This is a genomic window from Streptomyces showdoensis, assembly GCF_039535475.1.
In the GTDB taxonomy this organism is placed as follows: Bacteria; Actinomycetota; Actinomycetes; order Streptomycetales; family Streptomycetaceae; genus Streptomyces; species Streptomyces showdoensis.
This window is the reverse complement of the sequence record NZ_BAAAXG010000017.1, coordinates 1-52,868: the sequence shown is the minus strand read 5'-3', so window position 1 is coordinate 52,868 and position 52,868 is coordinate 1. Positions and strand designations below refer to the sequence as shown.

The 52,868-nt window shown below is 73.8% G+C and carries 42 protein-coding genes, 1 tRNA gene and 4 pseudogenes; 23 read left to right on the top strand and 24 right to left on the bottom strand.

The features are described from left to right. Positions 1-10 precede the first annotated feature (10 nt). The 7 genes and pseudogenes from ABD981_RS10940 to ABD981_RS10910 form a co-directional block, all read right to left on the bottom strand. Positions 11-1,058: pseudogene (locus ABD981_RS10940) on the bottom strand (proline racemase family protein). Continuing rightward, positions 1,055-2,060, bottom strand: a pseudogene (locus ABD981_RS10935) (proline racemase family protein). Before ABD981_RS10935 ends, ABD981_RS10940 begins: the two co-directional pseudogenes overlap by 4 nt. A 53-nt stretch (positions 2,061-2,113) precedes the next feature. Beyond that, positions 2,114-3,049, bottom strand: coding sequence for a dihydrodipicolinate synthase family protein (locus ABD981_RS10930; RefSeq protein WP_046910248.1), 936 nt, complete (start codon positions 3,047-3,049; stop codon positions 2,114-2,116). Positions 3,050-3,121: 72 nt separating this feature from the next. Continuing rightward, a pseudogene (locus ABD981_RS10925) lies at positions 3,122-4,522 on the bottom strand (FAD-dependent oxidoreductase). Next, the gene (locus tag ABD981_RS10920; RefSeq protein WP_046910246.1) at positions 4,503-4,814 is read right to left on the bottom strand and encodes a (2Fe-2S)-binding protein; all 312 of its coding nucleotides are present in this window, start codon (positions 4,812-4,814) and stop codon (positions 4,503-4,505) included. Before ABD981_RS10920 ends, ABD981_RS10925 begins: the two are co-directional and overlap by 20 nt. A gap of 52 nt (positions 4,815-4,866) precedes the next feature. Beyond that, the gene (locus ABD981_RS10915; protein ID WP_046910245.1) at positions 4,867-6,021 is read right to left on the bottom strand and encodes an NAD(P)/FAD-dependent oxidoreductase; all 1,155 of its coding nucleotides are present in this window, start codon (positions 6,019-6,021) and stop codon (positions 4,867-4,869) included. Positions 6,022-6,092: 71 nt separating this feature from the next. Then, positions 6,093-8,450 carry a collagenase gene (locus tag ABD981_RS10910; RefSeq protein ID WP_046910244.1) on the bottom strand — a complete coding sequence of 786 codons (2,358 nt, stop codon included), beginning with the start codon at positions 8,448-8,450 and terminating at the stop codon, positions 6,093-6,095. 248 nt (positions 8,451-8,698) lie between these two features. Between ABD981_RS10910 and ABD981_RS10905 the strand changes: the two genes are divergently transcribed. Continuing rightward, a complete protein-coding gene (locus ABD981_RS10905; RefSeq protein ID WP_046910243.1) occupies positions 8,699-9,292 on the top strand; it encodes a TetR/AcrR family transcriptional regulator in 594 nt (197 codons plus the stop codon). Between the two features lie 141 nt (positions 9,293-9,433). Next, positions 9,434-11,500: a galactose-binding domain-containing protein gene (locus ABD981_RS10900; protein ID WP_046910242.1), complete on the top strand. Its 2,067-nt coding sequence runs from the start codon at positions 9,434-9,436 to the stop codon at positions 11,498-11,500. Between the two features lie 68 nt (positions 11,501-11,568). On the opposite strand, the gene ABD981_RS10895 is transcribed toward ABD981_RS10900, so the two are convergent. Continuing rightward, positions 11,569-12,849, bottom strand: coding sequence for a YncE family protein (locus ABD981_RS10895; protein WP_046910241.1), 1,281 nt, complete (start codon positions 12,847-12,849; stop codon positions 11,569-11,571). Positions 12,850-13,170: 321 nt separating this feature from the next. On the opposite strand from ABD981_RS10895, the gene ABD981_RS10890 reads away from it, so the two are divergent. The 4 genes from ABD981_RS10890 to ABD981_RS10875 all read left to right on the top strand — a co-directional run bounded on the left by ABD981_RS10890 (position 13,171) and on the right by ABD981_RS10875 (position 17,989). Further along, a complete protein-coding gene (locus ABD981_RS10890) occupies positions 13,171-14,301 on the top strand; it encodes a sensor histidine kinase (RefSeq protein WP_123954907.1) in 1,131 nt (376 codons plus the stop codon). Next, positions 14,289-14,927, top strand: a complete 639-nt coding sequence (locus ABD981_RS10885; RefSeq protein WP_046910240.1) for a response regulator — start codon at positions 14,289-14,291, stop codon at positions 14,925-14,927. Before ABD981_RS10890 ends, ABD981_RS10885 begins: the two co-directional genes overlap by 13 nt. Before the next feature lie 138 nt (positions 14,928-15,065). Then, positions 15,066-15,476: an ATP-binding protein gene (locus tag ABD981_RS10880; RefSeq protein ID WP_345528929.1), complete on the top strand. Its 411-nt coding sequence runs from the start codon at positions 15,066-15,068 to the stop codon at positions 15,474-15,476. Continuing rightward, positions 15,464-17,989, top strand: coding sequence for a LuxR C-terminal-related transcriptional regulator (locus tag ABD981_RS10875; RefSeq protein ID WP_345528927.1), 2,526 nt, complete (start codon positions 15,464-15,466; stop codon positions 17,987-17,989). Before ABD981_RS10880 ends, ABD981_RS10875 begins: the two co-directional genes overlap by 13 nt. Before the next feature lie 243 nt (positions 17,990-18,232). Here ABD981_RS10875 and ABD981_RS10870 read toward each other — a convergent pair whose 3' ends face one another. From ABD981_RS10870 to ABD981_RS10845, 6 genes are all read right to left on the bottom strand, one after another. Beyond that, positions 18,233-19,876, bottom strand: coding sequence for an ATP-binding cassette domain-containing protein (locus ABD981_RS10870; protein WP_165590989.1), 1,644 nt, complete (start codon positions 19,874-19,876; stop codon positions 18,233-18,235). Continuing rightward, positions 19,873-22,608: a class III lanthionine synthetase LanKC gene (gene lanKC, locus ABD981_RS10865; RefSeq protein ID WP_046910239.1), complete on the bottom strand. Its 2,736-nt coding sequence runs from the start codon at positions 22,606-22,608 to the stop codon at positions 19,873-19,875. Before lanKC ends, ABD981_RS10870 begins: the two co-directional genes overlap by 4 nt. A 114-nt stretch (positions 22,609-22,722) precedes the next feature. After that, a complete protein-coding gene (locus ABD981_RS10860) occupies positions 22,723-22,833 on the bottom strand; it encodes a class III lanthipeptide (RefSeq protein ID WP_205628258.1) in 111 nt (36 codons plus the stop codon). A 110-nt stretch (positions 22,834-22,943) separates the two neighbouring features. Then, the gene (locus ABD981_RS10855) at positions 22,944-23,054 is read right to left on the bottom strand and encodes a class III lanthipeptide (RefSeq protein WP_205628257.1); all 111 of its coding nucleotides are present in this window, start codon (positions 23,052-23,054) and stop codon (positions 22,944-22,946) included. 304 nt (positions 23,055-23,358) lie between these two features. Continuing rightward, complete coding sequence (locus ABD981_RS10850; RefSeq protein WP_240495380.1) at positions 23,359-24,069, bottom strand: HNH endonuclease family protein; 711 nt, start codon at positions 24,067-24,069, stop codon at positions 23,359-23,361. Positions 24,070-24,159: 90 nt separating this feature from the next. After that, a complete protein-coding gene (locus ABD981_RS10845; RefSeq protein WP_276205601.1) occupies positions 24,160-25,500 on the bottom strand; it encodes a hypothetical protein in 1,341 nt (446 codons plus the stop codon). A 148-nt stretch (positions 25,501-25,648) separates the two neighbouring features. On the opposite strand from ABD981_RS10845, the gene ABD981_RS10840 reads away from it, so the two are divergent. From ABD981_RS10840 to ABD981_RS10830, 3 genes are all read left to right on the top strand, one after another. Next, complete coding sequence (locus ABD981_RS10840) at positions 25,649-26,590, top strand: aminoglycoside phosphotransferase family protein (RefSeq protein WP_046910236.1); 942 nt, start codon at positions 25,649-25,651, stop codon at positions 26,588-26,590. 159 nt (positions 26,591-26,749) lie between these two features. Then, positions 26,750-27,220: a cation:proton antiporter regulatory subunit gene (locus tag ABD981_RS10835; RefSeq protein WP_046910235.1), complete on the top strand. Its 471-nt coding sequence runs from the start codon at positions 26,750-26,752 to the stop codon at positions 27,218-27,220. A gap of 3 nt (positions 27,221-27,223) precedes the next feature. Beyond that, positions 27,224-28,525, top strand: coding sequence for a cation:proton antiporter (locus ABD981_RS10830; RefSeq protein ID WP_046910234.1), 1,302 nt, complete (start codon positions 27,224-27,226; stop codon positions 28,523-28,525). Here the strand turns inward: ABD981_RS10830 and ABD981_RS10825 are convergent. Next, on the bottom strand, positions 28,508-29,266 hold the full coding sequence (locus ABD981_RS10825) for a DUF2071 domain-containing protein (RefSeq protein WP_046910233.1): 759 nt from the start codon (positions 29,264-29,266) through the stop codon (positions 28,508-28,510). The genes ABD981_RS10830 and ABD981_RS10825 overlap by 18 nt on opposite strands. Continuing rightward, positions 29,263-29,640 (bottom strand): metalloregulator ArsR/SmtB family transcription factor, encoded by a 378-nt coding sequence (locus tag ABD981_RS10820; protein ID WP_240495379.1) that lies wholly within the window; start codon positions 29,638-29,640, stop codon positions 29,263-29,265. Before ABD981_RS10820 ends, ABD981_RS10825 begins: the two co-directional genes overlap by 4 nt. A 192-nt stretch (positions 29,641-29,832) precedes the next feature. Between ABD981_RS10820 and ABD981_RS10815 the strand changes: the two genes are divergently transcribed. Further along, a complete protein-coding gene (locus ABD981_RS10815; RefSeq protein WP_046910232.1) occupies positions 29,833-30,423 on the top strand; it encodes an isochorismatase family protein in 591 nt (196 codons plus the stop codon). 72 nt (positions 30,424-30,495) lie between these two features. Here the strand turns inward: ABD981_RS10815 and ABD981_RS10810 are convergent, their stop codons facing one another. Beyond that, positions 30,496-31,095, bottom strand: a complete 600-nt coding sequence (locus ABD981_RS10810) for an alpha/beta hydrolase family protein (RefSeq protein WP_345528921.1) — start codon at positions 31,093-31,095, stop codon at positions 30,496-30,498. 730 nt (positions 31,096-31,825) lie between these two features. On the opposite strand from ABD981_RS10810, the gene ABD981_RS10805 reads away from it, so the two are divergent. Beyond that, positions 31,826-32,563, top strand: a complete 738-nt coding sequence (locus tag ABD981_RS10805) for a hypothetical protein (RefSeq protein WP_046910230.1) — start codon at positions 31,826-31,828, stop codon at positions 32,561-32,563. A 114-nt stretch (positions 32,564-32,677) separates the two neighbouring features. Here the strand turns inward: ABD981_RS10805 and ABD981_RS10800 are convergent. Then, positions 32,678-32,765: transfer RNA gene (locus ABD981_RS10800), tRNA-Leu, on the bottom strand. Positions 32,766-33,003: 238 nt separating this feature from the next. On the opposite strand from ABD981_RS10800, the gene ABD981_RS10795 reads away from it, so the two are divergent. From ABD981_RS10795 to ABD981_RS10755, 9 genes are all read left to right on the top strand, one after another. Continuing rightward, positions 33,004-33,207, top strand: coding sequence for a cold-shock protein (locus tag ABD981_RS10795; protein ID WP_007502648.1), 204 nt, complete (start codon positions 33,004-33,006; stop codon positions 33,205-33,207). A gap of 85 nt (positions 33,208-33,292) precedes the next feature. Continuing rightward, positions 33,293-34,990 carry a DEAD/DEAH box helicase gene (locus ABD981_RS10790; protein ID WP_345528918.1) on the top strand — a complete coding sequence of 566 codons (1,698 nt, stop codon included), beginning with the start codon at positions 33,293-33,295 and terminating at the stop codon, positions 34,988-34,990. Positions 34,991-35,202: 212 nt separating this feature from the next. Next, positions 35,203-37,650, top strand: a complete 2,448-nt coding sequence (locus ABD981_RS10785; RefSeq protein ID WP_046909618.1) for a GMC oxidoreductase — start codon at positions 35,203-35,205, stop codon at positions 37,648-37,650. Continuing rightward, a complete protein-coding gene (locus ABD981_RS10780; protein ID WP_046909617.1) occupies positions 37,647-39,620 on the top strand; it encodes a hypothetical protein in 1,974 nt (657 codons plus the stop codon). The genes ABD981_RS10785 and ABD981_RS10780 overlap by 4 nt, the downstream gene beginning before the upstream one ends. A gap of 5 nt (positions 39,621-39,625) precedes the next feature. Further along, positions 39,626-40,684: an alpha/beta fold hydrolase gene (locus tag ABD981_RS10775; protein ID WP_046909616.1), complete on the top strand. Its 1,059-nt coding sequence runs from the start codon at positions 39,626-39,628 to the stop codon at positions 40,682-40,684. Next, positions 40,681-41,610: an acetoacetate decarboxylase family protein gene (locus ABD981_RS10770; RefSeq protein WP_046909615.1), complete on the top strand. Its 930-nt coding sequence runs from the start codon at positions 40,681-40,683 to the stop codon at positions 41,608-41,610. The genes ABD981_RS10775 and ABD981_RS10770 overlap by 4 nt, the downstream gene beginning before the upstream one ends. Further along, the gene (locus ABD981_RS10765) at positions 41,607-42,092 is read left to right on the top strand and encodes a hypothetical protein (protein WP_205628230.1); all 486 of its coding nucleotides are present in this window, start codon (positions 41,607-41,609) and stop codon (positions 42,090-42,092) included. The genes ABD981_RS10770 and ABD981_RS10765 overlap by 4 nt, the downstream gene beginning before the upstream one ends. After that, entirely contained in the window at positions 42,089-42,502 is a 414-nt protein-coding gene (locus ABD981_RS10760; RefSeq protein ID WP_205628229.1) for a hypothetical protein, read from the top strand. Before ABD981_RS10765 ends, ABD981_RS10760 begins: the two co-directional genes overlap by 4 nt. Next, the gene (locus tag ABD981_RS10755; RefSeq protein WP_205628228.1) at positions 42,499-43,845 is read left to right on the top strand and encodes a patatin-like phospholipase family protein; all 1,347 of its coding nucleotides are present in this window, start codon (positions 42,499-42,501) and stop codon (positions 43,843-43,845) included. Before ABD981_RS10760 ends, ABD981_RS10755 begins: the two co-directional genes overlap by 4 nt. Positions 43,846-43,958: 113 nt before the next feature. Here the strand turns inward: ABD981_RS10755 and ABD981_RS10750 are convergent, their stop codons facing one another. Next, a complete protein-coding gene (locus ABD981_RS10750) occupies positions 43,959-44,846 on the bottom strand; it encodes a S1 family peptidase (protein WP_046909614.1) in 888 nt (295 codons plus the stop codon). Positions 44,847-44,954: 108 nt separating this feature from the next. Next, a complete protein-coding gene (locus tag ABD981_RS10745; RefSeq protein ID WP_046909613.1) occupies positions 44,955-45,527 on the bottom strand; it encodes a helix-turn-helix domain-containing protein in 573 nt (190 codons plus the stop codon). 256 nt (positions 45,528-45,783) lie between these two features. Here ABD981_RS10745 and ABD981_RS10740 point away from each other — a divergent pair, with 256 nt between their 5' ends. After that, positions 45,784-46,908 carry an arylsulfotransferase family protein gene (locus ABD981_RS10740; protein WP_046909612.1) on the top strand — a complete coding sequence of 375 codons (1,125 nt, stop codon included), beginning with the start codon at positions 45,784-45,786 and terminating at the stop codon, positions 46,906-46,908. Then, a complete protein-coding gene (locus ABD981_RS10735) occupies positions 46,887-48,305 on the top strand; it encodes a uracil-xanthine permease family protein (RefSeq protein WP_345528912.1) in 1,419 nt (472 codons plus the stop codon). Before ABD981_RS10740 ends, ABD981_RS10735 begins: the two co-directional genes overlap by 22 nt. Here the strand turns inward: ABD981_RS10735 and ABD981_RS10730 are convergent. After that, positions 48,277-49,628 (bottom strand): annotated as a pseudogene (locus ABD981_RS10730) (APC family permease). The gene ABD981_RS10735 and the pseudogene ABD981_RS10730 overlap by 29 nt on opposite strands. A gap of 610 nt (positions 49,629-50,238) precedes the next feature. Between ABD981_RS10730 and ABD981_RS10725 the strand changes: the two are divergent. Beyond that, positions 50,239-50,508, top strand: a complete 270-nt coding sequence (locus ABD981_RS10725; RefSeq protein ID WP_345528910.1) for a hypothetical protein — start codon at positions 50,239-50,241, stop codon at positions 50,506-50,508. Between the two features lie 122 nt (positions 50,509-50,630). Here ABD981_RS10725 and ABD981_RS10720 read toward each other — a convergent pair whose 3' ends face one another. The 3 genes from ABD981_RS10720 to ABD981_RS10710 form a co-directional block, all read right to left on the bottom strand. Further along, positions 50,631-50,828: a hypothetical protein gene (locus tag ABD981_RS10720; RefSeq protein WP_345528908.1), complete on the bottom strand. Its 198-nt coding sequence runs from the start codon at positions 50,826-50,828 to the stop codon at positions 50,631-50,633. Then, positions 50,825-51,100, bottom strand: a complete 276-nt coding sequence (locus ABD981_RS10715) for a hypothetical protein (RefSeq protein ID WP_345528906.1) — start codon at positions 51,098-51,100, stop codon at positions 50,825-50,827. Before ABD981_RS10715 ends, ABD981_RS10720 begins: the two co-directional genes overlap by 4 nt. Before the next feature lie 409 nt (positions 51,101-51,509). Next, positions 51,510-51,728 (bottom strand): ATP-binding cassette domain-containing protein, encoded by a 219-nt coding sequence (locus ABD981_RS10710; protein ID WP_345528904.1) that lies wholly within the window; start codon positions 51,726-51,728, stop codon positions 51,510-51,512. Positions 51,729-52,868 lie beyond the last annotated feature (1,140 nt).

The window sequence follows — 52,868 nt, the reverse complement described above, 5'->3', positions numbered from 1 at the left end:
GGGGTGGCCGTCACAGGGCGAACCCCGAGCCGAGGGCGTCGTAGGGGTCGAGCGTGAACAGGTGCTCGCCCGTGCGGTGCGCGCTGCCCGTCACGGTGGTCACCAGGCCCTCCGGGCCCGCCCCTCCCGGCGCGAGCCGGCCCGTGAACACCGTGCCCACGACGGATTCGTGGGTCAGCGTGTCGTCCTCCTTCAGGCGCCCCTCGTCGGCGAGGAGGGCGAGCCGGGCGGAGGTGCCGGAGCCGCAGGGCGAGCGGTCGATCTGGCCGTCGGCGAAGACGGTGACGTTCCGCTGGCGCGGTCCGGCCGGGGTGTCGGGGAGGTCCTCGTACAGGATCACTCCGTACACCCCGGACAGCAGCGGCCGGCCCGGGTGGCGGGTCGCCGGGTGGCCGGCCAGCGCGACCCGGATCTCCCGGCCCGCGGCCACCAGTCCGGGCAGGTCGGCGCGGTCCACGCGCAGGCCGAACGCGGAGGCGGGGACCGAGGCGTAGCAGGCGCCGGCGTGCGCGAGGTCGACCTCGACCGTGCCCAGGCTCGTGGCGACCGGGACCGCCCGGCCGGTCACGCGGGCCGGGACGTTGCGGAAGGTGACGCCGGTGGTGCGGCCCTCCCGCGCGGTGCACGGTCGCGGCGACCCGCCCTGACGGGACGTCGATCCGCACCTCGACGTCCCGTCCGTCCTCGGGGACGGCGACCCGGCCGGAGTCCACGGCCCAGGCGCCGAGCGCCATCGTGCCGTGGCCGCAGGCCGTCGAGTAGCCGTCCTTGTGCCAGAACAGGACGCCCAGGTGCGCCCCGTCGTCGTCCGGGGGCACGACGAAGCCGCCGTACATGCCCGCGTGGCCGCGCGGCTCCCGGACGAGCAGCCGGCGCAGGCCGTCCAGCGGGCCCGGGCGCGGCGCGGTGCCGTCGCCGCCCGGGCCGAGGAGGGTGGCCCGGCGCTCGGCGACGGTGTCGCCGGGCAGCGGCGGCAGGCCGGCGGCGGCCAGGTCGACGATCCGGAAGGGTTCGCCGGCCGTGTGGTAGTCGGTGGTCCGCACCTCCGTGGAGCTCACAGCAGGAATCCCGCCGGGAAGGGGTCGGTCGGGTCGAGGAAGTACTGGCCCGTGCCGGTGATCCAGGCCCGGCCGGTGACCGTGGGCACGATCGCCGGGAGGCCCCCGACCGTGGTCTCGCCCACGATCCGGCCGGTGAACTCGGTCCCCGATGAAGGACTCGTTGACGAAGTCCTGGTCCGGGCCGAGGAGTCCGCGCGCGTGCAGCTGGGCCATCCGCGCGCTGGTGCCCGTCCCGCACGGGGAGCGGTCGAACCAGCCGGGGTGGATCGCCATGGCGTGCCGCGAACGGCGCCCGTCCGAGCCGGGGGCGGCCAGGTAGACGTGCTTCACGCCGCCCTGGTGCGGGTCCTCCGGGTGGACCGGGCGGTCCGGGCCCGCGTTGATCGCGTCCATGAGGGACAGCCCGAAGGCGAGCAGGTCCTCCTTGCGGGCCCGGTCGAAGGGCAGCCCGATGGAGTCGAGCTCCACGAAGGCGTAGAAGTTGCCGCCGTACGCGAGGTCGTAGGTGACCGTGCCGAAGCCGGGGACCTCGGTCTTGAGGTCCAGGCCCGCGCTGAAGGCGGGGACGTTGGTGAGGGTGACGGAGCGGGCGGCGCCGTCCTCCACCTTCACGTCCACGCTGACCAGCCCGGCCGGCGTGTCCAGCCGGACCGTCGTCACCGGCTCGCTGACCGGGACCATGCCGGTCTCCACCAGGACCGTGGCGACGCCGATGGTGCCGTGGCCGCACATCGGGAGCAGGCCGGACACCTCGATGAACAGGACCCCGTAGTCGGCGTCGGGGCGGGTCGGCGGCTGGAGGATGGCGCCGCTCATCGCGGAGTGGCCGCGCGGCTCGAACATGAGCAGGGTGCGCAGGTGGTCCAGGTGCTCGATGAAGTGGACGCGCTTCTCGGCCATGGTGGCGCCGGGGATCACCCCGACTCCCCCGGTGATCACGCGGGTCGGCATGCCCTCGGTATGCGAGTTGACCGCGTGGTAGACGTGACTGGTGCGCATGGTTCCCCTCGGTCGGTGGTCGGCGTCGGCCGGTGCGGCGGGACGGCGGGCTGTCAGTGGTGGCCGTCGGCCAGGGCCTTCTCCGTGGCGGAGCGTACGGCCGACAGCGTCTCGCCCGACAGGGGGTGCCGCGGCGGGCGGGTCGCGCCGCCGGGGCGGCCGGCGAGGTCCATCGAGACTTTGATGGCCTGCACGAACTCGGTCTTCGAGTCCCAGCGGAGGAGCGAGTGCAGCGACCTGTACAGCGGCAGCGCGGTCGTCAGGTCGCCCGCGACGGCGGCGTGGTACAGCTCGGCGCAGGATGCGGGGAACGCGTTGGGGTAGCCGGCGATCCAGCCCACGGCACCGGCCAGGGCCAGCTCCAGGAGCACGTCGTCCGCGCCGATCAGCAGGTCGAGCTCCGGGGCGAGTTCGGCGATCTCGTACGCGCGGCGCACGTCGCCGCTGAACTCCTTCACCGCCACGATGGCGCCGTCGGCGTGCAGCCGGGCGAGCAGGCGCGGGGTCAGGTCGACCTTGGTGTCGATCGGGTTGTTGTACGCCACGATCGGCAGTCCGGCCTTCGCGACGTCCGCGTAGTGGGCGCGCACGGCCTCCTCGTCGGCGCGGAAGGCGTTCGGCGGCAGCAGCAGGACCGAACCGGCGCCCGCCTCCGCGGCCTGCTCCGCCCAGCGGCGCGACTCGGCGCTGCCGTACGCGGCGACGCCCGGCATCACCCTGGCACCGTCGCCGGCGGCCTCGACGGCGGTGCGGACGACGCGCGCCCGCTCCTCGTCGGTGAGCGTCTGGTACTCGCCCAGCGAGCCGTTGGGGACCACGCCGTCGCAGCCGTTGTCGATCAGCCAGCGGACGTGGGCGGCGTAGGCGTCGTAGTCGACGGAGCGGTCCTCGCGCAGGGGCAGGGCGGTGGCGACCATGATGCCGCGCCAGGGTCGGGCGGGGGTCCAGGTGCCGGGGGTGGTGGCGGGTGCGGTGGTGCTGTCGGGCATGGTTACTCCTTTGTAGTGTGTGACATTTTACTGAGGGGTGTGGGGCGGCCACAAGAGGGCCGGGGGGTCTGATTAGGCGGGGTCCGAAGGGAGTTCCGCGAGATGGCGGAGCGGGACCGGGCACGCGAGGGGCCTGCGGTCCGGGGTCGGGCCCGTACCGCACAGGGCCGCCACCGCCGGGCCGCACATGCGGCCCTGGCACCAGCCCATGCCGGCCCGGGTCAGCAGCTTGACCGTACGCGCGTCGCGGGCGCCCAGCTCGTCCGTCGCCTCCCGGATCTCGGCCGTCCGCACCTCCTCGCAGCGGCAGACGTCCGTGTCCCTCGCGGAGCCAGGCCGTCCAGCCCGCGCCGGGGCGGTGGGCCGCGGCCATCGCGTCCGCGGAAGGCGCGCAGACGGGTGCGGGTGCGGCGGAGGCGGTTCGCCGCCTCGCCTCCCGTGGGGCCCGCCCAGGCTGGACGCGATCGCGTGTGCCGCCAGTTCGCCTTCGGCGAGCGCCAGTTGGGCTCCCCCGATGCCGCCCGTCTCGCCGGCCGACCAGATGCCCGGGACCGAGGTGCGCTGGTCCCGGGAGACCTCCAGCGCCACCGTTCCGTCCGGTGCCGTCCTCGTCGCGCAGCCCAGGCTCGTGGCCAGGGACAGTTCGGGGACCAGGCCGTGGCCCACCGCCAGCGCGTCGCACGGGATCCGGCGGGCGGTCCCCGGGACGGGGCGCCAGTCGCGGTCCAGGCGCGCCACCGTCACGGCCTCGACCCGGTCGGTGCCGTGCGCCTCCACCACCGCGTGGCGGGTCAGCGGGGCGCACGTGGTGCCTCGCCAGCGCGGCGCCGTAGCGGGCGCCCTCGAACAGCTTCGCCGGGTTCCGCAGGAGCGTGCCGGTGCTGCGGGCGTAGCCGGTGTACGCGGCCGCCTCCACCACCGCCGGGACGCGGGCGCCCGCCGCGGCGAGCGTCGCCGCCACCGCGAGCAGCAGGGGGGCCGCTGCCCGCCACGACGACGCGGCGGCCGGGCAGCACCAGGCCGCTCTTCAGCATCGCCTGCGCCCCGCCGGCGCCCACGACGCCCGGGAGCGTCCAGCCGGGGAAGGGGAGTTGGCGTTCGTACGCGCCCGTGGCCAGGAGGACCGCGCGCGCGTGGACCGTGGTGGGCTGCTCGGTGTTCGTGCGGGCGTGGAGCGTCCAGCCCTCGTTGTTCGGCAGGACCGTCCACACGTGGGTCTCCGGGTGGTACTCCACCCGGTCGGCCTTGCGCAGGCGCGCCTCGCGGGACGCGAAGGCCTGCCAGTCGTGGTGCAGGGCCTGCGGGCGTTCCGCGCCCAGTCCGGGGGCGGGGCTGCGGTAGTACTGGCCGCCGGGGCGTCGGCCCGCGTCCAGGAGGACCACGGACAGGCCCAGGTCGGCGGCGGTCACGGCGGCGGCGAGCCCCCGCGGGGCCCGCGCCGACGATCGCGAGGTCAGCAGCCGAGTTCGGCACGTCCGGTTCCCTCCTGGGTGGTGATCGTGTCGCCCGGGCCCGCCGGGACCAGGCACGCCCGCTGGTTGGGGGTGCCGTTGACGGTGACCAGGCAGTCGAAGCACTGGCCGATGCCGCAGAAGACACCTCTGGGCGCGCCGGTTCCGCGGGTGGTGCGCCAGGACAGGATCCCCGCGGACCAGAGGACCGCGGCGACGGTCTGGCCTGCTTGTGCGGGGAGTTCCCGGCCGTCGAAGGTGACGGTGTGCGTGGCGGTGGGCTCGCCGCCCACCAGGTCGCGCGGGGTGGTCATCTCGGTGCTCCGTGGGTCGGGGCGTGGGGGCCGCTCCCGCCGGTGGGGCGGGTCATGGAGCGGATCCTTCGGTGAAGTCCCTGTCCGGGCGGTACGGGGTCGGGTCGAGGGGCGGTCGGCCTTCCGTGAGGGCCGCCGCGATCAGGGCTCCCGTCGCCGGGGCCAGGCCGATGCCCGCGCCCTCGTGGCCGCACGCGTGGTGCAGGCCCGGGACCCTCGGGTCCGCTCCGATGGCCGGCAGGTGGTCGGGGAGGTACGGGCGGAAGCCGTGGTACACGCGCTGGACGTCGACCTCTGCCAGGATCGGGAAGAGTGCCTGTGCCTGGGTCGCCAGGCGCCGCAGCGCCTCGGTGGAGAGGGTGCGGTCGAAGCCCACGCGCTCCCGGGTGGCCCCGATCAGGACGGGGCCCGCCGGGGTGCCCTCCACCACCGCGGAAGACTGGAGGGCCGCCGAGTCGCTGGCCACGTCCGCGACGTAGTCCGCCGCGTAGACCTTGTGGCGGACGATGCGGGGCAGGGGTTCCGTCACCAGCACGAAGCCCCTGCGGGGGAGGACGGGGAGGCTCGATCCGGCGAGGGCCGCGACCTCGGCCGCCCAGGTGCCCGCCGCGTTCACGACGTTGGGGGTCAGGAGTTCGCGGCGGGTGGTGCGTACGCCGCGGACGGCGCCGCCGTCGTCGGTGAGGATGTCCGTCACCCGTTCGCCCAGGTACGTCGTCGCGCCTGACGCCTCCAGGAGGCGGGCGGCGGCCTTCGCGGGCTGGATCTGGGCGTCCTGCGGGTAGTGGAACGCGCCCGCCATGTCCCGGGACAGGTGGGGTTCCAGGGCGGGCAGGGCGTTCTGGGTGATCTCGGTGTTCTCGACGCCTGCGGCCCGTTGGCCCTCCGCGTAGGTGCGGAGGGCCTTCAGGGTGGTCTCGTCGGGCGCCACGACGAGACCGCCCTTGGGCTCGTACTCGGTGTCCGGCAGTTCGCCGGCCAGCTCGCGCCACAGTCTTGTGGACAGCAGCGCCAGGTCGAGCTCGGGGCCCGCCTCCTTGTCGGAGACGAGCAGGTTTCCTTCCCCGGCACCGGTGGTGCCGCCCGCGACGGGACCGCGGTCGACCACGGCGACGGTGAGGCCGGAGCGGGCCGCGTAGTAGGCGCAGGCTGCTCCCACTACGCCGGCGCCGATGATCACGGCGTCCAGGGGGTGTCTCTTGGGCACGGCAGTAATATGTCACATTCTTCAGGCGCTGCCCAGGCCCTCGAGGACCTGGGCAGCGACGAGTTGACCGGTCAGGTGCGGAGCGGGCCCTCACAGGTGAAGCCGGACGTGCCCGCGACCCTCGTGGACCAGATCTCCACCGGGCCGAAGGAGCAGTTCATGTCGGCCAGGTTGTTCGATGCCGCGCCGGCCCGGTCGAGGATGAAGTAGTCGACCGTCTCCGACATGTCCTTGAAGACCTGGTCCGGGCTGTTCGCGTCCTTCAGGTTGGCCGTGATCCGGCCCGTACAGACGAAGCGCTTCTTGCCGGGGTCGCCGTTCTCCACGCAGTCGGGGTTGTTGTACGTGGCCGTGGCGAAGGCCGAGCGGACGGCCTGCGCGCTCGTGTCGCGCAGCTGGTCGTTGGGGGTGAACGTGGTGTTCGGTACGTAGAGCTTGTCGAGCTGGGCTATCTGGGCGTCCAGGAAGCGGTCGTACGCCGCCTGGAGGCCCGGGTCCGCGCTCAGGCGCTCGCGCCAGGCGTCGTAGCCGGCCACGTCGTTCGCGCGCAGGTTGGTGTACATCTCGCGCAGCAGGCTCGGGCGCTCGGTCCACAGGAACTCGAAGAACGTGCCCGCGTAGTTGTAGAAGCGGAAGCCGTCGCCGTCGTAGGTGGCGTGCAGGAGCTGGCGGACGCTCATCCGCGGGCCGCCGCCGGCCGTGTCGTTGACGATGCCGCGCACCAGGGACTTGCGGACGGCGATGCCGTTGTCGCGGGTGGCGCCGTCGAAGAACTCCGCGGTGCCCTCGTCCATCGCGGTGGTGCGGTCGTTCTGGTACCAGGGGCCCTGGCCGAAGGTGCCGGGGACGGCCCAGCGGCCGTTGAGGTAGTGGGTGTACTCGTGCCGGAAGAGCTCTTCCAGGGTGAGGCTGGAGTCCTCCGGGACGCGGCGCTGGTACGTGTAGAAGGTGGCGCCGTTCTCGATGTAGACGCCGCCGTTGCTGGTGCCGTAGCCGGTCAGGACCGGGTGGTAGACCTCGTAGTCGAAGCGCGAGGCGTAGAGCACGATGTTGAGGGTGCCGTTGGTGTCGCCCGCGAGCGGCTGCTCGGTGCCCAGGACGCGGTGGAACTGCGACTTGACCTGCTTGCTCGCGTAGTACAGCTGGTCGACGGTGGCCCGGTCCAGGGCGGTGCGGACCTTGATGCCGCCGTTGTCGTACGTGAACGTGTTGGGGAAGAGCTTCTTCTCGATGTCGGCCTTGCACACGCCGTACGGCGCGCAGGCGTTGTAGTAGTTCAGCCAGGAGACGACCGAGCCCCACTGGACGCTGAGGCCGAAGGTGGACTGGACGGTGCCCAGTACGGTGCCGAGGTCGGCGGCGATGGAGTCCTTCAGGCCGTCGATCTGGCCGAAGCGGCCGTACTCGCCGAGCGCGTCGCGGACCACCCAGGCGTTGGACGTGCCCTTGAGGTGGCCGTAGCCGGCGAAGGCCCGGAAGGCGGCGCGGTAGGCGGGGTCCGCCTTCGCGGCGGCCTGGAAGGCGGCGTCCTGGTTGCCGGGGTAGACGCCCAGGTAGTTGGTCGAGAGGCCGGCGAGCGCCGCGCCGGCCCAGTCGGCGCTCCGGTTGGTCGCGGTGTGCGAGGCGTCCATGGTGGCGAGCACCCGGGTGATGAGGCCGAGCTGGTGCTGGCGCAGGCCGGGGCCGCTGCCCGCGTAGAGGGCCTCCCGCAGGGTGCGGGCGTTGGTCGGGGTGACGTCGAAGGTGCGGGCGGCGTTGCCGAAGTCGGCGATCGCGCGGCGCATCGCGTCGACCGTGGGAGCGTCGGTCACGTCGATCTCGGTGCGCGAGAAGTCGTGGTACACGACCGCGTGGAGATAGGTGAACATCTCCTCCAGGTTGGTCGAGTTGGTGCCGTCGTGCGTGGCGGAGAGCGCCGAGATGCGACGGGAGACCGCCTGGACGTGCGCGTCCGACATGACGGGGGCCAGGCGGGCGTCCCACCGCCAGATCAGGCCGCGCAGGCAGACGTCGGCCGTGACGGCCCTGTCGGCGAGGAAGTCCGCGAACCGCTCGGGCGAGAGGCCGGTGATGCCGTCGAGGGTGCAGGGGACGCCGGAGGCGAGGGTGGGGGCCTCGGCCGCGCGGGCCGCCGCCTTCGGGGCCGTGCCCGCCGCGCTCTTCGCGGGGCCCGGGACGCGGGCCTCGGGGCCGCCGCCCGGGGCGGGGGCCGGGGCGGGCTTGCCGGGCTTGGCGTTCGCGAGGTGGTCGACCTCGTCGGACGCGTGGGAGGGCCTCGCGCCGGTGGCGGGGCCGGCGGCGAAGGCGGCGGGCACGGCCGCCGGGCGCTCCGGGGCCACCTGGCCGACGGCCTGGCCGGCCGAGGCGACGAGGGTCACCGCGACGGCGGCGGCGAGGAGGGAGGAACGCACAGCTCTGTGCTGGGTCACCTGGGGACTCCTGGTCGGGGAAGGGGATGTGGGGGTTCACCGCGGCCGAGTCCCGGGCTCACGTAGGGACTTGACGGAGTACCGTCACCGCGTGAGCTGTAACATAGTAATGTGAAATTGCACTGACAAGCCCTCTGCGCCCACGAGTTCGGCCGGTTACGGCGAGGTGCCCCTCCGTGGCGCCTCCGGCTTCCCCGGCTCCTGCGGTTACCCTGTCGGCCCCGGTGGAGCCGATACGAGGAGGAACCATGGCGCGGATGCCGTCGGCCGAACGGCGCCGGCAGCTGGTCGAGGCGGCGGTGCGGGCGATGGCCAGGGACGGCGTGGCCCGGACGACGACCCGGTCGATCTGCGCCGAGGCGGGCGTCTCGCTGAGCGTCTTCCACTACTGCTTCGACTCCAAGCAGGCGCTCCTGGAGGCCGCCATCGAGTCGATCACCGACCACTACGTCGCCCGCGTGATGTCCGCGGTCGAGCCCAAGGCGACCCTGCGCGACACGGTCCGGGGCGCGCTCGGCACGTACTGGGACCACGTCACCGCCCACCCGGCCGAGCACATGCTGACCTACGAGCTCACCCAGTACGCGCTGCGCGAGGAGGGGTTCGAGCACCTGGCCCGCGCCCAGTACGAGCAGTACGTGGCCTCCGGCACCACCCTGATCGAGCAGGTCTGCGCGGTGTGCGAGGTCGAGCCGCGGGCGCCGGTCTCGCTGCTCGCGCACCTGCTGGCGGCGATGATCGACGGACTGACCCTGCAGTACCTGGTGCTCGGCGACGAGCGGACCGCGGCGGCGCTGCTCGACGCGACCGCCGATCAGCTGGTGACGCTCATCGGGGGCTGACGGATCATCAACAGGTCATTTGACCCGGACTCTTGACTCACTCGGCGATCCTCGCGATCCTCGGGCCCAACCGCTGTTACCGCAAGAAACACCCGGCGGCCCCAGCCCGGTACACCCCCATGACCGAAGGCATCGCTGACCATGACTCGACCAACTTCGCGCAGAGCGGGCGGGCGGTTCGCCCTCGTCTCGCTCTTCATCGCCCTGGCCACCGTCGTCTTCGGCGCGGGGCCGGTCCCCGCGGCCGACGCCGGTTCGTGGTGGGAACCCACCGCACGGCCCGCACCCGACTCCCAGATCAACGTCACGGGCACGCCCTTCAAGGGCACCGACGCCCAGGGCAAGGTGCGCGGCTTCATCGACGCGCACAACCACCTCATGTCCAACGAGGGCTTCGGCGGCCGCATGATCTGCGGCCAGACCTTCTCCGAGGCGGGCGTCGCCGACGCGCTCAAGGACTGTCCGGAGCACTACCCGGACGGCTCCGGCGCCCTCTTCGAGCACCTGACCGGCGGTGACAACGGCAAGCACGACCCGGTCGGCTGGCCCACCTTCAAGGACTGGCCCGCCAACAACTCGCTGAGCCACCAGCAGAACTACTACGCCTGGGTCGAGCGCGCCTGGCGCGGCGGCCAGCGGGTCCTCGTCAACGACCTGGTCACCAACGGGCTGATCTGCTCGCTGCTGCCCCGCGACCGCGGCTGCGACGAGATGGACGCGATCCGCCTGGAGGCCCGCAAGTCCTACGAGATGCAGGCCTACATCGACAAGATGTACGGCGGCCCCGGCAAGGGCTGGTTCCGCATCGTCCTGGACGCCGCCCAGGCCCGCTCGGTGATCGAGCAGGGCAAGCTGGCGGTCGTGCTCGGCGTCGAGACCTCGGAGCCCTTCGGCTGCAAGCAGATCCTCGACGTCGCCCAGTGCGGCAAGGCGGACATCGACAAGGGCCTCGACGAGCTGTACGGGCTCGGCGTGCGCAGCATGTTCCTCTGCCACAAGTTCGACAACGCCCTGTGCGGGGTGCGCTTCGACAGCGGCACCACCGGTGTGGCCGTGAACATCGGCCAGTTCCTGTCCACCGGCACCTTCTGGACCACCGAGCAGTGCGCGGGCCCGCAGCAGGACAACCCGATCGGCCTGGTGGCGCCCGCCGCGATGGCCGAGAAGCTGCCGGCCGGGGTGAGCGTCCCCTCGTACGCCTCCAACGCCAAGTGCAACACCCGCGGGCTGACCCGGCTCGGCGAGTACGCGCTGAAGGGCATGATGCAGCGCGGCATGATGCTGGAGCTCGACCACATGAGCGTCAAGGCGGCCGGGCGCGCCCTGGACATGCTGGAGGCCGAGGAGTACCCGGGCGTCATCTCCAGCCACAGCTGGATGGACCTGGACTGGACCGAGCGGGTCTACCGTCTCGGCGGCTTCGTCGCCGAGTACATGCACGGCGCCCAGGGCTTCATCGGGGAGGCCGCGCAGAAGGCGGCGCTGCGCAAGAAGTACGGGGTCGGGCTCGGCTACGGCACCGACATGAACGGGGTCGGCGGCTGGCCGGGGCCGGCCGGCGCGGACGCCCCGAACGCGGTGAAGTACCCCTTCCGCAGCTTCGACGGCGGCTCGGTCCTCGACCGGCAGGTCACCGGGGAGCGCACCTGGGACCTCAACACCGACGGCGCCGCGCACAACGGCCTGGTGCCGGACTGGGTCGAGCAGATCCGGCTGACCCCGGGCGGTCCGGGTGTCGTCGACGAGCTGTCGCGCGGCGCCGAGTCGTACCTGACCACCTGGAAGGCGACCGAGAAGCACGAGCTCGGCGTCAACCTGGCCTCGGGGCGGCCGGCCTCGGCCTCCACGACCCAGTGGTGGAACCCCTTCGTCGACTACTCCCCCGGCCTCACGGTCGACGGCGACACCGGCACCCGCTGGGCCAGCGAGTGGTCGGACGACCAGTGGCTGCAGGTGGACCTGGGCGAGGTGCGCCGGGTCGGCCGGGTCACCCTCGACTGGGAGCGGGCCTACGCCCGCGGCTACCGGATCGAGCTGTCGGAGGACGGCACGAACTGGAAGAGCGCCTGGTCCACGGAGGCGGGTGACGGCGGCTACGACACGGCGGAGTTCGCGTCGCAGCCGGCGCGTTACGTGCGGGTCCACGGGGTCACCCGCGCCACCCAGTGGGGCTACTCGCTCTACGAGCTGACGGTCAGCCGGTCCTAGACCGCGCGCACGAGGTACGGAAGGGGCCCGCCGGATCCGATCCGGCGGGCCCCTTGCGCCTGGCGGTCTCAGTGGGCGGCGGGGCCGGTCCAGTCGGCGGGCACGTGGGCGAGCCGGACCCGCTGGGGGTGGTCGCCGACGGCGACGGTGGCCACCCTCCGGCCGGTGGCGAAGTCGATGGCGGTCACCCGGTCGGCGCCGCTCTCGGAGATCACGCAGGACGTCCCGTCGCCGCTCACCGTGGCCCAGTACGGCTTGTCGGCCTCGACGAGCGGGCCCTGCTGGAGGGTGGCCCGGTCGACGATCGTCGCGTAGTCGTCCATGGTTCCCGCCACGCACAGCTTGCCGCCGTCCGGGCTCATCGAGAGGCCGTGGTGGCGCGAGTCGTTGACCCAGGTCGTGCGGTCCGGGCTGGTGGCCGGATTGCCCGGGAGGACCTTGGTGCGGGTGATGCGGTCGGTGGCGACGTCGTACTCCAGGAAGCCGTTGTAGAAGGAGACCTGGAAGTAGACCTTCTTCTCGTCGGGGGTGAAGACCAGCGGCCGCACGGCGTCGGAGAGGTCCCCGCGGCCGAAGGCGTCCAGCCGCTCGCGCATGTCGATGACGCGCACGGTCTTCAGGGTGGCGGCGTCGACGACGGTGATCTTCCGGTCGCCCTTGGTCCAGTCGAGCCAGGGGGCGTCGAGGGCGGTGGTGACCTCGCCGATGGACATGTTCCACAGGAGGCCGTCGGAGGTGAAGACGTTCTCGTGGGGCTTGTCGCCGGTCTTGAAGGAGCCGAGCTGGCGGCCGGTGACGATGTCGAGGACGTGCACCGTGTTCGCGGTGGAGGCGGAGACCGCGACCCGGGTGCCGTCGGGCGACACCGCCATGTGGTCGGCACGGTAACCGGCCACGGGGAAGCGCCAGTTGACCTTTCCGGTGCGCAGGTCGAGCGAGACGACGTCGGCGAAGCTGGGCCGGGAGACGACCATGGCCGCGCCGTCGGGGGTGGCGTACATGTCGTCGACGAACTGGTCGTGGCCCTCGCCCGGGCCGCTGCGCACCCCGAGGAAGAAGGCCAGCTTGATCGGATCGAGGTGGATCTCGCGCATCCGCTCCTCGCGGTCGGGGATCACGTTCACCCGCCCGACGCGCGCGAAGTCGCCACGGGAGGCGATGACATCGGCGGTGCCGTCCCAGTTGTTCCCGACGAACATCACCTCGCGCAGGGGCTCCGCGCCCGCCTCCTGCGGCGGCGCGGCGGCGCCGGTGCCGCCGAGGGCCGCGAGGAGGGCGAGGGCGGCGGCGAGGGCGGTGCCGAAACGACCGCGGGCGCGGGCTGAGCCCGTCTGACGAGAGGAGGGCATGGGGGTTCCTTCTGGGGAGGCCGAGGGCCGGCGAGAGAGGGGGGAACGGAAGGGCTTACCCGAGGTAACCATGGACGTGCCACGCCCAACAAGCCCTGGGAGAAGGGTGGTTACCATCGAGTAGAGCAGCGCCCCGAAGGCCCCGCACACCACCCGCACACCGCCTTCACAGCGCCCACAAATCGGCTGGTAGACGCCCTGTCGGCCGGTTCTCGCTCCGGCAGAATGCGGCCAAGACGACGGTTGCGGGCGCGGGAGGGCGTAGTCGTGCAGGTGGGGTCCTTGGTGAGGGAACGATTACGGGCATTACGGCACTCGACCGTGGCGGGATCCGGACTCCAACGCGCGCAGTCCTTCCTCATTCTGGCCACCCTGCTCTACCGGGCGAGCCATCTGACCGTCGGGGTCGCCGCGGTCGCCCAGCACCGCCAGGGCCATCCCGTCCAGTTCCTCGGGCTCGCCGCCGCCCTCGGGCTGAGCCTCCTGCTCTTCGGGGCGGCGCTCACCCGCGGCTGGTTCGACCCCCGGCACGTCTGGGCGGACGTGCTCGTCACCGGCTGCCTCCTGCCCTTCGCCCTGTACACCTGGGGCGGGGTCCGGGAGACCCCCGCGCTCGGCTGGGCCATGCTGCTCGGCGGATCGGCCAGCGGCGTGGTGTCCGTGGCGCTCCCCCGGCTCCAGGCTCTGGTGGCGCTCGTCCTGCTCGTCGTCACCCATCTCATCGGCTACCACCTGGTCGGCGCGAGCCGCGCCGTCCTCGGCGGGCACGTCAACTCCCTGCTCTCCTCCGCCGTGATGACCTGGGTCTTCTGGTGGTACCTGCGCCGCCAGGGCCGCATGCTCGACGAGGCGAACGCCCGCGCGCTCGCCGCCGAGACCCAGAAGGCCCGGTACGCCGAGCGCCTCCAGCACCACCGGGCGCTGCACGACACCGTCCTCGCCACCCTCACCACCCTCGCGAGCGGCGGCATCGACGCCAACACGCCCGAGGTGCGGGAGCGGTGCGCCAAGGAGGCCGCGTACCTGCGCCGGCTGATCCAGCAGACCGCCGACGAGGTCCACCACCCCGAGATGGGCGCCGCCCTCGAAGAGGCCGTCAGCTCCGCCGAGAGCCTGCGGCTGCGCGTCACCGCCCAGTACCACGAGCTGCCCCAGGTGCCGCCCGAGGTCGCCGCGGCCTTCGCCGACGCCGCGCGCGAGGCGCTCAACAACGTACGGCGGCACGCCGGCACCGGACACGCCTACCTGACCGCGACCGAGGATCCCGACGGACCCGGCGGGGCCGTGGTCACCGTGGTCGACCGGGGCACCGGCTTCGACCCGGAGCGCGAGGTCTCCGGCCTCGGCCTGCGCCGCTCGGTGCGCGAGCGGATGGCGGAGGTCGGCGGCCGGGCCACCGTCGACACCGCGCCCGGCGAGGGCGTGCGGGTGGAGCTGAGATGGCCCGGATGATCACCGTCGGCGTCGTCGACGACGACCGGATGCTCCTCGACGGCATGCGCTCCTGGCTGGGCCGGGTGCCCGAACTGCGGGTCGTGGCCATGGCGGCCACCGTCGGGGAGCTCCTCGCCGGCCCCGCCGCCCCGCCCGACGTCGTCCTGCTCGACCTGCTGCTCCGGGACGACTCCGCCCCCGCCGACAACATCCGGCGGGTGCTCGGCTCCGGCAGCCGGGTCCTGGTGATCAGCACCGTCCCGGACCGCGCCCGGGTCATCGAGGCGGTGCGGGCGGGCGCCGACGGCTACCTCACCAAGGACAACGACCTGCCGACGCTCGTCGCCGCGATCAAGGACGTGGTGGCCGGACACGGCGCCCACTCCCCCGAACTCGCCTTCGCCTGCGCCCACGACGACAGCCCCGAACGTCCCCGGCTCTCCCCCAGAGAACGTCAGATCCTGCTCGATTACGCCTCCGGGATGACCCTCAAATCGGCCGCCCGCCGCGCCGGGATCACGGTGCACACGGCCAAGGACTATCTGGACCGGGTCAAGGCCAAATACCAGCAGGCGGGCCGTCCGGCGTACACGAAGATCGACCTCGCCGCGCGGGTCCGCGAGGACGGCATCGACGGGGTCTGACCACGGAGGGAGCCCCCGCAAGCCCCCCAAACGGTGGGCTGCAGGGGGCACACGCCCCCTTCTTATCGTCATGCCCGACGATCGGGGCCATCGCCCCGGCGCCGACCTCCCTCTTCCCCACCCCCCTTGGAGAGGCAGATGACGACTCCCTACGCCTGTACCGCCCCGGCCCAGGACCCGTTCCCCCGGCCCGGGGGACAACTCGTGGGCCGGGGAACCGAGACGGGGCGGATCGCGGACGCGCTCGCGGACGCCCGGTCGGGCCGGGGCGGGACGGTGATCGTCACCGGCGAACCCGGTGTCGGCAAGACCCGGCTCGCCGCCGAGGCGATCGCCGCCGCCCGGGACGCCGGGATGGCCGCGGCCCGGGGCCGCGCGGGCACGGTGGGCCCCGCCGTCCCGTACCGGCCCCTGGTGGAGGCCCTGCTCGCGCTCTCCCGCGCCGAGCCCGCGCGCCCGGCCCGGAACGGGCGGACACCTACGGCCCGGTCCTCGCCCGGCTGCTGTCCGACCCCCGGGACACCGAGGTCGCCGGCGTGTCGCCGCTGATGGTGGCCGAGGCGGTGCTGCGGCTCATCGCCGTCGTCGGCCGGCGGCGCGGCTGTCTGCTCGTCCTCGACGACCTGCACGAGGCCGACCCCGGCACCCTCGCCGTCGTCGAATACCTCCTCGACAACCTCGGACAGCTGCCGGCCGTGCTGCTGCTCACCGCCGAGCGCGCGCCCTGCGGTGCGGTCGCCCTCGCGGCCCGCGCCCGCCAGGACGGCGTCGCCACTGTCATCGACCTGATGCCGCTCGGCCGCTCCGCGGTGCGCCGGCTCGTCGCCTCCGAACTGGGCATCGCGCCCGAGGAGGTCAGCCCCGCGCTCGTCCGGCGCGCGGCCACCGGAGCCGCCGGCCTCCCCTTCGTGGTCAAGGAGCTCGTGCACGGCCTCGGCGGGCTCGCGCAGAACCTGCGGCTCCGGGCCGCCCGGCTCGGCCCGCGCGGCGAGGAACTGCTCGGCCTGGCCGCCCTGCTCGGCCCCCGCTTCCCGCTGCCGGTGCTGCGGCACGCGGCCGACTGCGACGAGGCCGAGCTGACCGGGCTGCTGCGCGCCGCGACCGCGGCGTCCCTCGTCGTGCCGGACGGCCCCGGCACCGACTGGTACGCCTTCCGCTACCCGCTCGCCGCCGAGGCGTTACGGGAGGCCCTCGGGCCCGTCGAACACGCCGGGTACGCCCGCCGGGCGGCCGGCGCCCTCGCCGCGCTGCACCCCCGGCTGCCCGGCACCTGGTGCGCCCGCGCCGCCGAACTCCACGAACGCGCGGGCGACACCGCCGAGGCCGTCCGCCTCTACGCCGAGGCGGCCCGGCGGGCGACGGCAGAGGGCGGCCCCGACCGCGCCCTCGACCTGCTGGCCCGCGCCCACCGGCTCTCCGACCCCGACACCGCCCCGGAGCCCCACGCGGCGGTCCTCGCCCGGCTCCTGGACGCGATCGCCAGCTCGGGGCGGCTGGACCGGCTGCCCGCCGCCCCCGGTCCCGGTTCCCCGGCGCGCCCGGACGGCCCGCGCCCCTGGGAACCGGGGCCGACCGTGCCCCCCACGCTCCGCGCGGGCCTGCACGCCCGCCTCGCCGAGATCCAGACCCAGGCCGGACGGCCCGTGGAAGGGCTGCGGCACCTCGACCTGGCCCGGCGCCTGCTCGCGGGGCGCGACGGCGCGGGGGCCGACGCGGCCGTCGCCCGGGTGGAACTCGCGGCGGCGCTGGTGGAACCGGCCCGGCTGGCCCCCGAACGGCTGCGCACCGCCGAGGAGTCCGCCCTGCGGGCCGTCGGCGCGGCACACCGCGCCGGGCTGCCGGAGGTGGCCGGCCGGGCGCTGCTCGCCCTGGCCCGGCTGCTCCGCGAGCGGGACGAGACGGCCGCGGTGGCCCGCCTGGAGGAGGCCCGGTCGCTGGCCGAGGCGCACCACCTGCCCGGCGTCCGGCTCTCCGCCGAACTCGGCCTGGCCCGCGTCGAGGTGGGCCGCGACGGGCGCACCGCCCCGATCGAGCGGGCCAGGACCGAGGCCCTGCGCGCGGGACTGCTGCCGACGGCCCACGAGGCCGGACTCGAGCTGGCGCTCGACCGGGTGCGGCGCTGCGCGTTCGACACCGCCGGGGAGCTGGTCCGCGAGGGGATCGCCGACGCGACCCGGCTGGGCCTGGGCCGGGCGCTGTCCCGGTGGCGGCTGCTCGACGCGGTGCGGTGGGCGCACCAGGGCCGGCGGGCCGAGATGGAGGACGCGCTGAAGCGGCTCGCCCCGCTGCTCGACTCCGCGCCGGGGGTGCGGCCGGCGGCGTACGGGCTCGCCCGGGGGTTCTGCTCGCTCCTGGAGGAGGACCACGAGGCCGTCGAGCGGGAGTTCGCGCAGGCCCTCGCGTACGACGCGGAGAATCCGGCGACCGGCGAGTTCGGCCGGCACGGGGTGGTGCTCCTGCTCGGGGTGCTGGCGGGCCGCATGGGGCGGCGGCACCACGACGGGATCGTGGCGGCCAGTGCGGCCGGGTCCCGCTGGAACCGGGCGTTCGTCGGCCTGGCGCACGCCGTGCTGCTGGGCCGGGAGGGCCGGACCGGCGAGGCGACGACCGCCGCGACGGCCGCGCTCGACGCGGCGGCGCCCTACCCGGTGGCCCACCACCTGTGTCTGCGGCTGGTGGCCCGCCCGGCGTACGAGGACGGCTGGGGCACCCCGGTGGAGTGGCTGCGCGAGGCCGAGGAGTTCTTCCACGGCGCCGGCCTGCCGGCCCCGGCGGGGGCCTGTCGCTCCCTGCTGCGCGGGATGGGCGCCCCGGTGCGGCAGCGCCGCTCGGGGGCCGACCGGGTGCCGCCGGGGCTGCGCCGGTGCGGCATCACGGTGCGGGAGTTCGAGGTGGCGCGGCTGCTGGCGGAACGCTTCGGCAACCGGGACATCGCCGGCCGGCTGCACATCTCGCCGCGCACGGTCGAGAAGCACGTCTCCAGCCTGCTGCAGAAGACCGGCCACCCCACCCGGGCGGCCTTCGCCTCGGCCGCGCGGGAGCTGGTGGCCGGTCCGGCCTAGGCGTGTCCGTGCCCTTCGCGTCGGGCTCGGCCCGCGGTGCCGGTGCCGCGGGCCCGGCGTGATCCGGAAGCCACGGCCCGGGCACGTCGGAGCCGGCCCGGGCACGCCCGGGCCGGCCTGACCGGTTCAGTCCGTTTCCGGTCGATGCGGGTCGGATCTCCGTTCTCCGCCCGGCCGGAGCCGATCCGGAAGGGGCCCGGCGGGGGGCGGGTCGATCCGCCCGCCCCGCCGGGCCCCGCCCCCTCAGGCCGGGGTCCCGACACCCCCCGGAACACCTCCCGGAACACCCCCCGGGACCTCGGCCGCCGACAGGTTCACGACCCGGTCGAAGAGGCCGTCGAGGTCCTCGTCGCCGTGGTGCACGACGAGGAGCGCGCGGCCCTCGGTGTGTTCGCGCAGCATCCGCAGGACCAGGGCGCGGCCCGCGTCGTCGAGGTTGGCGAAGGGCTCGTCGGCGAGGTACACCTCGGCGTCCTCGGCGAGCAGCGCGGCGACGCCGAGCCGCTGGCGCTGGCCGGAGGACAGCTCCGAGGGGAGCTGGTCGGCGAGGGCGTCCAGGCCCATGCCGGTGCGCAGCCGCGGATCGGTGACCAGCTCCCGCACCGGCAGCGGGGGCAGGTGGACCGGCGAGGTCAGGCTCGCGACCCGGGACGGCAGGGTGACCGTGCCGCTGTCGGGGGCGAGGGTCCCGGCGACGATGTGCAGCAGGGTGGTCTTGCCGCAGCCGTTGGGGCCGCGGAGCAGGACGCGTTCGCCGGGCCGGAGCCCGAAGTCGGGGATCGCCACGGTCGAGCCGGCCTCGGTGCGCAGGCCGGGCTCCGCCCCCTCGGCCGTCCGGTCGGTGTCCTCGCGGTCCCCGGGGTCCCCGAGCTCCTTGGGTCCGTAGTGGACGCGGGCGCCCCGGACCAGGACCAGGGAGCCCTCGTCGTGGTACGGGGCGGTGCCGGAGGCGCGCAACCCCTCGATCCGCTTGAGGACCGCGGTGTTGCGGCGGGTCTGCGGGATCATGGCCACGAGGTCGAAGATGCCGTTGACGGCCCGCCACAGCGAGTTCACGAAGGCGAGGAAGCTGCCGAAGGACATCCGGCCGCTGAAGACGAAGAAGGCTCCGATGACCATCGACGCCGTGTCCGACAGGTTCATCACCAGGTCGCTGAGGGTGCGCTGGCGTTGCGCGAGGCGGTAGTTGGTGTAGGTGAGGCCGAGGAAGCCGCGCAGCGCGTCCTGGTTGGCGGCGCGCGCCCCGGGCAGGAGCGAGCGCAGTCCGCGCAGGGCGTGGAAGGCTTCGAGGGTGCGGGTGAGGGTGTTGACGTACCGCGCCTCGGCCTCGCGCTCGGGGTCGGTGTTCTTCTCGATCCGCCGGGCCAGGTCGTTGCTGACCAGGACGAGCGGCGGGATGATCACCAGCAGGATGAGGCTGGCCTGCCAGGAGAGGTAGAGCAGGACGCCGAGGAAGACGACGGACGCGCAGGCCTGGCGGGCGATGCGGATGCAGACGTCGACGGCCGGCAGCACGCCCTCGCGGACGTCGTTGTGGATGCGGCTGACGTAGGAGGCGTTGCCGTCCTCCGAGATCTTCCGCCCGTCGAGGCCGAGCGTGCGGCCGAGGAGCTCGGTCTCCAGGCCGAGCACGAAGGTGTTCTCGAACCGCTTGCGCCAGAGCCCGACCCCGTAGCCGGAGAGGTTGAGGGTCAGGCCGAGGACCAGGTAGCAGCCGCCGAGGAAGAGGAACCTGCGGAAGTCGGCGGTGAGGATCGCCTGGTCGAACAGGGCCTTGAGGAGCAGCGGGTGCAGCAGGGCCTCGGTGCCGCCCAGGAGGGCCTCGGCGACGAGGATGCCGGTGAAGGGGCGCTGGTGGCCGCGCAGGGTGCGCCAGATCTGTTTCACCGGTCCGTCCCGTCGAGCTCGTCGAGGAGGAAGTCGGCCGTGCCGCCGTGGTTGGCGCGGTGCAGCACCCGCAGCACTCCGGCGGAGCCGGTGAGGTAGTCGGTGGAGCAGCGCAGCAGGCCTTCGCCGGGTACGCCGAGCGGGGTGACGCCGGCCCGGCGCGGGACCTCGAAGTGGGCGGCGGGTTCGAAGAGGAACACCTTGCGGACGAAGTCGAGCTGGCGCAGGGCCGTCTCGCGGTAGGAGGCGTCGCCCGTGATGTCGGCGGCGTCCAGGAGCGCGTCGGCGATGCCGCTCATGCCGAAGGAGTAACCGGGGAGGACGGAGTGGCCGACGTCGAGGGCGCGCAGCACGGTCCGGGCGGATTCGAGGTCGCCGTAGCGCAGCAGCACCTGCGCCACGCCCGCGGAGCCCACCTCGATGTAGGGCTCCATGGTCCCTTCGTGCTCGAACATGATGAGGCCGGAGTCCTCCAGGGGCTTGGCGTGGGCCATCTCCCAGGCGAGTGCGTCCCGGCCGAGGTCCCGGTAGCGCTCCTCGCCGGTGACCTGGTGCATCCGCAGGAGGAACATCGCCACTCCGGCCTGGCCGAAGCCGAGGCCGGTCAGCGGGCCCTCCTCCGAGAAGTCGTTGAGCCAGTAGGCGTGCCGGCCGTCCCGCTGGACGGTGTCGAGGAGGACACGGGCGCAGTCCTTCGCCGCGGCGAGGTCGCGGGGGTCGCCGCCGCGCAGGTAGAAGCGCAGGTTGGTCATGCCGATGCCGGACAGGCCGTAGTAGAAGGTGTGGTCGGCGGTCTCCAGGGCGCGCCGGTTGGCGTGGCCGAGGAGCTGCCTGGCCTGGCGGCGCATGCCGAGCGACTCGGACGCCCAGGCGATGCCGGCGAGTCCGCTCATCAGGCCGTCCGGGTAGGCGTCCAGGTCGATCCTGGTGAGCTGCTGACGCAGCCAGTCGTGCCATTCGGGCCGTACGGGGACGCCGGAGGCGTGCAGCGACCAGAGCACGCCGCTGGCGCCGAAGCCGAGGCTGAGCGGGTTGGTGACGTGGGCGAAGGGGTCGACCGGGAAGAGCGTGGCGCGGTCGGTGTCGGCGGCGGCCTCGACGAAGGCGGCGACGCCGGCCTCGGTGGCCCGCAGTCCGCTCGGCTCGGTCTCGGGGCGCCGGCGCTCGGTCCTGACCCGGGCGAGCAGCTCGGCCTCCCGCGCGTCGAGGAACTCGGCGACGTCGGTGAGTCCGATCCGGGTGGCGGCGAGGTCGGTGACCAGACGGTGGATCTCCTCGGGCCAGCCGAGGCCGTCGAAGAAGACCCGGTAGGTGTCGAGGACGTCCTCGCGCAGGTAGGACATGGCGGCGATGGGGAAGACGAAGTACGCCATGGTGGAGGCCAGGGAGTAGAGGTCGCCCTCGATGCCGGCGGGCTTGAAGCCGCCCCGGGAGAGGCTGAAGCCGGGGGTGTAGAGCTCGACGGGCCGGGTGAGGCCCCCTTCGCCGGTGCCGTCGGTCCCGTCGGTCCCGCCGGTCTCGCCGGTGGCTCCGGAGGCGTCGACGAGGCGGCAGGCCTCCAGGTCGACGATGCTCACGTCGTAGCTCTCGGGGTCGATCAGGAGGTTGGCCGGGGTGAAGTCGCCGAGGACGACGCCGCGCCGGTGGGCGGCGTCGATCGCGCGGGCGAGGCCACGGAAGACGGTGATGAAGATGCGCAGGAACTCCCGCGAGCGGGCGGGGTCGAAGCCGGGGCGGGCGAGCGGGTTGTGTTCGAGCAGCACCGAGCGGATGTCGGTGCGGTCGATGAACTCCTCGGCGATGTAGTGGTGTTCCCAGTGCCGGAAGCGGGCGATCGGGTCCGGGTAGGCCTCGACCTCGGCCAGCATGTTGAGGAAGGTCCACTCGCGGCCGAGGGTGTCGACGGCGTCGTAGTCGAAGCGCGGGTTGAGGTTGGTGTGCGGCCGGGCCTCCTTGAGGACCACCTGCCGGTCGCCGTCCAGGGTGTCCTCGGCCGTGTACACGCCGCCGCTGTTGGAGAACTGGAGGGCTCCGGTGACCCGGAAGCGCCCGCCGAGAAGGCCCTCCCCCTCGGCCTCCTCGGCGGGCTTCCAGTCGGCGAACGGCCACGGCACCCACCAGGGATGGGTGTCGCCGGGCCGTCGTCCGTCCGTCTCGGGCCGGCCGTCGGGGCCGATGATGTGCGGGATCTTGCGGCCCAGGATGTCGACGGTGTGGGTGGAGAGGAGCTGGCCGTACCGGAAGTACAGCGCCTTGCTGTCGCGATAGCGCAGATCGGACAGCACGTACGCGCCCTCGGCACCCTCCAGCAGGCGGGCCAGATCGGCGAGGCACGTCCTGAATTCGTCCTCGTCGCGCGGGTAGACGGTGAGCAGTTTGCCCCCGCTCCCCCTGGACATCGCCTTGGAGTTGAGCATCTCGAAGACGTTGAGGTCGAGCGCGATCTTGAAGTCGATCTCCCGGCCCACCAGGTGGCCGATCACCGTGGCCGCCACCTCCCTCACCTGACGGTGGTTGGAGGACACGTGGATCTTCCATCCCTGCGAGGGGAGGTCGGGGTTGTGCCGATGGCTCCACCAGATGCCGCTGCGGACGAAACGCGCCCGCGTCCGCTCGTCGAGGTCGGCCAGGAAGTGGTCCTTCCGCGGCTTGTAGTACACGTCGAGCGGATCGAAGAAGAGGGTGTCGTTCCAGGCGAAGAGGAACCGGTGGACCCATCGTTGGTCGCGCATGTCAGCCTCTGTGGTCGTCGAGGTGCCGCCGACGGCAGCGGCGGGGCGTGTGCGACGCGGCCGGGGCGGGGGCGCGGACGCCCCCGCCCCCGGCCGGGCCGGCCGTGCGGGTGATTACTCGGTGTCCCTGTTGCAGCAGTCCGAGGCGGAGCTGGTGTAGCTCCCGCCGCCGATCCCGGCGTTGGGGATGCGGGGCTGCAGGTTCTGGAGCTTGAGGACGCTCATGCCGTTCTCCTCCGTGAGGTGCCGCCCACGACAGCGGCGGGACGGGTGCGGCACGGTCCGGGTGGGGGCGTGGGGCGTCCCCACCCGGAGCGTGCCGGCCGAGCGGGTGACTACTGGGGGTCGTTCTTGCAGCAGTCCGAGCCGGAGCTGGTGAGGCTGATGCTGACGGCCTTGCTGGCGGTGGTGCGGGGCTGCAGGTTCTGGAGCTTGAGGACGCTCATGTCGTCTCCTCCGTGTCGAGTGCGCGGGATGCGCACGGGTGGGTGAACCTTGCCGTTCGGCGCCGAGCGACATGCGCAAGTCAACGCGATCCCCACGGGGGGCACATGGGAGCTCCGGCCCCATAATTGCGTCGCGGATCCCCCACGGAAGATGGGTGGTCGGCGCCCCCGAATGGTGGTGGTGGCGGCCCCGCCGCCAGACTGGCCGGATGCTGTCGCCGCGCGAACTGCCCCCCGACGGCTGGCGTCCCGGGAGGGCCGGCCGGATCGGGCGGCGCCGTGACCGGACCGGCGGCCCGGGGTCTCAGCGCCGGCAGGTGTCCAGCATGGTGCCGAGGGTGGTCTTCTCCGCCTTCGTCACCGTGAGGCCGTAGAAGGACTTCACCGCGGTCCAGGAGCGGGCGTAGGTGCACCAGTACGTCTTCGACGGCGGCTGCCACTCGTCGGGGCCCTGGTCGCCCTTGGAGCGGTTGGAGACGGCCGAGACGGCGAGGAGTTGGGGGCGGGTGAGGTCGTTCGCGAAGGCCTTGCGCTTCTCCTGGGTCCAGGTGTTCGCGCCGGAGCGCCAGGCGTTGGCGAGCGGGACCGTGTGGTCGATGTCGAGGCCCGACGCCTTGGTGAAGGTCCTGCCGTCGTAGACGCTGGTCCAGGTGCCGGAGACGGCACGGCACCGGGCGTCGCGGCGGACGTCGCGGCCGTCGCGTTCGAGGACGGTCTCGCGGGTGTTGCAGTTGTCGCCCAGTTCGGCCCAGTGCGGGAAGCGGTCGCGGCTGTATCCGGTCATCGAGCCCTGGGGGGCGACCTTCAGGCGGGCGAGCTGGGTGCGCGCCTTGTCGGCGGCGGGGATGCCGGGGACGGTGCCGGCGGACGGGCCCTTCGCGTCGCCGGAGACGGTCGGCCGGCCGCCCTTGGCGTCACCGGGGGCGGTGCCGCCGCCCTGGCCCGCGCAGCCCGCGACGGCGAGCAGCGCCGCCATGGCCGGTCCCACTATGTGCAGCCGCTTCTGACGCCCCATGAGCCGGCTCTTCCCCTCCACCTGACATCGCGTACGCGGGGCAGCGTACGACGCGGGGGCCGCGGCGCCGGGCCGCGGCCCCCCTGTGCGTCAGGCGGGGTACTTCACGTCGGCCGCGTAGGTCGCCCCGGCGAGGCAGTCTCGGATCTCGTGACGGGGTGCGGCCGTTCCGGTCCAGCGGAGGAAGCTGGAGTCGTCGGTGCCGACCGCCTTGGTCATGTCGATGAAGCGGCAGCCGTCGTAGAGCACCTTGCCGGCGGTGGTCGGCGTGCTCCCCGTCGTCACCTGGTGGGAGCCCATCAGGGCGCAGTCGGTGTAGCGGACCATGGGGCCGCTGTTCCCGATGGCGTTGAAGGCGTACGTGTGCGCCACGGCCCCGTCCGTCCAGGACTGGTGGCTGACGGCCGTGTCGTCGCAGGAGACGAAGGTGATGGTGCCCTTGTGCCAGCGGGAGTCGATGACCTTCTGGGCCGCGTTGTGCAGCTCGAAGCGGATGCCCTGGGCGTAGAGGCGCGCGACGGAGTCGGCGCGGGTGGTGGCCTCGGAGCCGAGCTGGAAGAAGGTCCCGGCGGCGGCGGGGTCGGTGAGGATGTAGGAGCCGCCGATGAAGTTCATGGAGCCGCCGCGGTTGTTCTTCACGAACACCCCGGACTTGAACTCGACCTTGCACTCGCGGAACCAGAAGTTGAGGAACTGGTCCTGCTGCGTGGCGGTCGGCTTCATCCCCATGACCAGGAAGGCCTCGGAGTAGGTGCCGCCGATCTGGCAGTGGTCCCAGCCCATCTCGCTGTTGAGGTCGGACTCGGGCAGCGCGTGGTCGGGCGAGTCGACGGGCCCGTCGAGTCCGATGCCGCGCTTCCAGCTGCCGCGCCACTCCACGTCGGTGTACCAGGTGTCCTGGACGCCGTAGCCGCCGTCGGTCGAGTAGGCGTAGCAGAAGCTCGACGTCGGGTTGTTGCTGGTGAAGGTGAGGCCGGAGATCCGGATGTTCTTGTAGCGCCGGTAGTTGGTCCACAGCGTGGTGTCGTCGGCGGTGGGCGCGTACACGATGCGGGAGAGCCGCTTGCCGTAGCCGGTGATCGACAGGCCGTCGACGATGCCGCCGTTGCCCTTGCCGTCGATGCCGGGCAGCAGCGAGTCGGGCTGGGTCAGCAGGTAGTTGCCGGGCGGGATGACCAGGACCTTCTTGGGGATCGCCCCCGATATCGGGCCGGGCTGGAACGAGGCGAGCACCTCGGCGGCGGCCGCGCGGAAGGCGGCGTCGCTGGGCGTGGCGCCGGTCGGGTCGGCGCCCTTGGCGATGACGTCGACGCTGTACGGGTCGTCGCCCGCGCCGGCGGCGTGGGCCGGCGTGCTCCCCATCGCGACGGCTCCGGCCGCGGCGCCGACGCCCATGGTCGCCACGCCGCGCATGACGGACCGTCGGTCCATGTTTCCGGTCATTCACTGCCCCCAAGTGTCATGATCATCCGAAAGACAGCACATCCGACCATGGCTCCGGGACGGGCGCAAGGCCGGATTCCTCCCCCCGCTTCCCGGGCCTCCCCCGGGCTCCGTCCCCCGCGCGTAGGGTGCCGGGATGATCGTGGTTCCCGAGGAGTTCGTACGGAGCACCGTCGCCCGCGAGGGCCGTCCGGGCGAGGAGTGGACGGACCGGCTGCCCGGGCTCGTCGACGGGCTCCTGGAGCGCTGGGGCTGGCTGCCGGAGGGCGGGGTGCTGCACGGGGGCGTCGGCGTGATCGTGCCGGTGCGGCGGGCGTCCGGGGAGCGCGCCGTGCTCAAGGTGTCCTTCCCGCACCCGGGGAACGTGCACGAACCGGACGCCTTCGCCGTGTGGGCGGGGCGGGGCGCGGTCCGGCTGTACGCACGGGACGACGAGCGGTTCGCGATGGTGCTGGAGCGGGCCGGGACCTCGACCCTCGGGGAGCTCGCGGACGGCGACGAGGTGGCCCGGGTCGCGGGCCGGATCGGGCGGCGGCTCGCCGTGCCCGCGCCGCCCGGGCTGCCCCGGCTGAGCGAGCGGGCCGGGGCGTGGGAGGAGGAGCTGCAGCGGGACGCCCGGGAGCTCGGGCACACGATGCCGGGCCGGGTCGTGGACGCCGCCGTGGCCACCGTACGGGAGTTGGGGCGGGACCAGCCGGACACCCTGGTCCACGGCGACCTGCACGCGGGGAACGTCCTGCGGGCGGAGCGCGAGCCGTGGCTCGCGGTCGACCCCAAGGGGTACGCGGGCGATCCGGCGTACGACGGGGGCACCTTCCTGAAGACCCGCGCCCCGCACTTCCTCGGCGCGGCCGATCCGCGCGCCGCCGCCTTCCGCGCGCTGGCGGTGTACGCGGAGGCCGCCGGGCTCGACCGCGAGCGGGTCAGGCGCTGGGCCCAGCTGCACGTGGTGCAGGCGGCGTTCTGGGGGCGTCGGCACGGGCTGCGGATCGCGCGCGGCGGGGCGGAGCTCGACGGGCTGATGCGGTTCGCGGACCGGTTCGCGGAGGCGCTGACCGATCCGGAGGGCAGCGCCTAGCCGCCGCTTTGTGCCGTTCCCGGCATGATCCTCCGCTATCCCGGCTAATCGGCCACTTTGTTGCCTGGGTAAAGTAATTGCCAAGACGCCCGCGGTGCGGGACGTCTCCCTTCACGCTGCCCACCCCGCCGAGGAGAGCCCGTCGTGCCCGCTGCGCGCATGAGTCGTACACCGCTGCCCGGGATCGGGGTCCGCTACGACCTCACCACGCGCGAGGACCGCCGGCTGTCGGTGGTCGCGGGGCGCGACGGGAGCCGGGTGCTGAACGCCTACCGGAGCGACGACCCCGACGAATGCTCCTTGTCGGTGCGGCTGACCGCCGGGGAGTCGGAGGCGCTGATCGACGCGCTGATGCCGTCCCACCACAGCCCCAGCCTGCTCTCCACCACGGACCTGGGCCTGGTGGCCGAGCGGATCGAACTGTCCGCCGCCTCCCACTGGAGCGGCCGCCTGCTCGGCGAGACCCGGACCCGGACCGAGACCGGCGTCTCGATCGTGGCGGTGCTGCGCCGGGCGGACGCCGTCCCCTCCCCCGGCCCGGACTTCCGGCTCGCCGGGGGCGACACGCTCATCGTCATCGGCACCCGTGAAGGCGTCGACGCCGCCGCCCTGATACTCGGAAGGGAGTGATCCATGCACTCGTCCGCCGTCTTCCTCATCGAGTTCGGTGCGATCATCCTCGGCCTCGGCCTGTTGGGCCGGCTGGCCGGACGGCTGAAGTTCTCCCCCATCCCGCTCTACCTCCTGGCCGGTCTCGCCTTCGGCGAGGGCGGACTGCTCCCGCTCGGCGCGAGCGAGGAGTTCGTGGCCATCGGCGCCGAGATCGGCGTCATCCTCCTGCTGCTGATGCTGGGCCTGGAGTACACGGCGACCGACCTGGTCACCAACCTCAAGACGCAGTACCCGGCCGGTCTCGTGGACGCGGCCCTCAACGCCCTGCCCGGCGCCGCCGCGGCCCTGCTGCTCGGCTGGGGCCCGGTCGCCGCGGTGGTGCTGGCCGGCGTCACCTGGATCTCCTCCTCCGGCGTGATCGCCAAGGTGCTCGGCGACCTCGGCCGCCTCGGCAACCGGGAGACCCCGGTGGTGCTGAGCATCCTGGTCCTGGAGGACCTGGCGATGGCCGTCTACCTGCCGATCGTCACGGCCCTGCTCGCCGGGGTCGGCCTCGCCGCCGGCAGCGTCACCCTGGCCGTGGCGCTGGGGGTCGCCGGTCTCGTGCTCTTCCTCGCGCTCCGCTACGGGCGGCTGATCTCCCGCTTCGTCTCCAGCGACGACCCCGAGAAGCTGCTCCTCGTGGTGCTCGGACTCACCCTGCTGGTCGCGGGCGTGGCCCAGCAGCTCCAGGTCTCCGCCGCCGTCGGCGCGTTCCTGGTCGGCATCGCGCTGTCCGGCGAGGTCGCCGAGGGCGCCCACCACCTGCTGAGCCCGCTGCGGGACCTGTTCGCCGCGGTCTTCTTCGTCTTCTTCGGGCTGCACACCGACCCGGCGAGCATCCCGCCGGTCCTGCTCCCCGCGCTCGCGCTGGCCGCGGTCACCGCCGCCACGAAGATCGCGACGGGCTACTGGGCGGCCCGCCGGGCCGGGATCTCCGCCAAGGGCCGGTGGCGGGCGGGCGGCACCCTGGTGGCGCGCGGCGAGTTCTCCATCGTCATCGCGGGCCTGGCCGTCTCCGCGGGCATCGAGCCCTCCCTCGGGCCGCTCGCCACCGCGTACGTCCTCATCCTCGTCGTCCTGGGCCCGCTCACCGCCCGCTACACCGAGCCGGTGGCCACCCGTCTGAGCCGCCTGCGCCGCCGTTCCGGCCCTGGGGAGGGAACCGGGACCGGGACGGGCCCCGGGACCGACGCCGTCGCCCCCTCCCCCGGTGCGCCGCCGAGGAAGGAGCTGCCGGCCCTGGACCCGGTCGGCGACGGCACGTCAGGCCGCGTGCCGTAGCGCCGCGCCCGCGGGTGCCGTCACCGGCATCCCGGGCAGCGCCCGCCAGTGGACCGGGACGTCGCGCATGACCAGGACGGAGTCCAGGGTCGCGCTGCCCGGCGGGAAGCGGTCGGGGTCGTCGAAGTAGCTGGACCGGGCCGAGGTCACGCGGCCCGGTTCGATGCGCCAGGCGTCCGTCGCGAGCTGCATGCCGTCGAGGGCGCAGCCGGAGCGCGTCTCCGAGTACCCCTTGCTGCCGGCGCGGAAGAAGGCGGAGGCCTCGTCGAGGTCGGCGAAGAGCCCGCTGCCCTCCAGCCGGTCGGCGAGCTGCGCGGTGACCTCGACGCGGGTCCCCCCGTCGCGCGTCGCGTAGGCCACGCGCAGCGTGTCGGGGGTCTCCCGGACCTCGAAGTCGGCGTGGCCGTGCTCGCCGGGGAAGACCCGGCCGCCGGCCCAGCGGTTGACCAGCGAGGCGGTGTCGCGGCGCGGGATGTAGACGCCGGTCTCCACGCCGTCCGGGCCGTCCCACTCGACGGCGATGCGGTGGGCGGCGTTCTCGCTGCGCAGCCCGACGGCGGCGGGCGCCCAGGCGGGCCGCACCGAGCCGAGCCGCAGGAGGCAGATCCCGGCGACGGCGTGCCCGCGCACGAGCTGCGGGCGCAGCGGGGCCGGCAGCAGCGGGGCGACGGCCTCCGGGGCGACCCGGTAGTTGACGAGGAGGCGCCGTTCGATGACGGAGGCGAGGCGCGGGGGTCTCATGCGGGGTTCTCCTGTCCGCGGGCGTCGCGGCCCGGGTCGGTGCGCCACTTGGTGTGGCGCAGGACGATCTGCTCGGGGCACACGGCGCTGAGGAAGCGCCCCACGCTGGTGGCCAGCCGGTCCTCGACGAGGGAGTAGAGGATCCGGTTGCCGTCCCGCCGCTCGGCGACGAGTCCGGCGCCCTTGAGCACGCCGAGGTGGCGGGAGATGGACGGGGCGCTGATGGCGAAGCGGCTCGCGATCTCGCCGGCGGCGAGCTCTCCGCCGGCGCGGAGGTCCTCGAGGATCTGCCGCCGGGTGGGGTCGGCGAGGGCGCGGAACACGCCGGCGTCGTCGACCGGCTCGCGCGGGGGTTCACTCACGGTGTCGCTCACGGAGACGTTTTTAGCACTTTGGCTAAGTAGCTAACAACGGAAGCCCCTGCCGATGTCCGGATCTGCAAGTCGCATGACATTGCCGCCATCGGGGGCGGGTTCGTAGCGTGGGGACACGGCGCCGGGCGAGCTCCCGGGCCCGTCCCCCCACCCGCATGCCTTCCCGTCATCCCGTTCCCTGAAGGGGCCTCCATGTCCTCCACCACCCTCCGCGACCTCAACGGCTTCGACCGGACCCCGGCCACGCTCGCCGGCGCCACGCTGCTCCTGATCGACTACCAGAACACCTACACGCGCGGCGTGATGGAGCTGGACGGCTGGGAGGCGGCCCTCGACTCGGCCGCCGGGCTGCTCGCCCGGGCCCGCGCGGCCGGCGCCCAGGTCGTCCACGTCGTCAACGACGGCGGCGAGGGCACCCCGTACGACGTCCGTGCCGAGATCGGGCGGATCCACCCCCGGGTGGCCCCCGTCGAGGGCGAGCCCGTGGTCGTGAAGACCGCGCCGGACGCCTTCGTCGGCACCGACCTGGCCGCGCACCTCGACGCCGCCGGCAGCAAGGACCTCGTCATCGCCGGCTTCATGACCCACATGTGCGTCGCGTTCACGACGGCCGGCGCCTTCCTGCGCGGCGACCGCCCCACCGTCGTCGCCGACGCCTGCGCCACCCGGCCGCTGGGCACCGCCGTGGGCGAGGTGACGGCCGAGCAGCTCCACCGGGGCGCGCTCGCGACCATCGGGGACCTGTACGGGGTCGTCGTCCCGACCGGCGCCGCGCTGAACTGAGCCGTGCGCCGCGTGATTCCGGGGGCGGCACGGGGGTCCGCCCCCGGAATCACGCGGTGGCGCGGTGCGGCCTCACGGCCGGTGGAACCGCACCTCCGGGTGGAGCGGACCCGGCCCCGCGAGGAGCGGCTGGGGCGTGCCCCGCAGGTGCCGGTCGAAGAAGGCGCCGACGTACGCGCGGGTGACGGCGAGCGCCCGGTCGGCCGGGATGTCCCCGGCGGGCAGGCCGAAGTGCCGCTGGAGCACCGGCCCGTCGGAGAAGCTGAAGTGGTCGGTACCGGCCACCGTCAGCCAGCGCTTCCAGCCGCCCAGCGCCGGCCAGGTGGTGTCCCAGGTCGCGTCGAGGCCGCCGGGCCGGTGCGTCTCGTCGTCCGTGCCGAGGAGCAGGAACGGACGCCCGCCGAGCCCCTTCGCCGGCAGGGTGTCCCAGAACGCGCCGTCCATGTTCACGCCCGCGTCGATCCGGCGGTCCGCGAGCATCGCCGTGGCGGCGGCGGCTCCGCCGATGGAGTGGCCGGCCATGCCGATCCGGCTCCGGTCGATCGCCCCCGCGTACGTCCAGACGGGCCGCGGGCCGGTGAGCCGGTCGAGGAGGAAGCGCATGTCCGCCGCGCGGGCGCCGGTGACGACGCTGCCGTGCACGCCGTCCTCGTCGAGGGCCTTGCAGGCCACACAGGTGAGGATCCGCCCGTCGGGCACGGCGGTGCCCGAGGTCTCGTAGGCGTGGTCGACGGAGGCGACGACGTAGCCGCGCGAGGCGAGGTCGACGGCGAGGTTCGTGAGGGTGAACCGGGGGGACGCCGAAGCCGGGCGAGAGCAGCACCAGCGGGTGCCGGCCCGGCGCCGGCCGGACGCCGGTCTCGCTGTACGTGTCCATCGTGGCCAGGGCCCGCACGGCCGCGGGGTCCGCGACGCCCACGCCCGCCAGGAGCAGCCGGGCCTCGGCCTCGGTCGCGTACGGGGCGGGGGCGCCGTGCGAGCGGCGGGCGGCCGGGTAGTGGAGCGTCACCATGAGCTCGCGGCCGTCGGCGGTGGGCACCCACGGGTCCTTGCGGGAGCGGTCGACGAGGTGCAGGACGGTGCTGCCGACGCGCTCCTCGCCGGTGGGCGCGGGCAGTTCGAGCGGGGCGGGCGCAGGGACGGCCGCCGGGGCGGCCGGTGCCGTGCCGGCGGAGGGCGTGGCGGCGGAGGCGGGCAGGACCGTCGCCGGTAAGGCGAGGGCGCAGGCGAGGAGGGCGGCGGCGGCCGCCCGGGTCGGTGTGAACATGGAGCCGACGCTACGGCGGCGGGCGCCCCCGGCACGTCACCCCCACGGTCGGACCCGACGGTGGGGGCGTACACCGGAAGTCTGATCGTTCCGCGTACGCTCGGCCCCGCTGCCCCCATGCGACGAGGAGGACCCATGAACGCCCACGACGGAGGACGGCAGCAGCTGGACGCGGCCAGCGTCCTCAACGCCCGCACCACGCTCGTCCAGCTCCTGGCCCGGGCCGGGGTCTACTCCGGTGACGCGGAGGAGCTGATCGGTCTCATCGAGGCCGGTGCCCTGTCCCTGGCGCACCAGGAGGTCGACGGGCTGGCGCGGGACGCGCCGAGCGGGAAGGGCGAGCTCTACGGCTCCGGCTGGCTCGACGGCGCCCGGGCCGCGGCCGACGGCCTGGGCGGGATCGCCGAGCACGCGCTGCGGCAGGCCGTCGCCGCGGGCGTGCCGGAGCGCTCGGCGGACGACCGGCCGCGCGTCGGCCGGATGGAGCTGGAGCGGGCGAAGGTCGCGGTGCTGCCGCTGTACCTGTCCTTCACGGACGTGTCCGACCTCGACCCGGAGGCCACCGACCAGGTGCTCAAGGCCGTCCTCGCCACCCTCACCTCCCGGCAGCGGGCCGGGTACCCGGGGCGGCTCACCGAGTTCGCCGCGCTCCACCGCGCCCGCCTGGAGCGGCTGTTCGGGGAGTTCGGACCCGGGAGCGCGATCGCGATCCACGGCCGCTACTCCCTGGTCCACTCCCCCACCAGCCTCGCCGTCCTGGAGCGGCTGCTCGGGGACCCGGCGCCGCTGCGGGAGGAGTGGGACGCCGCCGAGCTGCCGCCCGCGTGGCTGGACGGGCTCACCACGGCCTGGGAGCGGTCGGAGGCCGGCTGACCCGGCCGGCGGGGCTCAGCCGAGGCGGTCGGTGATCAAGGGGGCGGAACGCGGAGAAACGCCACGCGGTGGCGGCCGGGAGGGATCCCTGGCCGCCACCGCGTGGCGTCGATGTGGTGTCCGAGGGGGGACTTGAACCCCCACGCCCGATAAAGGGCACTAGCACCTCAAGCTAGCGCGTCTGCCATTCCGCCACCCGGACAGGTGTTCGCCGACCGCGGCGTTCCCCGCGGCGACGTAGATCAATCTACCAGGCGTTCGGAGTGCCTCTCGCACGTTTGCCGTGGTCAGCGCACCGCCGCAGTGGTTGTGCTAGGCTCGAAGCGTTGCAGTTGTGGTACCCATTAACCTCTTGCGTCTGACGGGAAACTCCTCTCTTCAGGCGCATTTTGTTTTCCGGCATCTCCGGATGGGGCCTCTGCCTACAGAAGGAGAAGGTCATGGCACAGGGAACCGTGAAGTGGTTCAACTCGGAAAAGGGCTTCGGCTTCATCGAGCAGGACGGCGGCGGCCCGGACGTCTTCGCCCACTACTCGAACATCGCCACCCAGGGCTTCCGTGAGCTCCAGGAGGGCCAGCGGGTCTCCTTCGACGTCACGCAGGGCCAGAAGGGCCCGCAGGCGGAGAACATCGTCCCCGCCTAATCGCCGGACGATATCTGCTCGCCGGGGTTCGCACCGTTTCGGTGCGGACCCCGGTTTGCGCTGTTTCCAGGAAGGTAGCCCCCGCATGTCCCGCAGGCCCCAGAAGCCGAACCGGCGCGCCAAGTCGCCCCAGACCTCCGCGGCGCCGCCGAGGGAGTTCCGACTGCCGGAGAGCACGACCCCCTCACTCCCTCCCGTCGACGACTTCGCGGCCCTCGACATGCCCGCCGGGCTGCTGAAGACGCTCACCGCACAGGGTGTGACCGCGCCGTTCCCCATCCAGGCCGCCACGCTGCCCGACTCGCTCGCCGGCCGCGACCTGCTGGGCCGGGGCCGGACCGGATCGGGCAAGACCCTCGCGTTCGGTCTCGCGCTGCTCGCCCGCACCGCCGGTCTCCGGGCCGAGCCGAAGGCGCCGCTCGCCCTGGTGATGGTGCCCACCCGTGAGCTCGCCCAGCAGGTGACGGACTCGCTGACCCCGTACGCGACCGCGGTCAACCTCCGGCTGACCACCGTGGTCGGCGGCCTCTCCGTGACGAAGCAGGCCAACGCGCTGCGGCGCGGCGCCGAGGTCCTGGTGGCGACGCCCGGGCGGCTGAACGACCTCGTGGAGCGCGGCGACTGCGTCCTCGACGAGGTGCGCATCACGGTCCTGGACGAGGCCGACCAGATGACCGACATGGGCTTCATGCCGCAGATCACCAAGCTGATCCAGCAGGTGAAGCCCGGCGGTCAGCACATGCTGTTCTCGGCGACCCTGGACGGCAACATCGACCGCCTGGTCCAGCGCTTCCTGAGCGACCCGGTCGTGCACTCGACCGACCCGTCCGCGGCCACGGTGACCTCCATGGAGCACCACGTCCTGCACGTCCCGGACGAGACCGACAAGAAGGCCGTCACGACCCGCATCGCGGCGCGCGACGGCCGGGTCATCCTCTTCATCGACACCAAGCGGGCCGCCGACCGGCTCGCCAAGCGGCTGCTGACCGCGGGTGTCGCCGCGGCGGCCCTGCACGGCGGCCGTTCCCAGAACCAGCGGACCCGCACCCTGGACCAGTTCAAGAACGGCCAGGTCACGGCGCTGGTCGCGACGAACGTCGCGGCCCGGGGCATACACATCGACGACCTCGACCTCGTCGTGAACGTCGATCCCCCGACCGACCACAAGGACTACCTGCACCGGGGCGGGCGCACCGCCCGCGCCGGCACCTCCGGCAGCGTGGTCACGCTGGTCCTGCCCGAGCAGAAGCGGGAGGTCGCCCAGCTGATGACGCACGCCGGCATCCGCCCCCGGACCACCCGCGTCACGTCGAGCGACCCGCAGCTGACCGAGATCACCGGCGCCCGCGAGCCCTCCGGCGTGCCCGTCGTGCTCGAGGTCCCGCAGCCGACCCCGCCGAAGGCCGCCCGCCCGGCCCGGAAGTCCGGCCCCAGGACCGGCTCCCGGAACGGCGGCCGCGGCGCCGAGGCCACGGGCGACGGTCAGCGCACCCGCACCGCGGGCGGCCCGCGGACCGGCGCCGCCCCGGCCGACGAGTCCGGCACCCGGTCCCGTCGCCGCCGCCCGAGCGGCGGCGGTTCCGGCGCTGCGGCCGGCTCGGCCGCCCGCTCCGCCACCGGCGGCGGCCAGGGCGGCGAGCGCCGGGCCGGGGCCCGCGGCTCCGGCCGGGGCACCTCGGCCGGCTCCGGCCGCGGCACGTCCTCGGGCGCGGCCGGCGGCGGCGCCGCCCGGGGCCGTGGCGACTCCGCCCGCAGGGGCGCCCGCCGCGGCACCGCGGGCTGACGCACGGCCCACCCGCGACGAAGCTCCCGGCGGTGGGGGACCTCCCCCGAGGTCCCCCACCGCCGGGAGCTTCGCGTCTTCCCGGCCCCGGGTCCCCCGGACGCCCCGCCCGCTTGGTGCGTCGGCCCGCGAAACCCTAGCGTCGATACGGGATGAAATGTCCCGAGTCGCCCGTGAGGGGATCGCCGATGAGGCACGCAGTCGATGCCGCCATGGACACCGCAGGGGACACCGAGGCCGATGTCGTCGTCGTCGGCTCCGGCTTCGGCGGCTCGGTCGCCGCGCATCAGCTGGCCGAGGGCGGTCTTTCCGTCGTCGTCCTGGAGCGCGGCCGCCCTTACCCTCCCGGGAGCTTCCCCCGGACGCCCGCCGGGATGGCCCGCAACTTCTGGGACCCCAGCGAGGGCCTGTACGGGATGTTCGACATCTGGTCCTTCCGCGGCCTGGAGGGCGTCGTCTCCAGCGGGCTCGGCGGCGGGTCGCTGATCTACGCCAACGTGCTGCTGCGCAAGGACGAGAAGTGGTTCGTCCACGAGTCGCCGCTGCCCGGCGGCGGGTACGAGAACTGGCCGATCGGCCGGGGCGACCTCGAACCGCACTACGAGCGGGTGGAGCGGATGCTGGGCGGCACGCCGTACCCGTACCGGGACACGCCGAAGACCGCCGCCATGGAGGAGGCCGCGGACCGCCTCGGCCTGGACGTGTCCCGGCCGCCGCTCGCCGTCACCTTCGCCGCCCGTCCGGGCGGGGAGCCGGTGCCCGGGGCCCCGATCCCGGAACCGGCCTACGGCAACCTCCACGGGCTGCCCCGGGAGACCTGCCGGCTGACCGGCGAGTGCGACCTCGGCTGCAACCTCGGCGCCAAGAACACCCTCGACCACACCTATCTGTCGGCCGCGCGCCACCACGGCGCCGACATCCGCACCGGCTGCGAGGTGCGCGGCTTCGCCGCGCTGCCCGGCGGCGGCTACGAGGTCCGGTACGTCGTCCACGACCCGGCCCGCGAGGGGCACCGCACCGCCACCGGGCGCCTGCCGCTGCGCCGCATCCGCTGCCGGCGGCTCGTGCTGGCGGCCGGTGCCTTCGGGTCGACCTTCCTGCTGCTGCGCAACCGGGCCGGGCTGCCCGGTCTGAGCACGGCCCTCGGCACCCGGTTCAGCGGCAACGGCGACCTCCTCGGCCTGGTGCTCGATGCCAGGGCCGGCGCCGCGGGCACCGCGCCGCGGCGGCTGGCGAGCAGCACGGGGCCCGTGATCACCAGCGCCATCCGGGTCGGCGACGCACTCGACGGGGACGGCTCGACCGGGCGCGGCTACTACGTGGAGGACGCCGGCTACCCGGCCTTCGTGGCCTGGCTCGCCGAGGCCGCGCAGGTGTCCGGGGGCGTCCGCCGCACCGCGGGCTTCGGGCTGGACCGGCTGCGGTCCCGGTTCGGCCTCGGCTCCGGACCGCGGAGCGACATCAGCGGGCGGCTGGCCCGGCTGCTCGGGCCGGGGGCGTTCTCCGACGCGGCGCTGCCGCTGCTCGGCATGGGCCGGGACGTCCCGGACGGCCGGATGGGCCTGCGCCGGGGCTATCTCGACGTCGACTGGACCACGCTCACCTCGCGCCGCTACTTCGAGCGCGTGCGGGCGACCATGGCGGACGTGGCCGGGGCGCTCGGCGGCTCGTTCCACGACAACCCGCTGTGGTGGGCGCGCCGGGTGATCACCGTGCATCCGCTCGGCGGGGCGCCGATGGGGCGCCATCCCGGCGAGGGGGTCTGCGACGCCCACGGCGAGGTCTTCGGGCACCCGGGCCTGTACGTGCTCGACGGCGCCGTCCTGCCCGGCCCGGTGGGCGCGAACCCGTCGCTCACCATCGCCGCCTTCGCCGACCGCGCCTGCCGCCGGATCCTGGAGGAGCACGCGGCGCGGCCCGCGAGCGCGACGGCCGGGACGGCTCCGGCCGGGGTGGTGGCGGCCGGCGCCCCCGGGGGCACGACCTCCGGGGGCACGGCCCTGGCCGATCACGGTCCGGCCGCGGCCACGGGGCAGCGGGCCACGAGTCTCTCCTTCACCGAGGAGATGAAGGGCTACGTCTCCCTCGGCGTCACCGACCCCGAGGAGGGACGGGAGCTCGGGCGGGCGCAGGGCCGGCGGATGATGTTCCGGCTCACGATCACCGCGGACGACGTGGACCGGTTCGTCGCGGACCCCCGGCACCGGGCCGGGGCGGTCGGCCATGTCGAGTGCGACGTCCTCGGCGGCCGGCTGCCCGTGGAGGCGGGCTGGTTCAACCTGTTCACCCGGGACGGCGACCCCACCCGGCGCCGGATGCTGTACCGGCTGCACCTGCGCGATCCGGGCGGGACCCCGCTCACGCTCGTCGGGCGCAAGGAGGTGCACGACGACCCGGGGCTCGACGTGTGGAGCGACACCTCGACCCTGTACGTCCGGGTGCTCGCCGGGCACGTGCCGGAGGGCGGCGACGCGGAGGCGACGGTCCTCGGGGCGGGCGTGCTCGTCATCCTCGCCGCCGACTTCGCACGGCAGCTGACGACCTTCGAGACCTCGGGGCCGGATCCCGCGCGGGCGTTCGAAGGCTTCGGGCGCCTGTTCCTGGGCGAGCTGTGGGGCGTCTACGGCGCGCGCTTCGCGCCCGGCGGGGAGTCGCCGTGAAGGTGCGAGAGCTGCGCGGTCACGCCGACGCGCTCGGTTTCACCCCGCAGGAGCAGGTGCGGTGGCTGGCCCCCCGGGAGCTGGCGCGGACCGCGGTCAAGGTGGTGCTCGCGGCGGTCTTCGCCGGGTACGCGGACAAGCGGGAGTTCCAGGGCGTGCTGGAGGCCGGGCTCCTGGAGGCCCCGCCGGGCCGGCCGGAGGCGCGGGAGCTGTGGTTCGACTTCGTGGCCGACCTCGGCGACGGCTTCGACGCGACGGGCTCGGTCGCCTGGGCGCTGGCGGAGGAGGAGCTCGCGGTCCACGGCGCCGCCGGGCCCGACGCGAACGACGCGAACGGCCCGGACGGCAGGAACGGCACGGACGGCACGGACGGCGGCACCCCGGGGGCCCGCCCCGGGGACGTACCACTGCGGCTGCCCCGGGGCTCGCTGCTCGTCCTCGGTGGCGACGAGGTGTACCCGACGGCTTCGGCGCAGGGCTACGAGGACCGGCTGAAGGGCCCGTACCGGGCCGCCCTGCCCTCGGCTCCGGACCCGCCGCTGCTGGTGGCGCTGCCGGGGAACCACGACTGGTACGACGGGCTGACCGCCTTCCTGCGGATGTTCACGCAGCAGCGGCCGATCGGCGGCTGGCAGACCCGGCAGAGCCGCAGCTACTTCTGCGTGCGGCTGCCCGAGCGGTGGTGGCTGGTCGGCCTGGACAGCCAGCTGGGCTCGTACTTCGACGATCCCCAGCTGCGCTACTTCCAGGAGCACCTGTCGGCGAACCTGGAGCCCGGGGACGGGGTGATCGTCTGCTCGGCCGAGCCGACCTGGCTGGAGAGCGCGGACCGGAACCCGGACGCCTTCAACGCCCTGCACTGGTTCGACCGGAACGTCGTCCGCCACCACCTCGACCGCGAGACGGGCGAGCGGCGGCCGACGCACGCGTCCGTACGGCTCTGGCTGACCGGCGACCGGCACCACTACGCGCGGTACGCCGAGCTGCTGCCCGACGAGCCGCCCGACGCCCCGGCCGGGGCCCCGGATCCGGCCCGGCGGCAGCTGGTGACCTGCGGGCTCGGCGGCGCGTACCTCGCGGCGACCCACCGGCTGCCGACGGTGCTGCCGCTGCCGCCGCACGGGTCGCGGCTGCGCGACAAGGACGATCCGCCGGTGGAGTTCGCCCGGATGGCGACCACGTACCCCGACGCCGCGGAGTCCCGGCGGCTGGCCCGGGGCATCGCGGTGCCCTGGTCGGGGCGCTGGCTGCCCTGGCGCAACGCGGGCTTCGCGCCCCTCGCCGCGGGGGTGCACGCCGTGCTCTTCCTGCTGGCGAGCCTGCTGTTCGCCCTCTCGGAGGGGGTGACGCGTCCCGTCGACGCCGTGCGCCGGTCCGGGCTCGACGACTTCTGGGGCTTCGCAGCGGTGTGCCTGGGCGTGGCCGGCGGGCTGCTGCTGCTCGGTTTCCTCGGCCGGCTGCTGCGCAGGCGGAAGGCCTCCGCGCCCTCCCGGGCCGGGGTCGCCGCACTGGCGCAGGCCGCGGTGACGCTGGCGGCGCTGGCCGTCACCGTGGCCCTGCCCTTCCCCGCGTCCTGGCCGGGCTGGGCCGTGCTGCTGGTCTGTCTGGCCGCCGCCGCCCTGTTCGGCGCGGTGGTGGGCTCCGGCGTCTTCGCGCTGTGGGTGCTGTCCGTGCGCGGCGGCGTGGCGGCGGAGTGGCAGATGTCGGGCCAGTCCATCGAGGACCACAAGGGCTTCCTGCGGCTGCACATCGCCCCGGGCGGCGACCTCACCGTGCACCCGCTGGCCCTCGCCACGATCTGCCGCGACTGGGAGCTGCGCGAGGACCCGACCGGCGGCCGGTCCTCCGTCCGGACCGCCGGCGGGACGCCGGCGCCGAGACGCCTGGTGCCCGCGAAACGGCCGGTGCCGGCCGAGGTGCCGACGGTCCGGCTGATCGAGCCGCCCTTCGTGATCTCCCGGGGAGCGTGAACGCGATGACCACCCGCACGCCGGACGGGCCCACGACCCGTCGTGACCACCGCACCGAGGTACAGCCGTTCACCGCGCTCGACGGGCGCCCGCTGACCCTGGTGCACGTCCAGGGGAAGCACCCGCCCGCCAAGGGGCCGGTGCTCGTCGTGCACGGTGCGGGAGTGCGGGCCGAGCTGTTCCGGCCGCCGCTGCCCCGCACCTTCGTCGACGCGCTGATCGACGCCGGCTGGGACGTCTGGCTGCTGAACTGGCGTGCCTCGATCGACCTCGACCCGGTGCCCTGGACGCTGGACCAGGCCGCCGCGTACGACCATCCCGCCGCGGTCGCGCACGTGCTGGCGGCGACCGGCACGGACCGGCTCAAGGCGGTGGTGCACTGCCAGGGTTCGACCTCCTTCATGATGGCGCTGACGGCCGGGCTGCTCCCCCAGGTGGAGACGGTGGTGAGCAACGCGGTGTCGCTGCACCCGGTCGTCCCGCGGCTCTCCACGTTCAAGCTGGCCCGGCTGGCGCCGCTGGTCTCCCGGCTGATGCCGGCCATCTCGCCGGCCTGGGGCGACCGGCCGGCCGGTCCGGTCTCCCGGGCGATGGTGTGGTTCGTGCGCGCCACCCATCCGGAGTGCCGGAACTCGGTGTGCCGCATGGTGAGCTTCACGTACGGCAGCGGCCGGCCGGCCCTGTGGTCGCACGCCCGGCTCGACGAGGAGACGCACGACTGGATCCGCGGCGAGTTCGCCGAGGTGCCGATGAGCTTCTTCGCCCAGATGAACCGGTGCGTCCGGGCCGGGCAGCTGGTGGCGACGGAGGGCATCGAGGGGCTGCCCCGGGCCTTCGCCGAGCGCGCGCCGCGCACGGACGCGCGGATCGCGCTGTTCGCGGGCGAGGACAACCACTGCTTCCTGGCGGAGAGCCAGCAGCGCACCTACGACTTCCTGAACGCGCACCGGCCGGGCCGCGACAGCCTGCACCTGCTCCCCGGCTACGGCCATCTCGACGTGTTCCTGGGCCGTCACGCGGCGACCGACACGTACCCCCTGATCCTTGAGGAGCTCGCCCGATGAACCGGATCCTGGATCTCGCCCGGCTGGGGCTCTCGGCCCTGCCGTCACCGGTGCCGCGCCGGCAACGCCGGCTCGCCGGGCGGCACTCGCTGGTCGACGGCATCCCCTTCGAACTGCCCGTCGACTCGGTCGACACGCCCGCCCTGATGGCCGGGTTCCCGGTCGACGCGGCGGCGGCGGCCCGGCTGCTGCCCGGGGACGAGCTGCACCCCGTGACGCTCCCCGGCGGCAGGGGACTGCTCGTCGTCACGGTCGTGAACTACCTGCGGACGGACATCGGCCGCTACATCGAGTTCTCGATCGCGCTCGCCTGCACGCACGGTTCGCGGCCGGCTCCGCCGCTGCTGCCCGGACTGCTGCGGGGCGCCTTCCGCACCGGGCAGTACGTGGTGGACCTGCCGGTGAGCAGCGAGATCTCGGTCAAGGGCGGCAAGGGCATCTGGGGGATGCCGAAGCACCGGGCCAGTCTCGACTTCAAGGTGAGCGACAGGACGGTGTCCAGCCAGTACGAGGTGGGCGGGCGGCTCGGGATGTTCATCGAGATCCAGCGCCCGCCGGCGACCGCGCTGCCGGTGAAGGCCTCGGCGGTCAACTACTGCGCGTTCCGCGGGATGCTGATGAAGTCGACGGTCTACCTCGACGGCCCGGCCGACGTCGCGGTGGGGCGGCGGGCCCGCGCGCGGCTCGTCCTCGGCGACGCGCCGCAGGTCGCCGCGCTGCACGGCCTGGGGATCGCCGACGATCCGCTGTTCACCCTGTTCCTGCCCTCGGCGCAGGGGGTGCTCGACGACCACTTCGAGTGCTGGTTCCTCACGAGCGGGGAGCCGGGGCGGACGTACGGAGAGGCACTGGACAGCGTGGTGGGACTGGGCATCTCGCAGGAGTGGCCCCCGCCGCCGCGCCTGGACGTGGGAGCGCACCCGTGAAAGAGGCCCTGCTGCTGGTGAACGCGCTGTACTTCCTCTTCGGCGCGACGATGTACATGGGGACGATGTGGGTGCTGAGGTTCTTCCTCTATCCCACCTGGCGGTCCCTCACCCCGGAGAACGTGGGCGACCACTTCGGCGTCCCCACCACCCTCGCCACCACGTTCTTCACGGTGGTCGTGCCCCTGATGTTCGTCTCCGGGATCGTGCTGGTGTGGAGCGAGTGGGGCGAGTGGTACGTGGTCCTGTCGGCGGTCTGTCTGGCGGGCATCCTCGTGCTCACCTACGTCGGCCAGCAGCTGATCATCCCGATCAACAAGCGGATCCGGGCCGGGGACTTCGACGGACCGGCCGGGCTGACGCCGCTGCTGCTGAAGTGGATGCGGCTCAACGACATCCGCTTCGTCGGCTCGACGCTCACCTGGGCGGCGATCGTCTGGTACATCGTCGCCAAGGGCGATCTGCTGGGAGCGCTGGAGTGAGCCTGCTGCCGCCGTACGTCCGGCGGGACCTCCTGCGGGTGGTCCTCCTGCTGATCGGCGCGGTGACGGTGCTGACCGGACTCGTCCAGCTGTGCGCGCCGGGCCCGGTGCTGCGGCTGCTGTCGGCGGACTCGCCGGGCATCGGCCGTCATCTCTTCGCCACCGTGGGCATGTTCATGATTGTCGTGGGCGGTCTCCTCGTCCAGGCCCTGCTGTCCCCGGCCCCGCCCTGGTACGTGCTCCTCTGGACGGGCCTGCAGAAGTTCGGCGCCTTCGCCCTGGTGGGCATCGGGGTCGTCCGGGACCTCTTCGGCGCGATCGCCCTCCTGGTGGCCTTCTTCGACCTGGCCACGGCCCTGCTCTGCTGGCTGATGGCCCGCCGGCTGTGGCACGCGGGGACGCACGCGTGACCCGGCGCTCACTGGTCCTCGCGGGCGGCGGGATGCGCGTCGCCTGGCAGACCGGCGTGGTGCGGGCGCTGCGCGAGCACGGGCTCGCCTTCGACCACGTCGACGGGACCTCGGGCGGCATCATGACCACGGGCATGGTGCTGTCCGGGCTGGACCCGGCGGAGATGGGACGGCGCTGGTCCGCGCTGGACGTACGGGAGTTCGGCTCGCCACTGCCGCTCACGGACTACCTGAAGGGCCCCTGGGCGCTGCCCGCCCTCGGCGACGCGGAGGGGATGGTCCGCGAGGTGCTGCCCGCGCTCGGCGTCGACGTGGCGGCGATCCGCGCCTCGCCGGTGGCGGGCACCTTCAACGTGGCCGACTTCGTCACCAAGACCTGCGTGGCCGTACCGCACACCGAGATCGACCTGGAGCTGATGGCCGCGGGCATGTCCCTGCCCCTGTTCGTCACGCCGCTGCGCCGGGGGCCGCGGGTCTGGACCGACGCGGTCTGGATCAAGGACGCCAACCTGACGGAGGCGCTGCGCCGCGGGGCGGACGAGGTGTGGCTGGTGTGGTGCATCGGGAACGCGCCGTACTGGGGTGACGGGCCCCTCGAACAGTACGTGCACATGATCGAGATGAGCGCGAACGGGGCGCTCTTCGCCGAACTGGACGCCGCGGCGGCGGCGCACCGCCCCTTCGTCCTCCATGTGATCAGGCCGCGCCACCCGCTCCCCCTCGACCCGGAGTTCCTGACCGGCCGGATCTCCGCGGACTCCCTGGTCGCGATGGGGTACCGGGACGCCTGGGAGTACCTCGGTTCGGCGGCGCCGACGGGCGTGCCGAAGGACCAGGCCTGCACGACGATGCGGGAGCCGGTGCGCGGGGTGCGGTTCCGGGAGCGGCTGCGCGGGGAGGCGGCGGGCGCCGGGCTCCTCCTGGACGTGACCGTCGAGCTCCCGCTGCCGCCGGACGGCACGCCCTCCCCCGGCGCCCGGCTGGCCGGGCACGTCGACCACGCGCCGTGGGGCGGCCGGGTGCTCCTCGCGGACGGCCGGGTCGAGTCTGCGGGCGGCGGCGTCGACTACGTGGCGCGGGTGCGGCTCGGCGGGACCTGGCACGCGCTCCGCGCCCACCGGGACCTGACCGACGCCCCGGGTCCGGACCTGTGGCCCGACGCGCGGGAGGCGGCCTTCGAGGCCACCGACGGCACCTCGGCCACCCTGCGCCTGGGGCTGCGCGAGGCGGCCCGCGCCCTGGCCTCGGTGGAACCGTACGGCGCCCACGGCTTCCGGGACCGGGCGGAGGCCCTGCGGGAGCTGGCCCGGGTGGGGCTGCGGCGCGCGCTGACGCGGGGGTGACGGGGTGGGGCGGGGCGTGCCTTCGAGGGGCGGGCCGCCTCGCGCGCGGGAGCCCGCCCGGCCTCCGAGCGGCCGGACGGGCGGTGGGGCGGGTGACGCGGGGGTGGGGGGTGTTACGGCTTGGGCAGGGTGCAGCCCGGGCGGTTCAGGTCGATCACGTTGCCCGCGCCGACGCACGGGACGATCGTGTAGGTCTCCTGGGCGTAGTTGATGCCCTGGCGGACGGTCACGACGCCGTTCTCGTCGACCTCGCACGGGTTGTTCACGGTGCAGCGCTCACCGCTCTCGTTGCCCGTGTTGTTGACCGCGACGACCTTGCCGGTGGCCGTGTCGACGACCGGCGATCCGGAGGTGCCGCCGATGGTGTTGCAGGACGAGGTGTAGCGGACCGAGTCCTTCCAGGTCCACTCGCCCTCCTTCATCCGGTAGACGAAGCCGTCGACGTTGCAGCTGTAGATCCGCTTCCAGTACCCGGACACCACCTTGATCGACGAACCCTGGGTCGGGCGGACGTCGTTGAGGGTCAGGGCGGCTATTCCGTACTGGCTCTGGATCTGCGCGTACGTCTTGGTGAGCTGGTAGATCGAGATGTCCGTGTCGGTCATCGTGGCGTACGAGATCTTGCTGGCCCGCAGCGTCGCGACCTTGGTGCCGGCCGAGTTGAGCAGCGAGAAGGAGCGGGTGGAGCGGGCGTCCTTGACGACCACGCCCGCGCCCGGCATGCCGGTCTCCAGACAGTGCCCGTTGGAGAGGACGAGCGCGAGGTCGTTCGGCTGGGAGTTCGGCACGCGGACGAGCGAGCCGGAGCAGTTGCTGAGCGCGACCGTGCCGGCGAAGTCGACCGCGACGGCGGCCGAGGCCTGGCTCCGGGCCGCGGGGGCCACGGCCGGGGCCTGGCTCCGGGCCGCGGGGGCCTGCGGCGGCGCGGCGGCCACGGCCGGGGCCGCGGCCGCTCCGGTCAGGAGCAGCGCGAGCAGGGCGCCGACGAGAGGCTTCTTCATGTGGGGGTTCCCCTCTGATGACATGCAACCGAAGATCCTCCGGTTGTCATGTGCATTCTTAGAATGGAGACCCCAACCCACAAGAGGGCGTACCGGATCGAGCCACCGTCACACCCGTCCCACCGTCAGCCCCCCCAGGACCTCCACGTGGTCCCCCACCGCCACCACGAGCACCCGCGTCCCCGGCTCGGCGGTGCGCCAGCGGTGCCGCACCCCGCCGGACATCAGCAGCGAGTCCCCCCGGCCCAGCCGGTGGATCCGCCCCTCGGCCTCCACCTCCACCGCGCCGTCCGCCACGTACATCAACTCGTCGTTGCGGTGCCGGAACTCGCGGTCCGCCTCCTGCTCGCCGGTGAACTCCAGGGCGTGCAGCTGATGCCGGCCGCGCACCAGCGGCCGGACCCGCGCGTCCTCGCTCAGCCCGCTGTCGTCCCCCGCGCGCACCACCTCGACGGTACGGGTCGCGTCGGAGGCGGCGAGCAGCTGCACCGCCGTGGTGTCGAGCGCGTCCGCGATCCGCTGGAGCGAGCGCATGCTGGGCCGCGCCCGGTCGTTCTCGATCTGGCTGAGGAACGGCGACGAGAGCCCGCTGCGCCCCGCGACGTCGGCGAGCGTCAGGTCCAGGGCGCGGCGCCGGCGGCGCACGGCCGCCCCGACCCGCGGGGTGTTGGCGACCTCCACGGTTGTCCGTCCTTCCCCGCCCCGCGGCGTGTTCGCGGCCTCCATGGTTGCCCGTCCTTCCCCGCCCCGCGGCGCCCGCCGCACCCGTTCTCCCTGCTTGACGGCACCCTACGCCGCCCGCGCCGAGGATCCGGAGACGGTTTCGCACTCCCGACACACGCCCGTCACACGACACCTCTACCTTCAAAGTCAGTTGCTCTCATCAAAGAAACTTTGACGACTTCGACCACCCCGACGCCTGGAGGCGCGCCCCGCCATGCCCCTGATCGACCAGAACTCCCGCCGCCGACGCCCGACCGGCCTCATCGCCCTCGACGAGGAGGCCGCCCACCCCGGCTACACCCTCTACGCCCCGCTCACCGGCACCGGCCAGGTCCACCTGATCGACCTCCGCGGCCGCGCCGTCCACCGCTGGGACCTTCCCTACCGCCCCGGCCGGCACGCCCGACTGCTCGCCGACGGGACCCTCGCCTACAACGGCGTCCTGCCCGGCGAGAAGGCCCTGTTCCCGATGTGGCACAAGTACCGGGGCGGCGTCATGCTCAAGGCCGCGCCCGACGGGACCGTGCTGCGCGAGCACCGCGACCCCCTCCAGCACCACGACGCCCACCACCTCGACGACGGCCGGATCCTCTACACCGCCCTCGAACCCCTCTCGGGCGAACGGGCCGCGGCGGTACGGGGCGGGGTCCCCGGCTCCGAGGCCGCGGGCGGGACCGTCTGGGCCGACACCATCCGCGAGGTCGGCCCGGACGGCGGACTCCTGTGGTCGTGGAGCGCGGCGGACCACCTCGACCCCGAGGAGTTCCCGCTGCACGAGGCCTACGCCCGCGAGCACTGGCCGCTGATCAACAGCGTCACCCCGCTGCGCGACGGCAACGTCCTCGCCAGCCTGCGCAGCGTCTCCGCCGTCGTCGTGATCAGCCGCACGACCGGCGAGATCCTGTGGCGCAGCCGCCCCGGCACCGTCAGCCAGCAGCACGCCCCCACCGAGCTCGACGACGGCCGGCTGCTCGTCTTCGACAACGGCGTCTTCCGGCCCGGCCACGACGTCCCCTACTCCCGCGTCGTCGAACTCGACCGGACCGGCGGCGAGGTCGTCTGGGAGTACCACGACCCGGCCCGCGAGTTCTTCTTCGCTCCGTTCATGGGCTCCGCGCAGCGCCTGCCGAACGGCAACACCCTGGTCACCGACTCCCCGTCGGGCCGTCTCTTCGAGGTGACGAAGGACGGCTACCTGTGCTGGGAGTACGTCGTCCCGCACTTCGCCGGATACGAGGAGCACGAGGTCCGGGGCCTGTTCCCGGCCGAGCCCAACGCCGTGTTCCGCGCCTACCGTTACGCCGCCGAGGAGATCCCGTGGCTGGAGGCGACGGCATGACGACCACCCCCGCCCCGGCTCCCGCCGCCGACCCCGCCGACGCGCCCGTACCGCCGCACCGGCTGCTCCCCCTCGCCGCCCAGCACGTGCTGGCGATGATCGCGGCACCCGTCTCCACCGTCTTCCTCGTCGCCGGCACCCTCCGCCTCTCCCCCGGCGCCGCCGCCTCGCTGCTCAGCGCCGTCCTGCTGCTGTGCGGAGCGGGCGCCCTGCTGCAGTCGCTCGGCGTCTGGCGGATCGGCGGCAGGCTGCCGTTCGTCATGCTGCCCGGCGGCGCGGCTACCGCGCTGTTCCTCCAGATCGCCCAGGACCACGGCGCCCCCACCGCGGCCGGCTCCGTCCTCCTCGCGGCGGGCCTGCTGGTGGCCGTGCTCCCCCTGTACGGGCGGATCGTGCGACTCTTCCCGCCCCTGGTCATGGGCGTGACCGTGCTGCTCATCGGCATCGCGATGATCCGCGTCGCCGCCCGCCTGATCACCGGCCCCGACGGCACCGGCGCACCGCGCGCGGTGCTGCTCGCCGCCCTCACCGTCGCGGCGACCGTCGCCGCGTACGTGCTGCTGCGCGGCGTCTGGCGGCAGACCGCGGTCCTCATCGGCATGGCCACCGGCACCCTCGTCGCCGTGGCCACCGGGCTCGGCGCCTTCACCCCGGCCGCCGGCGAGGGCTTCGCCCTGCCCGACCTCCTGCCGTACGGCACCCCCCGCTTCGACCTGGTCGCCGCCCTGCCGCTGCTGGTCTTCAGCCTGACCACGCTGGCCGAGATCACCGGCCAGACCGTCCTCAACAGCGAGACGGTCGGCCGCACCCCCGACCCCGGCCGGGACGTGCCGCGCGTCGCGCGCGCCGACGCCCTGGTCTCCCTGGCCGGCGGCCTGTTCGGCACCTCCCTCATGGTCACCAGCGCCGAGAACATCGGCATCGGCCGCCTCACCGGGGTCCGCAGCCGCTTCGTCACGGCGGGCGCCGGCGTCCTGCTGATCGCCCTCGGCGTGGCCACTCCGGTCTCCCGCGCCCTCGCCGGCATCCCCGAGGCCGTCGTGGGCGGCTCCGCGCTCGTCGTCTACGCCGTCATCGCGGTGATGGGCGTCGAGATGCTCCGCCGCGCCGACCTCTCCGGCACCGGAACGGGCTCCCTGACCGCCGCCCTCGCCCTCACGGCGGGCCTGCTGCCCCTCCTCGTCCCGGACCTGTACGCGGGCTTCCCCGGCTGGGCCCGCACGATCCTCGGCAGCGGCGTCGTCGCCGGGACCCTCACCGCCGTCCTGCTCACCGCCGTCCTGGGGCGCTTCGGCCGGGCCGGGGACGCCGAAGGGCCGGGGCGGCCGTTGCCGCCCCGGCCCCGGGGCCGGGTCTCGGTGCGCAGGGTCAGACCTGCTCGTCCTCCGGGATGCTGACCAGCCAGCGGGTGTCCCGCCGGGGCCGGAGGTAGAGGGCCCAGTAGAGGGTGGCCACGGCGGTGATGCCGCCGGTCCACAGCAGGTACTCGGTGTCCTGCATGTACAGGACGTAGGCGAGGACGCCGATGAGCAGCACCGGCACGGCCGGCCAGAGCGGCATCCGCCAGGCGGCCACCTCGCGGTGCGCGCCCCGGCGGCTGAAACAGGGCGGCCACCCGCGACCAGCAGGTACATGCCGGTGACGGAGACGCCGCGTGACGCCGTACAGGGTGTCGAGGTTCACGAAGCACAGGGCAGCGCCCGGCACGCCGACGGCCAGGGTGGCCACCCACGGGGAGCCGAAGCGGCCGAGCCGGGAGAGGGCGTTGTTGACCGGCTCGGGCCAGGCCTTGTCACGGGCGGAGGCGAACAGGACGCGGGAGTTCTGGATGACCATGACGATGCCGGCGTTGATGATCGCCAGCGCGACGCAGAGGCTGATGAAGGTGCCGACGGCGGAGTTGGACCAGGCGGTGATCATGCCGCTGATGTCGCCGCCGGTGAGGGTCTCCAGGTCGCCGGCGCCGAGCGTGATCGCGCTGACGGGGACGAGGATGACGGCGGTCGAGATGGCCAGCGTGGCGAGCACGGTGCGGGCCACGTTGCGGCGGGGGTTCTCCAGCTCCTCGGAGAGGTAGACGGCCGTCGAGAAGCCCTGGGTGACGAAGAGGGGCGATGGCGAGGCCGGAGACGACCATGGCGCCGGTGACCAGCGAGTGCGTGCCGCCCGCGGGTGCCACCTCGCCGTGCACCAGGGCCCCGACGCCCCGCTGCGAGTGGGAGAAGCCGAGGATCGCGACGATGCCGCGGCGACGACCTCCAGGACCAGGAAGATGCCGGTGATCCAGGCGTTGGCCCGCAGGTCGAGCAGGCCCCGCGAGGGTCGCCAGGACCATGACGCCGGCGCCGGCGAGCGGGCCGGGACGTGCACCAGGGGCGCGAGGTAGTCGGCGGTCCCCCATGGCGATCACCGGTGGCACGATCATCCCCACCAGCAGGGACAGCACAGAACACCAGCCAGCCGGCGAGCCGGCCCGAGAGGGTGAGACGATGGCGTACTCGCCGCCCGCGCTGGGGATCAGGGTGCCCAGTTCGGAGTAGCAGAACGCGACGCCGATGCAGAGCAGCGAGCCGATGGCGATGGTGAGGGCCGCGTACGTGCCCGACGCCGTCGAAGAGGTCCGGGACGACCACGAAGAGGGTCGAGGCGGGCGTCACGCACGACAGCGTGAGCAGGGTTCCGCCCACGACACCGATGGAACGCTTGAGTTTCTGCGGCACGGGTCGGTCGGGGGGGCCAACGCGTGCGGTGCGCTGAGGGTGTCCGTCATCAGGCGGTTCCGATCGTGCGAGCGGTGTATCCGAGCGGAGCGGTATCGCCTCCGAGCGTCCGGTGATCAGTGGTTCCGTGGCTCCCGGGCTGAATGGAAGCTCGGGCGGAACGCTGGTCAATGCCTCTCCCGCTGCGGAATCCGTCGCTCCGGGGCGCGCCGACGGGGCCCTGGGGCGCTAAGAACGCGATAAGACGGCGTAAACACTCGGTGCGGGAACCGCAGCCCGCCCGCCAGGTCTTTTCCCGCGCTTTACCCCTGCGGGCACCGTCCGTCCGCGGTTCGGGACGGTGCGCGTCACTCGGGACGGCTGAAGCGGCGGGCGGCCCACACGAGGTCAGCACGCGAGGGTGAGGAGCAGCCCGGCCTCCAGGGACAGGGGCGGCTGCCGGCCCGCCCATTCGACGCCGCCGACGGCCGCCTGGTCCGGCACCGCAGGGAGATCGAGCGCCGCAGCAGGTCCACCCCGTACGCGAGCGGATTGACGGTGGCCAGGGCGCGGGCCCAGCCCGGCAGGGACTCCAAGGGGGAAGAAGGCGCCGGACAGGAAGAGCAGCGGCATGCATCAGGAGGCTGAGCAGGGTGTGGAAGGTCTCGGGGCTGCGCAGCGTGACCGCCAGCGCGAGGGCGAGGGCGGTGATGGCGAAGGAGGCGAGCAGCATGCCGCCGAGGAGCAGCAGGAGGAGGAGCGGGTCGTAGGGCAGTCGACCGCGCGCGGCCAGGCAGAGCAGTACGGCGCCCTGTACGGCGGCGACGAGGGTGCCGCCGGCGCAGCTGCCGAGGAGCAGGGTGGAGCGCTGACCGGGGCCATCAGGAGCTCGCGCAGATAGCCGCTCTGCCGGTCGGTGATGAGCCGGATGCCCACCATGATGGGCCGGGGTCTGGACCGTCATCATCAGCATGCCGGGGAAGAGGTACGTCTGGTATCCGGTGCCCAGGGAGGCGTTGGGGATCAGGGTGGCGAGTCCGCCGCCGAGGGCGAAGAGGTAGAGCACCGCTGGAGCAGGACGAGGCCGGTGTGGGCGCGCTGGCAGGCGAGGCGCAGCAGGTCGCGGTGGACCAGGGCGTGGATGGCGCGCAGTGTCTGCCGCAGCCGGGGGGCCGGTCCGCGGTCCGTGGCCTCGGGTGCCCGGAGGGTGAGGGCGGTCATCGGCCGGCTCCCGCGGCGGTCGCGGCCGGGGTGGTGTGGATGCTGCGGCCGGTGTGGTGGAAGAAGACGTCGTCGAGCGTGGGCGGGGTGGCGGAGGCGGCGTGCACGGCGATGCCGTGCCCGGCGAGGGCGGCGCACAGCCGTGGGATCCACGTGCTGCCGTCGGGTACCCGGAGCCAGGTCCCGTCGGCGTCGGCGGTGACGGGACGGTCCGGCGGCGCGGCCTGGGCGACGATCTTCCGGGCCCGCTCGTCGTCGCTGGTGCGGAGCACCACCGGTCGTCGCCGATCTCGGCCTTGAGCGCGTGCGGCGTGCCCTGGGCGACCAGCCGGCCCCGGTCGGCGATCGCGATGCGGTCGCAGTTCTCCGCCTCGTCCAGGTAGTGCGTGGTGACGAGAGGGTGCTGCCCTGCCGGTCGCGCAGCTCTCGCAGGTGCTCCCAGATCTGGGCGCGGGCGTGCGGGTCGAGGCCGGTGGTCGGTTCGTCCAGGAACAGCACGCTCGGGGGAGTGCAGCAACTGGCGGCGATCTCCAGGCGTCGCCGCATGCCGCCGACAGGGCGCGTACGGGGAACGCCCCGGTCGGTCAGGCCGGCGGTTCGAGCACCTCGGCCGTCCGCCGAGCACGTCGCGGCGGCGCAGCCCGTAGAGGCGGGCGTGGATGCGGAGGTTCTGCTCGACCGTCAGCGTCCGGGTCGAGGGCGCTGTGCTGGAAGAGGATGCCGACCTGTCCGCCGCACGTCGTGCGGCGTGAGCACCGTCGAAGCCGGCACGGTGGCGCGGCCGGAGGTGGGGCGGGCGAGGGCGCAGAGCATGGCGATGGTCGTGCACTTCCCCGCTCCGTTGGGGCCGAGGAAGGCGAAGGTCTCGCCCTGGCGCACGTCGAGGTCGAGGCCGCTCACCGCGTCGACGACGGTGCCGTGCGGGCCCGGGTAGCTCTTGACCAGACGGCGTGCTGATGGCGTATGGCTGCATGGGGCTCGTCCCTCGTGGTCCGACGCGCCTCGAAGGGCGGGCGGTCGGGCGGGTGGCGGAAAACACGATCGCCGGCGGTCGCCACGGGGGCGACCACCGGCCGGAGGGCGCGGCCGCTACCCGCTAGCGCAGCTGATGCCGATTACATGCCTGGTGTTGAGAGAGCGTGCAGCAGGCCGTTAACGCAGCGCGCACTGTCCGCTCTGAACGAGTCGCCGTCGGCAACACTGATCGCGGTGCGGTCTCCGGACGGGCGTGCAGGGCAGGCCAGCAGCTCGAGTCCTGGTCTCGATGACACTTCTCCTTCTCTGTGACCGTGACGGCAGGGATTCCTGCCGCTCAGACCGGCTGCTGGACCATCCAGTGCGCGGGTTCTGTGTGGCGCTCCGCAGGGTAGGAACCCGAGGATTCCGGCGGCTCGTCGCTCCAGCTCGTCGAGCACTCGGTACTCGTTCGGGACACGACGTGGCTGCCGCGGTGGTGCGTTCGGGCAGCGGATGAGCGGCCAGGTCCTCGGCCATCGGGCCCGGTAGGCGGGGTCGCCGGTGGCCTCGGCCATGTGCGAGGAGGTAGTCGCCGTTCCCGGCCAGTCCGTGGCACTGGTGACGGCCGCGCGGGAGCGCGCTCCACGACGGCGCGCGTGCCGGCCCGGGCGATGGGCGCCGAACCGCTCGTCGCGGTCTGTGCCCGCCAGAGGCGACGAGAAGGAGAACGACGTTCCGCGACGCCGTGGCACCAGTACGGGCCGTGGCACGAGTCCGTCTCCTGGGCCGGCCACTGGGCGGCGCCGTCGACCATGACGGCGTGCAGTCACCAGGTGTGCGCCGGCCGCAGGGCCAGTTCGCCGCGGTGGTCCGGCTCTGGTAGACGTGCCGCGTGCCTCCAGGAGGAACGCAGCCGTATGCGGAGGTGCCGATGGGCGAAGCCGGTAGCGGCTTGCGGCCTCCTCGACGACGGCCTCCGCGGGCAGCGGCAGCTGGTCCGGATGCGTTCGCGCCGGGCCGCGGCCGCGAGGCGCGGTCGGCACAGTTCGACGCAACCGGTCGCGAAGCGGGGGTCTCCGGTGC

What these genes read in the sequence shown, in the direction of transcription:
- ABD981_RS10930 (WP_046910248.1), bottom strand. Translation starts at nt 3,049, where the DNA reads ATGCCCGACAGCACCACCGCACCCGCCACCACCCCCGGCACCTGGACC.
- ABD981_RS10920 (WP_046910246.1), bottom strand. Translation starts at nt 4,814, where the DNA reads ATGACCACCCCGCGCGACCTGGTGGGCGGCGAGCCCACCGCCACGCAC.
- ABD981_RS10905 (WP_046910243.1), top strand. Translation starts at nt 8,699, where the DNA reads ATGGCGCGGATGCCGTCGGCCGAACGGCGCCGGCAGCTGGTCGAGGCG.
- ABD981_RS10900 (WP_046910242.1), top strand. Translation starts at nt 9,434, where the DNA reads ATGACTCGACCAACTTCGCGCAGAGCGGGCGGGCGGTTCGCCCTCGTC.
- ABD981_RS10895 (WP_046910241.1), bottom strand. Translation starts at nt 12,849, where the DNA reads ATGCCCTCCTCTCGTCAGACGGGCTCAGCCCGCGCCCGCGGTCGTTTC.
- ABD981_RS10885 (WP_046910240.1), top strand. Translation starts at nt 14,289, where the DNA reads ATGGCCCGGATGATCACCGTCGGCGTCGTCGACGACGACCGGATGCTC.
- ABD981_RS10880 (WP_345528929.1), top strand. Translation starts at nt 15,066, where the DNA reads ATGACGACTCCCTACGCCTGTACCGCCCCGGCCCAGGACCCGTTCCCC.
- lanKC (WP_046910239.1), bottom strand. Translation starts at nt 22,608, where the DNA reads ATGCGCGACCAACGATGGGTCCACCGGTTCCTCTTCGCCTGGAACGAC.
- ABD981_RS10860 (WP_205628258.1), bottom strand. Translation starts at nt 22,833, where the DNA reads ATGAGCGTCCTCAAGCTCCAGAACCTGCAGCCCCGCATCCCCAACGCC.
- ABD981_RS10855 (WP_205628257.1), bottom strand. Translation starts at nt 23,054, where the DNA reads ATGAGCGTCCTCAAGCTCCAGAACCTGCAGCCCCGCACCACCGCCAGC.
- ABD981_RS10850 (WP_240495380.1), bottom strand. Translation starts at nt 24,069, where the DNA reads ATGGGGCGTCAGAAGCGGCTGCACATAGTGGGACCGGCCATGGCGGCG.
- ABD981_RS10845 (WP_276205601.1), bottom strand. Translation starts at nt 25,500, where the DNA reads ATGGACCGACGGTCCGTCATGCGCGGCGTGGCGACCATGGGCGTCGGC.
- ABD981_RS10840 (WP_046910236.1), top strand. Translation starts at nt 25,649, where the DNA reads ATGATCGTGGTTCCCGAGGAGTTCGTACGGAGCACCGTCGCCCGCGAG.
- ABD981_RS10835 (WP_046910235.1), top strand. Translation starts at nt 26,750, where the DNA reads ATGAGTCGTACACCGCTGCCCGGGATCGGGGTCCGCTACGACCTCACC.
- ABD981_RS10830 (WP_046910234.1), top strand. Translation starts at nt 27,224, where the DNA reads ATGCACTCGTCCGCCGTCTTCCTCATCGAGTTCGGTGCGATCATCCTC.
- ABD981_RS10825 (WP_046910233.1), bottom strand. Translation starts at nt 29,266, where the DNA reads ATGAGACCCCCGCGCCTCGCCTCCGTCATCGAACGGCGCCTCCTCGTC.
- ABD981_RS10815 (WP_046910232.1), top strand. Translation starts at nt 29,833, where the DNA reads ATGTCCTCCACCACCCTCCGCGACCTCAACGGCTTCGACCGGACCCCG.
- ABD981_RS10805 (WP_046910230.1), top strand. Translation starts at nt 31,826, where the DNA reads ATGAACGCCCACGACGGAGGACGGCAGCAGCTGGACGCGGCCAGCGTC.
- ABD981_RS10795 (WP_007502648.1), top strand. Translation starts at nt 33,004, where the DNA reads ATGGCACAGGGAACCGTGAAGTGGTTCAACTCGGAAAAGGGCTTCGGC.
- ABD981_RS10790 (WP_345528918.1), top strand. Translation starts at nt 33,293, where the DNA reads ATGTCCCGCAGGCCCCAGAAGCCGAACCGGCGCGCCAAGTCGCCCCAG.
- ABD981_RS10785 (WP_046909618.1), top strand. Translation starts at nt 35,203, where the DNA reads ATGGACACCGCAGGGGACACCGAGGCCGATGTCGTCGTCGTCGGCTCC.
- ABD981_RS10775 (WP_046909616.1), top strand. Translation starts at nt 39,626, where the DNA reads ATGACCACCCGCACGCCGGACGGGCCCACGACCCGTCGTGACCACCGC.
- ABD981_RS10770 (WP_046909615.1), top strand. Translation starts at nt 40,681, where the DNA reads ATGAACCGGATCCTGGATCTCGCCCGGCTGGGGCTCTCGGCCCTGCCG.
- ABD981_RS10750 (WP_046909614.1), bottom strand. Translation starts at nt 44,846, where the DNA reads ATGAAGAAGCCTCTCGTCGGCGCCCTGCTCGCGCTGCTCCTGACCGGA.
- ABD981_RS10740 (WP_046909612.1), top strand. Translation starts at nt 45,784, where the DNA reads ATGCCCCTGATCGACCAGAACTCCCGCCGCCGACGCCCGACCGGCCTC.
- ABD981_RS10725 (WP_345528910.1), top strand. Translation starts at nt 50,239, where the DNA reads ATGCATCAGGAGGCTGAGCAGGGTGTGGAAGGTCTCGGGGCTGCGCAG.
- ABD981_RS10720 (WP_345528908.1), bottom strand. Translation starts at nt 50,828, where the DNA reads ATGACCGCCCTCACCCTCCGGGCACCCGAGGCCACGGACCGCGGACCG.